The organism is Neisseria sp. 27098_8_158, assembly GCF_041433145.1.
In the GTDB taxonomy this organism is placed as follows: Bacteria; Pseudomonadota; Gammaproteobacteria; order Burkholderiales; family Neisseriaceae; genus Neisseria; species Neisseria subflava_E.
The window spans coordinates 1-57,671 of the sequence record NZ_JAPWAZ010000003.1 but is presented as its reverse complement, the minus strand read 5'-3'; the positions used below and the strand labels follow the sequence as shown (position 1 = coordinate 57,671).

The 57,671-nt window shown below is 50.5% G+C and carries 50 protein-coding genes, 3 tRNA genes and 1 pseudogene; 32 read left to right on the top strand and 22 right to left on the bottom strand.

Annotated elements, in window-relative coordinates:
• Positions 1 to 85 precede the first annotated feature (85 nt).
• The 4 genes from O3681_RS08565 to katA all read left to right on the top strand — a co-directional run bounded on the left by O3681_RS08565 (position 86) and on the right by katA (position 5,685).
• A complete protein-coding gene (locus O3681_RS08565; RefSeq protein WP_070826350.1) occupies positions 86 to 850 on the top strand; it encodes an ABC transporter ATP-binding protein in 765 nt (254 codons plus the stop codon).
• Positions 851 to 999: 149 nt separating this feature from the next.
• The gene (locus tag O3681_RS08560; RefSeq protein WP_371459745.1) at positions 1,000 to 1,911 is read left to right on the top strand and encodes an iron-siderophore ABC transporter substrate-binding protein; all 912 of its coding nucleotides are present in this window, start codon (positions 1,000 to 1,002) and stop codon (positions 1,909 to 1,911) included.
• Positions 1,905 to 3,872 carry a Fe(3+)-hydroxamate ABC transporter permease FhuB gene (fhuB, locus tag O3681_RS08555; protein ID WP_371459744.1) on the top strand — a complete coding sequence of 656 codons (1,968 nt, stop codon included), beginning with the start codon at positions 1,905 to 1,907 and terminating at the stop codon, positions 3,870 to 3,872. Before O3681_RS08560 ends, fhuB begins: the two co-directional genes overlap by 7 nt.
• 298 nt (positions 3,873 to 4,170) lie before the next feature.
• Complete coding sequence (gene katA, locus O3681_RS08550; protein WP_371459743.1) at positions 4,171 to 5,685, top strand: catalase KatA; 1,515 nt, start codon at positions 4,171 to 4,173, stop codon at positions 5,683 to 5,685.
• Between the two features lie 296 nt (positions 5,686 to 5,981).
• Here katA and groL read toward each other — a convergent pair whose 3' ends face one another.
• Both groL and groES read right to left on the bottom strand, forming a co-directional pair.
• On the bottom strand, positions 5,982 to 7,616 hold the full coding sequence (gene groL / locus O3681_RS08545; protein ID WP_049322649.1) for a chaperonin GroEL: 1,635 nt from the start codon (positions 7,614 to 7,616) through the stop codon (positions 5,982 to 5,984).
• Between the two features lie 98 nt (positions 7,617 to 7,714).
• Positions 7,715 to 8,002 carry a co-chaperone GroES gene (gene groES / locus O3681_RS08540; RefSeq protein ID WP_003744509.1) on the bottom strand — a complete coding sequence of 96 codons (288 nt, stop codon included), beginning with the start codon at positions 8,000 to 8,002 and terminating at the stop codon, positions 7,715 to 7,717.
• Between the two features lie 415 nt (positions 8,003 to 8,417).
• Here groES and O3681_RS08535 point away from each other — a divergent pair, with 415 nt between their 5' ends.
• The 7 genes from O3681_RS08535 to O3681_RS08505 all read left to right on the top strand — a co-directional run bounded on the left by O3681_RS08535 (position 8,418) and on the right by O3681_RS08505 (position 17,289).
• Positions 8,418 to 10,433 (top strand): TonB-dependent receptor domain-containing protein, encoded by a 2,016-nt coding sequence (locus O3681_RS08535; protein ID WP_371459742.1) that lies wholly within the window; start codon positions 8,418 to 8,420, stop codon positions 10,431 to 10,433.
• Between the two features lie 115 nt (positions 10,434 to 10,548).
• Positions 10,549 to 11,511, top strand: coding sequence for a siderophore ABC transporter substrate-binding protein (locus O3681_RS08530; RefSeq protein ID WP_371459741.1), 963 nt, complete (start codon positions 10,549 to 10,551; stop codon positions 11,509 to 11,511).
• Positions 11,512 to 11,743: 232 nt separating this feature from the next.
• Positions 11,744 to 12,712, top strand: a complete 969-nt coding sequence (locus O3681_RS08525) for an ABC transporter permease (protein ID WP_371459740.1) — start codon at positions 11,744 to 11,746, stop codon at positions 12,710 to 12,712.
• Positions 12,702 to 13,673, top strand: coding sequence for an iron chelate uptake ABC transporter family permease subunit (locus O3681_RS08520; RefSeq protein ID WP_371459739.1), 972 nt, complete (start codon positions 12,702 to 12,704; stop codon positions 13,671 to 13,673). Before O3681_RS08525 ends, O3681_RS08520 begins: the two co-directional genes overlap by 11 nt.
• Before the next feature lie 142 nt (positions 13,674 to 13,815).
• Positions 13,816 to 15,681 carry an acyltransferase family protein gene (locus O3681_RS08515; protein ID WP_371459738.1) on the top strand — a complete coding sequence of 622 codons (1,866 nt, stop codon included), beginning with the start codon at positions 13,816 to 13,818 and terminating at the stop codon, positions 15,679 to 15,681.
• A gap of 140 nt (positions 15,682 to 15,821) precedes the next feature.
• A complete protein-coding gene (locus tag O3681_RS08510) occupies positions 15,822 to 16,448 on the top strand; it encodes an FmdE family protein (protein WP_371459737.1) in 627 nt (208 codons plus the stop codon).
• An 82-nt stretch (positions 16,449 to 16,530) separates the two neighbouring features.
• Positions 16,531 to 17,289, top strand: coding sequence for an ABC transporter ATP-binding protein (locus tag O3681_RS08505; protein WP_049328943.1), 759 nt, complete (start codon positions 16,531 to 16,533; stop codon positions 17,287 to 17,289).
• 68 nt (positions 17,290 to 17,357) lie between these two features.
• On the opposite strand, the gene O3681_RS08500 is transcribed toward O3681_RS08505, so the two are convergent.
• From O3681_RS08500 to O3681_RS08470, 7 genes are all read right to left on the bottom strand, one after another.
• The gene (locus O3681_RS08500; RefSeq protein ID WP_371459736.1) at positions 17,358 to 18,650 is read right to left on the bottom strand and encodes a valine--pyruvate transaminase; all 1,293 of its coding nucleotides are present in this window, start codon (positions 18,648 to 18,650) and stop codon (positions 17,358 to 17,360) included.
• Positions 18,651 to 18,877: 227 nt separating this feature from the next.
• Positions 18,878 to 19,654: a hypothetical protein gene (locus O3681_RS08495; protein WP_371459735.1), complete on the bottom strand. Its 777-nt coding sequence runs from the start codon at positions 19,652 to 19,654 to the stop codon at positions 18,878 to 18,880.
• Between the two features lie 2 nt (positions 19,655 to 19,656).
• Complete coding sequence (locus tag O3681_RS08490; protein WP_371459734.1) at positions 19,657 to 20,076, bottom strand: hypothetical protein; 420 nt, start codon at positions 20,074 to 20,076, stop codon at positions 19,657 to 19,659.
• Between the two features lie 405 nt (positions 20,077 to 20,481).
• Positions 20,482 to 21,003 (bottom strand): lytic enzyme, encoded by a 522-nt coding sequence (locus O3681_RS08485; RefSeq protein ID WP_107831934.1) that lies wholly within the window; start codon positions 21,001 to 21,003, stop codon positions 20,482 to 20,484.
• A gap of 66 nt (positions 21,004 to 21,069) precedes the next feature.
• A complete protein-coding gene (locus O3681_RS08480) occupies positions 21,070 to 22,125 on the bottom strand; it encodes a hypothetical protein (RefSeq protein WP_371459733.1) in 1,056 nt (351 codons plus the stop codon).
• Positions 22,126 to 22,149: 24 nt separating this feature from the next.
• A complete protein-coding gene (locus O3681_RS08475) occupies positions 22,150 to 22,551 on the bottom strand; it encodes a hypothetical protein (RefSeq protein WP_003684225.1) in 402 nt (133 codons plus the stop codon).
• Positions 22,552 to 22,943: 392 nt separating this feature from the next.
• On the bottom strand, positions 22,944 to 23,243 hold the full coding sequence (locus O3681_RS08470) for a porin (RefSeq protein WP_371459732.1): 300 nt from the start codon (positions 23,241 to 23,243) through the stop codon (positions 22,944 to 22,946).
• A gap of 95 nt (positions 23,244 to 23,338) precedes the next feature.
• Between O3681_RS08470 and O3681_RS08465 the strand changes: the two genes are divergently transcribed.
• The 4 genes from O3681_RS08465 (at position 23,339) to O3681_RS08450 (ending at position 27,253) form a co-directional block, all read left to right on the top strand.
• Positions 23,339 to 24,169 (top strand): carbon-nitrogen hydrolase family protein, encoded by an 831-nt coding sequence (locus O3681_RS08465; protein WP_371459731.1) that lies wholly within the window; start codon positions 23,339 to 23,341, stop codon positions 24,167 to 24,169.
• A gap of 9 nt (positions 24,170 to 24,178) precedes the next feature.
• A complete protein-coding gene (gene ruvC, locus O3681_RS08460) occupies positions 24,179 to 24,724 on the top strand; it encodes a crossover junction endodeoxyribonuclease RuvC (protein ID WP_036492619.1) in 546 nt (181 codons plus the stop codon).
• Positions 24,725 to 24,802: 78 nt separating this feature from the next.
• Positions 24,803 to 25,687, top strand: a complete 885-nt coding sequence (locus tag O3681_RS08455; RefSeq protein WP_371459875.1) for a lipid A biosynthesis lauroyl acyltransferase — start codon at positions 24,803 to 24,805, stop codon at positions 25,685 to 25,687.
• A 771-nt stretch (positions 25,688 to 26,458) separates the two neighbouring features.
• On the top strand, positions 26,459 to 27,253 hold the full coding sequence (locus O3681_RS08450) for a 3'-5' exonuclease (RefSeq protein WP_342685637.1): 795 nt from the start codon (positions 26,459 to 26,461) through the stop codon (positions 27,251 to 27,253).
• A 70-nt stretch (positions 27,254 to 27,323) separates the two neighbouring features.
• On the opposite strand, the gene prmC is transcribed toward O3681_RS08450, so the two are convergent.
• From prmC to tldD, 3 genes are read right to left on the bottom strand one after another with little or no spacing between them, the layout of a single operon-like run.
• On the bottom strand, positions 27,324 to 28,136 hold the full coding sequence (gene prmC / locus O3681_RS08445; protein ID WP_371459730.1) for a peptide chain release factor N(5)-glutamine methyltransferase: 813 nt from the start codon (positions 28,134 to 28,136) through the stop codon (positions 27,324 to 27,326).
• Entirely contained in the window at positions 28,126 to 28,587 is a 462-nt protein-coding gene (locus O3681_RS08440) for a hypothetical protein (protein WP_371459729.1), read from the bottom strand. The genes prmC and O3681_RS08440 overlap by 11 nt, the downstream gene beginning before the upstream one ends.
• Positions 28,588 to 28,640: 53 nt before the next feature.
• A complete protein-coding gene (gene tldD, locus O3681_RS08435) occupies positions 28,641 to 30,083 on the bottom strand; it encodes a metalloprotease TldD (protein ID WP_371459728.1) in 1,443 nt (480 codons plus the stop codon).
• 265 nt (positions 30,084 to 30,348) lie between these two features.
• Here tldD and O3681_RS08430 point away from each other — a divergent pair, with 265 nt between their 5' ends.
• Positions 30,349 to 30,864 (top strand): DUF4189 domain-containing protein, encoded by a 516-nt coding sequence (locus O3681_RS08430; protein WP_371459727.1) that lies wholly within the window; start codon positions 30,349 to 30,351, stop codon positions 30,862 to 30,864.
• A 551-nt stretch (positions 30,865 to 31,415) separates the two neighbouring features.
• On the opposite strand, the gene O3681_RS08425 is transcribed toward O3681_RS08430, so the two are convergent.
• The 6 genes from O3681_RS08425 to O3681_RS08400 form a co-directional block, all read right to left on the bottom strand.
• The gene (locus tag O3681_RS08425; RefSeq protein WP_371459726.1) at positions 31,416 to 32,258 is read right to left on the bottom strand and encodes a cell division protein; all 843 of its coding nucleotides are present in this window, start codon (positions 32,256 to 32,258) and stop codon (positions 31,416 to 31,418) included.
• A 15-nt stretch (positions 32,259 to 32,273) separates the two neighbouring features.
• Positions 32,274 to 34,034, bottom strand: coding sequence for a bifunctional biotin--[acetyl-CoA-carboxylase] ligase/type III pantothenate kinase (locus O3681_RS08420; RefSeq protein WP_371459725.1), 1,761 nt, complete (start codon positions 34,032 to 34,034; stop codon positions 32,274 to 32,276).
• Complete coding sequence (locus O3681_RS08415; protein WP_004520955.1) at positions 34,031 to 34,534, bottom strand: adenylyltransferase/cytidyltransferase family protein; 504 nt, start codon at positions 34,532 to 34,534, stop codon at positions 34,031 to 34,033. The genes O3681_RS08420 and O3681_RS08415 overlap by 4 nt, the downstream gene beginning before the upstream one ends.
• A gap of 262 nt (positions 34,535 to 34,796) precedes the next feature.
• A tRNA-His gene (locus O3681_RS08410) sits at positions 34,797 to 34,872 on the bottom strand.
• 9 nt (positions 34,873 to 34,881) lie between these two features.
• Positions 34,882 to 34,958: transfer RNA gene (locus O3681_RS08405), tRNA-Arg, on the bottom strand.
• A 27-nt stretch (positions 34,959 to 34,985) separates the two neighbouring features.
• Positions 34,986 to 35,063, bottom strand: a tRNA-Pro gene (locus O3681_RS08400).
• 206 nt (positions 35,064 to 35,269) lie between these two features.
• On the opposite strand from O3681_RS08400, the gene folD reads away from it, so the two are divergent.
• The 11 genes from folD to aroG all read left to right on the top strand — a co-directional run bounded on the left by folD (position 35,270) and on the right by aroG (position 45,888).
• A complete protein-coding gene (gene folD / locus O3681_RS08395; protein ID WP_049336906.1) occupies positions 35,270 to 36,121 on the top strand; it encodes a bifunctional methylenetetrahydrofolate dehydrogenase/methenyltetrahydrofolate cyclohydrolase FolD in 852 nt (283 codons plus the stop codon).
• Positions 36,122 to 36,205: 84 nt separating this feature from the next.
• Positions 36,206 to 37,279, top strand: coding sequence for an AI-2E family transporter (locus O3681_RS08390; protein ID WP_371459724.1), 1,074 nt, complete (start codon positions 36,206 to 36,208; stop codon positions 37,277 to 37,279).
• A gap of 129 nt (positions 37,280 to 37,408) precedes the next feature.
• On the top strand, positions 37,409 to 38,650 hold the full coding sequence (locus O3681_RS08385) for an aromatic amino acid transporter (protein ID WP_371459723.1): 1,242 nt from the start codon (positions 37,409 to 37,411) through the stop codon (positions 38,648 to 38,650).
• Between the two features lie 93 nt (positions 38,651 to 38,743).
• Positions 38,744 to 39,196: a cell surface protein gene (locus O3681_RS08380; RefSeq protein WP_254324088.1), complete on the top strand. Its 453-nt coding sequence runs from the start codon at positions 38,744 to 38,746 to the stop codon at positions 39,194 to 39,196.
• Positions 39,197 to 39,207: 11 nt separating this feature from the next.
• Positions 39,208 to 39,786, top strand: a complete 579-nt coding sequence (gmhB, locus tag O3681_RS08375) for a D-glycero-beta-D-manno-heptose 1,7-bisphosphate 7-phosphatase (RefSeq protein ID WP_300480454.1) — start codon at positions 39,208 to 39,210, stop codon at positions 39,784 to 39,786.
• A gap of 71 nt (positions 39,787 to 39,857) precedes the next feature.
• Entirely contained in the window at positions 39,858 to 40,589 is a 732-nt protein-coding gene (locus O3681_RS08370; protein ID WP_070826336.1) for a 1-acyl-sn-glycerol-3-phosphate acyltransferase, read from the top strand.
• Between the two features lie 38 nt (positions 40,590 to 40,627).
• Entirely contained in the window at positions 40,628 to 41,350 is a 723-nt protein-coding gene (locus tag O3681_RS08365; RefSeq protein ID WP_371459722.1) for a M48 family metallopeptidase, read from the top strand.
• A 172-nt stretch (positions 41,351 to 41,522) separates the two neighbouring features.
• Positions 41,523 to 41,894, top strand: a complete 372-nt coding sequence (locus tag O3681_RS08360) for a hypothetical protein (protein WP_300480447.1) — start codon at positions 41,523 to 41,525, stop codon at positions 41,892 to 41,894.
• Positions 41,895 to 42,050: 156 nt separating this feature from the next.
• The gene (locus O3681_RS08355; RefSeq protein ID WP_300480495.1) at positions 42,051 to 43,526 is read left to right on the top strand and encodes a surface lipoprotein assembly modifier; all 1,476 of its coding nucleotides are present in this window, start codon (positions 42,051 to 42,053) and stop codon (positions 43,524 to 43,526) included.
• Between the two features lie 362 nt (positions 43,527 to 43,888).
• The gene (locus O3681_RS08350) at positions 43,889 to 44,566 is read left to right on the top strand and encodes a TIGR02117 family protein (RefSeq protein WP_300480444.1); all 678 of its coding nucleotides are present in this window, start codon (positions 43,889 to 43,891) and stop codon (positions 44,564 to 44,566) included.
• Positions 44,567 to 44,844: 278 nt separating this feature from the next.
• Positions 44,845 to 45,888, top strand: a complete 1,044-nt coding sequence (gene aroG, locus O3681_RS08345; protein WP_003683923.1) for a 3-deoxy-7-phosphoheptulonate synthase AroG — start codon at positions 44,845 to 44,847, stop codon at positions 45,886 to 45,888.
• A gap of 189 nt (positions 45,889 to 46,077) precedes the next feature.
• Here aroG and O3681_RS08340 read toward each other — a convergent pair whose 3' ends face one another.
• On the bottom strand, positions 46,078 to 48,255 hold the full coding sequence (locus tag O3681_RS08340) for a TonB-dependent siderophore receptor (protein ID WP_371459721.1): 2,178 nt from the start codon (positions 48,253 to 48,255) through the stop codon (positions 46,078 to 46,080).
• Positions 48,256 to 48,465: 210 nt separating this feature from the next.
• Entirely contained in the window at positions 48,466 to 49,071 is a 606-nt protein-coding gene (gene wrbA, locus O3681_RS08335; protein ID WP_300480437.1) for an NAD(P)H:quinone oxidoreductase, read from the bottom strand.
• A 99-nt stretch (positions 49,072 to 49,170) separates the two neighbouring features.
• On the opposite strand from wrbA, the gene O3681_RS08330 reads away from it, so the two are divergent.
• From O3681_RS08330 to O3681_RS08310, 5 genes and pseudogenes are all read left to right on the top strand, one after another.
• On the top strand, positions 49,171 to 50,373 hold the full coding sequence (locus O3681_RS08330; RefSeq protein ID WP_371459720.1) for a YihY family inner membrane protein: 1,203 nt from the start codon (positions 49,171 to 49,173) through the stop codon (positions 50,371 to 50,373).
• 99 nt (positions 50,374 to 50,472) lie between these two features.
• Positions 50,473 to 52,254, top strand: coding sequence for an extracellular solute-binding protein (locus O3681_RS08325; RefSeq protein ID WP_107723967.1), 1,782 nt, complete (start codon positions 50,473 to 50,475; stop codon positions 52,252 to 52,254).
• A 415-nt stretch (positions 52,255 to 52,669) separates the two neighbouring features.
• Positions 52,670 to 52,948 (top strand): helix-turn-helix transcriptional regulator, encoded by a 279-nt coding sequence (locus O3681_RS08320; RefSeq protein ID WP_049331758.1) that lies wholly within the window; start codon positions 52,670 to 52,672, stop codon positions 52,946 to 52,948.
• 167 nt (positions 52,949 to 53,115) lie between these two features.
• Positions 53,116 to 53,886, top strand: coding sequence for an exodeoxyribonuclease III (gene xth, locus O3681_RS08315; protein ID WP_371459719.1), 771 nt, complete (start codon positions 53,116 to 53,118; stop codon positions 53,884 to 53,886).
• 233 nt (positions 53,887 to 54,119) lie between these two features.
• Positions 54,120 to 54,281: pseudogene (locus O3681_RS08310) on the top strand (IS110 family transposase); the annotation flags it as partial.
• Positions 54,282 to 54,429: 148 nt separating this feature from the next.
• Here O3681_RS08310 and O3681_RS08305 read toward each other — a convergent pair.
• Together O3681_RS08305 and uvrB are read right to left on the bottom strand one after the other, a co-directional pair.
• Complete coding sequence (locus O3681_RS08305) at positions 54,430 to 55,236, bottom strand: hypothetical protein (RefSeq protein WP_371459718.1); 807 nt, start codon at positions 55,234 to 55,236, stop codon at positions 54,430 to 54,432.
• Between the two features lie 91 nt (positions 55,237 to 55,327).
• The gene (gene uvrB / locus O3681_RS08300) at positions 55,328 to 57,355 is read right to left on the bottom strand and encodes an excinuclease ABC subunit UvrB (protein ID WP_371459717.1); all 2,028 of its coding nucleotides are present in this window, start codon (positions 57,353 to 57,355) and stop codon (positions 55,328 to 55,330) included.
• Positions 57,356 to 57,671 lie beyond the last annotated feature (316 nt).

The window sequence follows — 57,671 nt, the reverse complement described above, 5'->3', positions numbered from 1 at the left end:
ATTGGCACCGACAACGGGCAATAGATTTTGCTGCGCCGCCGCTTTCTCCGAATAACGTCAAACCCACTAAAAGGTCGTCTGAAACGTGTTCCAAATCCAAAACGCCACCTTCGCCATACCCGGCCGCTCGCTGCTGCACGACATCAGCGTCAACTTTTCCCCTAACCGCGTGTACGGCCTCATCGGTCATAACGGCTCGGGCAAGTCCACGCTGTTGAAACTGCTCACCCGCCAGCATGAACCCGCAGGCGGCAGGATATTGCTGAACGACAAAGAAATACGCGCCTATTCCGCCCGCGCATACGCCAAAGAAGTCGCCTATCTTCCGCAGCAACTGCCCGCCGCTACCGCGCTGACCGCGCGCGAGCTGGTTATGATGGGGCGTTATGCCTGGAGCGGGCTTTTAGGGCGCACGAACGATGCGGACAGACAGGCGGTGGAACAGGCGTTGCGGCTGACGCATACGGAAAAATTTGCCGATCAAATCGTCGATACGCTGTCGGGCGGCGAACGTTCGCGCGTCTGGCTGGCGATGTGCCTGGCGCAGCAAAGCCGCTTTTTGCTGCTGGACGAACCGCTTGCCGCTTTGGACATCGCCCACCAAATCGACGTGATGGCACTGGTGCGCAAGCTGTCTCGCAATTTGGGTTTGGGCGTCATCATCGTCATCCACGATATTAATCTGGCGGCGCAGTATTGCGATGAACTGGTCGCGCTCAAACAGGGACGGCTATTAAAAACGGGCAAACCCGCCGACATTATGACCGCAGAAGTGTTGAAAGACATTTACAGCGTCGATATGAACATCATCGCCCATCCTGAAAACGGTTGCCCCGTGGCATTGCCTTGACGCAGGCAAACCGTCCCGCCACATAAGTTCCGACCATAAAATCCGCCGCCCGAATCCAAACCGGATAACATCACAGACCATTGTGGAATACCTGTATCCGATATGTTTCAGACGACCCTTTATTCAAAACCGAAAGACCTTCCAAGCTCATGTCCCACCGCTTTTCAGACGACATTCCCCGCCTTGCCGCACGGCTGTTTTTTACCGCTGCCCTCCTGTTTTCCCTGCCTGCACCCGCCGCACCGCGTGTGGCGACTTCGGACTGGACGGTCGCCGAAACACTGACGGCGATGGGGCATCCGCCCGTCAGCGTTGCCGACCGCCGCGTGTACGATACCTGGGTGAACCATCCGCCACTGCCCGCTGCCGTCAAGGAAGCGGGGCTGCGCTTCCAGCCGAATTTGGAGCGGCTGTATCAGATAAAGCCTGATTTTTTCGTGCAATCTTCCTGGTATGCCGCCGCCAAGTCCCAGTTTGAAAAAATCGCCCCGGTACGCGAAGTGGATTTCGGCACGGCAAAAGGCATCGAATATGCCCACACAGTCGAAGCCACGCGCAGGCTGGGTAAAATCATCGGCGACCCTGCCGCTGCCGAAAAGCTGATTGCCGGTACGGAAAACCTGTTTGCCCGCGCCAAACCCGCGCTTTCGGCATATCGCGGCCGCCCGTTTGCGGTGGTGCAGTTTGCCGACGGGCGGCATTTGCGGATTTACGGCAAGACTTCGCTGTTTCAGGCCGTGTTCGACAAATTGGGGCTGAACAATGCCTGGACGGGCAAAAGCAACGAATGGGGTTTCGAAAACATCACGCTTTTAGATTTGGCAAAGCTGCCGCCGGACACGCTGCTAATCATCGTCAAACCGCATCCTCAAAATACACGTGCAACGCTCGAAAAAAGCGCGCTTTGGCAACGCCTGCCGTTCTGCCGCCCTGCAAACCGCCGCATCTTCGAGCCGTCGTGGAGCTACGGCGCACTGCCGTCCATGCAGCGTTTCACTTTGCAACTGATGCGTTCGATGTCGTCTGAAAACCCGTCCGCACAAAAGGAAGCCGCATGGTAAAGATTTTCAGACGACCCCTGCCTATCCTTGCCGCCTCGTTGGCAATATCGTGCGCGCTGACGGCGTTTTGGATATTGAAGCTGGAATGGACGCTGCCGTGGCTGCGGCTGTTTGACCGTCCCGACAGCCTGCCTTTGGATGCACTGATGGTGCAGAACAACACCCTGCCCCGCATGGCGATGGCGCTGCTCGCGGGCGGCAGTACGGCGATGGCGACCATGCTGATGCAGCAGTTGATGCGCAATCCGCTCGCATCCGACAGTACACTGGCAGTCAGCAGCGGCGCGCAGGCGGCTTTGGTGGCGGCGACCGTGTTCGCCCCTTCCTTCCTTGCCTACGGCACGTCTGCCGTGGCGTTTGCCGGCGCAGCGGCGGCTTTGGGTGTGGTATTGCGGCTGTCGGCACGGCGCTCCCTGCAACCGCTCAGCGTCGTGCTGGCGGGTTTGGTGGTCAGCCTGTATCTGGGTTCCCTCACCGGTATCGTGATGCTGTTTTTCAGCGAAGAGACGCGCGGCGTGATGCAGTGGGGCAGCGGCTCCCTGGTACAGGACAGTTGGCGCGATACGTTGGGGCTTTTGTGGCGGATTGCTGTTGCCGCCATACTTACCGCCTTTTTAATCAAACCGTTAAACATCATTAGCCTGGGCGACACGCAGGCGGAATCGGCAGGCATACCGGTGAAGAAAATCCGTCTGCTGTCTTTGGCGGTTGCTGCATTTTTGAGTGCGGGCGTGGTCGGCTTTGTCGGCATGATGGGCTTTGTCGGATTGGCGGCGGCGACGCTGGTGCGGCAAATGGGCGTACGCACGCTGTCCATGCGCCTGATTTGTTCCTTCATCGTCGGCGCACTGCTTTTGATGCTGACGGACAACGGCCTGATGCTGCTGAAACACTACCGCGGCACCGATCTGCCCGCCGGCGCTGTAACTGCCCTCGTCGGCGCGCCGCTTTTGTTGTGGCTGACGGCGAAAGCACCTCCGCGTCCTTCGTTTCAGACGACCTCCGATATTTCAACCGCCGCGCCGCACGTCCCGCACCTCTTGCGTTTTCTGCTGCTTATCGCCGTCGCCGTATCGGTATTGGCGTTTACGGTCGGACGCTATGACGAAACCCTGCGCCTGACCATAGACCCGGAATATTTCGTATTCCGCTACCCGCGCGTGCTGCTCGCCGCCGCCACCGGCACCATGCTCGCGTTGACCGGCGTCATACTGCAAAGGCTGACGCAAAACCCGATGGCGGGACCCGAACTCTTGGGCATCAGCTCTGGAACGGCATTCGGCGCGATGTCGGTAGTGATGCTGTTCGGCATTACCTCGGGCAGCGGCTGGTTTTGGCTGACAGGTATCGTTTCCGCTCTCGTATCCTTGGGGCTGTTGATGCTATTCAACCGCAAAAACGGATTTACTCCCGAAAAAATCCTGCTTACCGGCATGGCGCTGGCCGCACTCGCCGATGCCGCCATCCGCATTTGGATGGCAACCGGCGATTTCCGCGTACAACTGCTTTTATTGTGGATGTCAGGTTCGACCTATCAGGCAACACCCGAATCCGCCCTTACCGTCGGCCTCCTCGCCGCCGCCTCGCTCCTCCTCATCCTCACGCTGCAACGCTGGCTCGGACTGCTCAGCCTGAACGCAACAATCGCCCGCTCCGTCGGCATCAACGTCCCCCTCGCACAGCTGGTGCTGATCGTCTCAAGCGCAGCGTTAACCGCCTTATCCACACTGCTTATCGGCCCCTTGAGCTTCGTCGGACTGCTTGCGCCGCATCTGGCACGTATGCTCGGTGCACGCCTGCCCAAACAGCAACTTGCCGCCGCCGCACTCATCGGCGCATCGGTTATGATGACGGCCGACTGGCTGGGCAGGCAGGTAATGTTCCCTTACGAAGTCCCCGCCGGAATGATGGCCACGCTCATAGGCGGCGCATATTTCATGATGATGATGCGCAAGCTTTAATGCGAACGGAGATACAAAAAGGTCGTCTGAAAACAGTTTCAGACGGCCTTTTTGTTTAACATGTTTATTCGATAATAAAAATCTAACAAAAATAAAATTTCAATTGATAATAACAATATTAAATTGAAGTCATAGTTCCAATAGTCAAAACCTTTCTGTATAGTTCTTTTTATAGTTTAAATAAAATGAAAAACAAATGTCGATACAAGAAATTTATGAATACCAAGAAACCGGCTACGAATATGCTTTTCGGCAAATCGTTTTATAAACCACTGACCATTTCACAAAGGAAATCATCATGACCGTCTCTAAATGCCCTGTAACCCACCTGACCATGAACAATGGCGCGCCTGTTGCCGACAATCAAAACAGCCTGACCGCAGGTCCACGCGGCCCACTGCTGGCGCAGGACTTATGGCTGAATGAAAAACTTGCCGACTTCGTGCGCGAAGTTATCCCCGAACGCCGTATGCACGCCAAAGGTTCGGGCGCGTTCGGTACGTTTACCGTGACACACGACATCACAAAATACACCCGCGCCAAAATCTTCAGCGAAGTCAGCAAGAAAACCGAAATGTTCGCCCGTTTCACTACCGTGGCAGGCGAGCGCGGCGCAGCCGATGCAGAACGCGACATCCGCGGCTTTGCGTTGAAGTTTTATACCGAAGAAGGCAACTGGGATATGGTCGGCAACAACACGCCCGTGTTCTTCCTGCGCGACCCGCATAAATTCCCCGACCTGAACAAAGCCGTCAAACGCGACCCGCGCACCAATATGCGCTCCGCCACGAACAACTGGGACTTCTGGACGCTGCTGCCCGAAGCCCTGCACCAAGTCACCATCGTCATGAGCGACCGCGGCATCCCTGCCAGCTACCGCCATATGCACGGCTTCGGTTCGCATACATACAGCTTCTGGAACGAAGCGGGCGAGAGTTTTTGGGTAAAATTCCATTTCCGCAGCCAGCAAGGGATTAAAAACCTGACCAACGAAGAAGCTGCAAAAATCATCGCCGACGACCGCGAAAGCCACCAGCGCGACCTGTACGAAGCCATCGAACGCGGCGAGTTCCCGAAATGGACGATGTACATCCAAGTCATGTCTGAAGCAGACGCGGAAAAAGTGCCGTATCATCCCTTCGACCTGACCAAAGTTTGGCCGAAAAAAGACTATCCGCTGATTGAAGTGGGCGAATTTGAGTTAAACCGCAATCCCGAAAACTTCTTCGCCGATGTGGAACAATCCGCCTTCGCACCGAGCAACCTCGTTCCCGGTATCGGCCCCAGTCCCGACAAAATGCTGCAAGCGCGTTTGTTCAATTACGCCGATGCGCAGCGCTACCGTTTGGGCGTAAACTTCCGCCAAATCCCTGTCAACCGCCCACGTTGCCCTGTTCACAGCAACCAGCGCGACGGGCAAGGTCGCGCCGACGGCAACTACGGCAGCCTGCCGCACTACGAACCCAACAGCTTCGGCCAATGGCAGCAACAACCCGACTTCGCCGAGCCCCCTTTGAAAATCAACGGTGACGCGGCGCACTGGGACTACCGCCAAGACGATGACGACTATTTCAGCCAACCGCGTACCTTGTTTAAGCTGATGAGCGACGCACAGAAACAGGCTTTGTTCGACAACACCGCCGCAGCCATGGGCGATGCACCAGACTTCATCAAATACCGCCATATCCGCAACTGCTACCGTTGCGACCCGGCATACGGCGAAGGCGTAGCCAAAGCCCTTGGACTGACTGTCGAAGATGCCCAAGCGGCACGAGCCAATGACCCGGCTTTAGGTCAACCTGGTTTGCTGTAAGGATGTATTATGTGGATAGAAATTGAAGAAATCTTGTCTCAAGCTGTCCGATACAGCCGTTCAAACAAAAAGTAACGGTTTAGATCATTAAGCAGGCCGTCTGAAACGCAAAATAAAGTTTCAGACGGCCTTTTTTTGATGATGAAGTTTATTTGATTGCTTCTGATTCAATGGAACTGGCTGCCCTTATTTCTCTACAACTATCTCTATCCCATCTCACGCCTCTACTGCAAATAAAAAACCGCACGGCTGATTACCGTGCGGTTTTGCTTTTTGTCTGAAGGTTTCAGACGACCTTACATCATGCCGCCCATACCACCCATGCCACCCATATCAGGCATAGCAGGTTTTTCTTCAGGGATTTCAGCGATCATGCAGTCTGTAGTCAGCATCAGGCCGGCGATAGATGCGGCGTGTTGCAGCGCAGAACGGGTTACTTTGGCAGGGTCGAGTACGCCCATTTCAATCATGTCGCCGTATTCGCCGGAGCCTGCGTTGTAACCGTAGTTGCCTTTGCCTTCCAATACTTTGTTCACAACCACGCTAGGTTCGCCGCCTGCGTTGGCAACGATTTGGCGCAGCGGAGACTCAACGGCGCGCAATACGATTTGTACGCCTGCGTCTTGGTCGGCATTGCCGGTGTGCAGGTTTTCCAAAGCGGCACGGGCACGCAACAGGGCTACGCCGCCGCCGGCAACCACGCCTTCTTCAACGGCTGCGCGGGTAGCGTGCAGCGCGTCTTCCACGCGGTCTTTTTTCTCTTTCATTTCCACTTCGGTAGCGGCACCGACTTTGATCACTGCCACACCGCCTGCCAGTTTGGCAACACGCTCTTGCAGTTTTTCTTTGTCGTATTCGCTGGTTGCGGTTTCGATTTGTTGGCGGATTTCAGCAACACGCGCTTCGATTTGGGCAGCGTCGCCGAAGCCGTCGATGATGGTGGTGTTTTCTTTACCGATTTCGATGCGTTTGGCTTGACCCAAGTCGTCCAAAGTCGCTTTTTCCAAAGACAGGCCGACTTCTTCGGAAATCACCACACCGCCGGTCAGGATGGCGATGTCTTGCAACATGGCTTTGCGGCGGTCGCCGAAGCCAGGGGCTTTAACGGCAACGGTTTTCAGAATACCGCGGATGTTGTTCACCACCAAAGTTGCCAAGGCTTCGCCTTCTACGTCTTCAGCGATAATCAACAGCGGACGACTGGCTTTGGCCACTTGTTCCAAAACAGGCAACAGGTCGCGGATGTTGCTGATTTTTTTGTCGAACAACAATACAAACGGATTGTCCAAAGCAGCGATTTGTTTTTCAGCGTCATTGATGAAGTAAGGAGACAGGTAGCCGCGGTCGAACTGCATACCTTCAACTACGTCCAGCTCGTTTTCCAAAGACTTGCCGTCTTCAACGGTAATCACGCCTTCTTTGCCGACTTTTTCCATCGCTTCAGCGATAATCGCGCCGACTTGTTCGTCAGAGTTGGCGGAAATAGAGCCGACTTGGGCGATTTCTTTAGAAGTATCGCAAGGTTTGGCGATGTTTTTCAGCTCGTCAACCAAAGCGGCAACGGCTTTATCGATACCGCGTTTCAGGTCGGTCGGGTTCATGCCTGCGGTAACGTATTTCATGCCTTCGGCAACGATGGATTGCGCCAATACGGTTGCAGTAGTGGTACCGTCACCGGCTACATCGTTGGTTTTAGAAGCAACTTCTTTCACCATTTGCGCGCCCATGTTTTCGAATTTGTCTTTCAATTCGATTTCTTTTGCAACAGACACACCGTCTTTAGTGATGTGCGGGCCGCCGAAAGCGCGGTCGAGTACCACGTTGCGGCCTTTAGGGCCCAAAGTTACGCGTACGGCGTTTGCCAATACATTGACGCCGTTTACCATTTTTTGGCGAACTTCATTGCCGAATTGTACGTCTTTTGCTGCCATTTAAATTCTCCAAATCAATATTAAAAATCTGTTTGAGGCTGTCTGAAAACTTCATGTTTGATTCAGACGGCCTTTGGTTCTGAAACTTAATTCAACAATTATTCAACGATACCGAAGATGTCTTCTTCACGCATTACCAACAGCTCTTCGCCGTCGGCTTTTACAGTTTGGCCGCTGTATTTGCCGAAGATCACTTTGTCGCCGACTTTGACATCCAGCGGACGGCGCGCGCCGTCTTTACCGATTTTGCCCGCACCCACGGCGATTACTTCGCCCATGTCGGGTTTTTCAGCAGCCGCACCCGGCAAAACGATGCCGGAGGCGGTTTTTTCTTCAGCTTCTAAGCGTTTGACGACTACGCGGTCGTGTAAAGGGCGGATGGTCATGTCTTAATGCTCCGATAAATAAATAGATTGAAAACAATTGTCTGTCGGACATGACAGACACGGTTTGCTTGAAAATAGCGGCACGCTTATGGAAAACCTGCCGTAATGGCGGATAGATTTGGGTTGTCTGCGACAAATTCAAGGGAAAAAGTAAAAATTTCTATGCAGTCTTTCCAAATATTTTCATACGCAAAAATGTTCGAGTACATATTTTTCAGACGGTCTGATATACCAACTGCAAAGTTCGTTTAAAAACAACCCACTTCCTTTACAAATTCAATACAACTCTTTACAACTGTTTCTTTTATATGCATTATTATAAATGATGATTATTCTTAATTACATATTTTAAAGATAATTTCTCTTTATTTGCTTTTATTTTTTATTACTGTCATTTTATTAAGGACATTTCTCAATGAATACGCCCCTGTTCCGACTGAGCCTACTGTCACTGACACTGGCGGCCGGTTTTGCACACGCAGAAAATGAAGCCAAAGACAACGTTGTGCTTGATACCGTTACCGTCAAAGGTCAGGCCACAAGCGCCACACACCGCGTAACGACGAAACGTATGGAAGAAACAACTTCCACTGATTTAAAAGACGTATTGTTCAACGAACCCTCTATTAGTTTCGGCGGCGGCAACGGTCAGTCGCAGTGGGTAACCATCCGCGGCATGGGTCAAGACCAAATAGACTATAAAGTTGACGATACTTACACCGACAGCCAGATTTTCCACCACAACGGCCGCTTTATGCTTGACCCCGCATTGGTAAAAGTCGTTGCCGTGCAAAAAGGTACGGGTTCGGCCTCCGCAGGTATCGGTGCAACCAGCGGCGCGATTGTTGCCGAAACTGTTGAAGCCAAAGATTTGCTGAGGGAAGGTCAAAACGTCGGTTTCAAAGTCAATGCCGGTATCAGCAGCAATAAAGGCTATTCACGCGGCGCAAGCGTTTATGGTCAGGCGGGCGGTTTTGACGCTTTGGTTTCAGGCAATTTCGTACGCGACAAAGAATACACGGCAGGCAAAGGCTACCGTAATCTGCTCGGAAGCGATAAGGTTTTAAACAGTGGATTGGGTTCACGCGGCTTGTTGGGCAAAATCGGCTATCGTTTCAACGAGGACAACCGTATTGAATTAAGCCACCGCCAAGAGAAACAATATGGGGAACGCGCCCTGCGCGAAGAGTTCGATTTCTCGCAAGTCTTCCAAACCGACCGCCGTACGGGTCAATACGTTTTGGATGCCAACGGCAACCGTATTCCGAATGTCGCCACCAACTCGCCGCGTTACCGCACGCTGACCCAAGACACCACCAACTTGGAATTCAAAGGCGGAAACTTGGGCTTTATCGACAAAATCAAAGCCAATGTTTACCGTTTGAATACCAAACGTGACGAAGTCCCCAATCCAAATTATGAATTAGACGGCGAAGTACGGACATACGGAGCCAATCTGAATCTCGACAGCCGTCTATTTGACCGCCATACCTTGAAATACGGAGTAAACTGGCGCACTCAAAAAAGCAGCTCAAAAGGAGAAAACAGCGAGAAGAAAAACGATGCCGGTGTATATGTAGAAGGCATTTGGGATTTCTCACCGGTTACGCTGACCACAGGTTTGCGCTATGACCGCTGGAAAATGAAAACCAGCAGTAATACAGAAAATTCAGACGGCAACCTCAATCCAAGCATCGGGTTGGTTTATGACATTACCCCTGATTTTTCCATCAACACCAGCCTGAACTATGCAACCCGCAGCCCCCGCCTGTACGAAGCAGCTTTAGCAAACAACAGGCCGATTATTTCATCACCTGACTTGAAAGCAGAACGCTCGCGAAATGCAGAAATCGGCTTTAACTACCACTGGAATTCTGCCCTGACGCTCTCCGGCAGCTATTTCCATCAGCAAATCAAAGATGTACAGGCCATCCGTCAAGAAGGACGAAACAACGTCTGGTATAACGGCGGCAAGCTGAAAAACACAGGTTACGAACTGAACGCCGCCTACCGCTGGAAAGGTCTGACTGCACGTGCAGGCGTAGCCTACAGCAAACCGAAGCTGAACGGCGATACCGCCGACAAAGTAACGACCGCCATCCCGATGGGACGCACATGGACAACAGGTCTGTCGTACCAATTCGACAATCCGAATCTGGAAATCGGCTGGCGCGGACGTTATGTCCAAAATGCAGGCTATGCCCCAACCTCGCGCGGCTCTGATGTGGCTCTGAATGTCGTCCGCGCAGGCTACGGCGTCAACGATATATTCGCCAACTGGAAACCGACAGGCAAAGACGACTTGAACGTCAACTTCTCCGTCAACAATGTCTTTGATAAAAACTACAAGCCGCACAGCCAACGCGCAGGTGCCAATTCTCTGCCTGAACCAGGCCGCGATGTCCGCCTAAGCGTGAACTACCGCTTCTAAGCAATCAGCTTGAAAAAGCCGTCTGAAAACAAAAGTTTTCAGACGGCATCTAGCTTTATAGCCCGATACAAGTTATCATTTCGATTTACTTTATTTCCGACCACGGAGAAACCCTATGTTACGTTTGACCGCTTTAGCCGTATGCTGCACCCTCGCTTTGGGTGCGTGTTCACCGAAAGATTCTGCGTCCAACCAAGCCCAAACTGCTTCCGCTTCTGCCGCCCAAACCGAAGGTGCAAGCCTGACCGTTAAAACGGCTCGCGGCGATGCGAAAGTGCCGCAAAATCCAGAGCGTATCGCCGTTTACGATTTGGGCATGCTCGATACTTTAAACAAATTGGGCGTGAAAACCGGTTTGTCCATCGACAAAAACCGCCTGCCCTACTTGGCCGAATATTTCAAAACGACTAAACCTGCCGGCACGCTGTTTGAGCCTGACTACGAAGCCTTAAACGCTTACAAACCGCAGCTCATCATCATCGGCAGCCGTGCAGCCAAAGCGTTTGACAAGTTGAACGAGATTGCACCGACCATCGAAATGACCGCCGAAACCGCCAATCTGAAAGAAAGTTCCAAAGAGCGCATCGACGCGCTGGCGCAAATCTTCGGCAAACAGGCCGAAGCGGACAAGCTGAAAGCGGAAATCGATGCTTCGTTTGAAGCGGCGAAAACTGCTGCGCAAGGCAAAGGCAAGGGTTTGGTGGTATTGGTCAACGGCGGTAAGATGTCGGCTTTCGGCCCTTCCTCACGTTTGGGCGGTTGGTTGCATAAAGACATCGGCGTTCCCGCTGTTGATGAATCGATTAAAGAAGGCAGCCACGGCCAGCCTATCAGCTTTGAATACCTGAAAGAGAAAAACCCTGATTGGCTGTTTGTTTTAGACCGCGGCGCGGCCATCGGCGAAGAAGGTCAGGCTGCGAAAGATGTGTTGAACAATCCACTGGTTGCCGAAACGACCGCCTGGAAAAAAGGACAGGTGGTTTACCTTGTTCCTGAAACTTATTTGGCGGCCGGCGGCGCGCAAGAATTACTGAACGCTTCCAAACAGGTAAGCGATGCGTTTAATGCAGCCAAATAATTCGGCACGGGCATAGCCGCCCGCTTCTTTCAGACGGCCTGAAGGGTTTGATGATGCACAGGATCAAGCTGCTTGACTTGAAGTCATTGGATCTAGGCCGTCTGAAAATACATGGTGCAAATGGACAATTTTTGCCTGTTTGCATCTGTTTTTATGATGGGCAAACCTGCCTTTTTTACCAAATACCTTAACCCTTCGTTCAGACGGCCTTATTTTTTTTCCGAACCATTTTATGTTTCACAAACCTTCATTTTTAAATGCGATCAACGGTGTGGCGCTGCTGATATTGTTTGCCGTCAGCCTGTCGGTCGGCGTGGCCGAATTCAAATGGTCCACCCTGTTTTCGCTATCCGACAGCCAGCAAGTGATGTTCATCAGCCGCCTGCCGCGCACGTTTGCGATTGTGCTGACGGGTGCGTCGATGGCGGTGGCCGGCATGATTATGCAGATTTTGATGCGCAACCGTTTTGTCGAACCGTCGATGGTGGGCGCAAGCCAAAGCGCGGCTTTGGGTTTGCTGCTGATGACCCTGCTGCTGCCGGCTGCGCCGCTGCTGGCAAAAATGTCGGTTGCCGCCGTTGCCGCGCTGATCGGGATGCTGGTCTTTATGCTGCTGATCCGCCGCCTGCCGCCGACCGCGCAACTGATGGTGCCTCTGGTCGGGATTATTTTCGGCGGTGTGATTGAGGCGGTGGCCACCTTTATCGCGTATGAAAACGAAATGCTGCAAATGCTGGGCGTGTGGCAACAGGGCGATTTTTCCGGCGTGTTGCTCGGACGGTATGAATTGTTGTGGGCAACGGGGATTTTGGCTTTGTTTGCCTATTTGATTGCAGACCAGCTGACGATTTTGGGTTTGGGCGAAACGGTAAGCGTGAACTTGGGACTGAACCGGACGGCGATTCTGTGGTCGGGGCTGATTATTGTGGCGCTGATTACGTCTTTGGTGGTCGTGACGGTCGGCAATATTCCGTTTATCGGCTTGGTCGTGCCGAACATCATCAGCCGCCTGATGGGTGACAAGCTGCGCCAAAGCCTGCCTGCGGTGGCCTTGCTGGGCGCGTCTTTGGTGTTGCTGTGCGATATTGTCGGACGCGTGATTGTGTTTCCGTTTGAAATTCCGGTCTCTACGGTTTTCGGCGTGATGGGGACGGTTTTGTTTTTGTGGCTTTTATTAAGGAAACCTGCTCATGCCGTCTGAAAAAAATATCGGTTTTATGGCAGGAAGCAGCCGTCCGTTGTGGGTCGCCTTTGCGCTGTTGCTGGTTTCCTGCATTCTGTTTATGACACTCAACGTCAAAGGCGACTGGGACTTTGTCTTGCACCTGCGCCTGACCAAGCTTGCCGCGCTGCTGATGGTTGCCTATGCGGTCGGCGTGTCCACTCAACTCTTCCAAACGCTGACCAACAATCCGATTCTGACCCCTTCGATTTTGGGTTTCGATTCGCTGTATGTGTTTTTGCAGACCTTGCTGGTGTTTACGCTCGGCGGCGTGGGCTATGCTTCCCTGCCGTTGACGGGCAAATTCGGCTTTGAACTGGTCGTCATGATGGGCGGCTCGCTGCTGCTGTTCTACACGCTCATCAAACAAGGCGGACGCGATTTGTCGCGCATGATTTTAATCGGCGTGATTTTCGGGATTTTGTTCCGCAGTCTCTCGTCGCTGCTTTCGCGCATGATTGACCCCGAAGAATTTACCGCCGCGCAGGCGAATATGTTTGCCACTTTCAATACCGTCCATTCGGAATTGTTGGGTATCGGCGCAATCGTGTTGCTCATAAGCGCCGCCGTAATCTGGCGCGAACGCCACCGCCTCGATGTTTACCTACTCGGCCGCAATCAGGCCATCAATTTGGGCATCAACTACACGCGCAATACCTTATGGCTGCTGTTGTGGATCGCCGCACTGGTTGCAACCTCCACCGCCGTTGTCGGCCCGGTAAGCTTTTTCGGCCTGCTGGTTGCCGCGCTGGCCAACCATTTTTCCCCGTCGGTGAAACATTCCGTCCGCCTGCCCATGACTTTTTGTGTCGGCGGCATCCTGTTGGTCGGCGGGCAAACCATCTTCGAACACTTCCTCGGCATGCAGGCCGTATTGAGCGTGGTCGTCGAATTTGCAGGCGGATTGGTATTTTTATATTTGGTGTTGAAAAAGAAATAAATTAAACGTGCCCAAACGCTCGCAAAAATAAATTCAGGCCGTCTGAAATCCATGTTTTCAAAATATTTAATCCTTGAAATGAAACTAAATTTCTGACATGTACTCATAGTAAACATTACTGGATTTACTAGAATTACAAAAAATGAGCACGACATTAAAATACCGTCCCGACTTGGACGGCATCCGGGCTTTGGCAGTCTTGGCTGTCATTATTTTCCACATTGATGCCGCTTGGCTGCCCGGTGGTTTTCTCGGTGTGGATATGTTTTTCGTTTTGTCCGGCTACCTGATCACCACCATCATCAGCCGCGAAATGCAAAACGGCAGTTTTTCGTTTTTAGAGTTTTATAAACGCCGCGCGAAGCGCATTTTGCCCGTTTTCTCCTGCGTATTGCTGTGTACGAGCTTGGCCGCCGCAATCTTTTTCTTGTCGTTTGACCTGCGCCAATACGTCAAATCCGCAGTGTTTGCGTTGCTGTTTTCGGCCAACCTGTTTTTTGCACGGCGCGGCGGCTATTTCGATGCCGACGCGGCGGAAAAACCTTTGCAACACATTTGGTCTTTATCTCTGGAAGAGCAGTTTTACTTTGTTTTTCCAGTTTTGCTGACTGCTTTTTTCCGATTCAGCAAAGGGCGCAACATCCGCCAATTCATTCTTTTGCTGATTATATTGAGCCTGTTGTCCGTCTTTTTGCCCACCTTCGGCATGGACCCTTATTTCCTGCCTTATGTGCGCGCATATGAGCTGCTGATCGGCGCGCTTTTTGCCTTTATTCCGCCCTCCCAAACCAACGACCGTTTCAGCACACCTTTGGTCGGCTGGGCGATGATGGCGGTTATTGCCGCCATGCTGCTGCTTCCTTACGGTGTGTTGCCCGGCGAAGGCAATATCGAACGGCTGCTGTGCTGTACGGCGGTTGGCGGCTTGATTTACTCGGGCAAAACCCTGCAAACGCAAAGCGGCTTCAATACCGCCAAACTGTTGAGCCTCAAGCCCGTTGTGTTTATCGGTTTGATTTCCTATTCGCTGTATCTCTGGCATTGGGTGGTCTTGGCCGTCATGCGCTATGTTTACATGGACAACGCTTTGCCGATGTCCGCGATTGTATTGGCAGTGGTGCTGATGTCCGGCTTGTCCGTTTTGTCCTATTACTTCGTTGAAACACCGGCACGACGGATAAAGAATTTCACCACCAAGAAATTCATCGGGGTAATCGCCGCCTATTTTGCCCTGCTGATTCCTGCCACCGGCTACCTGCTGACTGCCAAACCGGCCGCATACGAGGCAAACCTATATACGGTTGACGAAAGTAAAATCTGCGCGGATACCTTGACCAAAACCGACTGCGCTGTCGGCGCGGAAAACCAAAGCAGCAAAGTTCTGCTGATGGGCGACTCACACGCCGCCCACCTGACGCCATTTATCGATATAGTGGGCAAACAGGAAGGCTTTGCCGCCGACATTATCTCGTCCAACAGCTGCGGCGTTGCCTTCGGCTTCCTTCTGCCGCAAAGCGACCGACGTGCCAACCGCTGCAATCCTTACAACCGCTTTATCGCACAAAAGGTTGAAAACTATCCGGTGGTCTTTATCTCGCAACGTTGGTTCCTGCATACCGATAAGCCCGGTTTTACGGAGCATTTCGGCAAAATGCTCGATACCCTGATTCAACAGGGTAAACAGGTTTACGTCTTTGCTGACACGCCAATGAACGCGCAACTGCCCCTGCGCCATTACTACCTGAAACAGCGTCTCGGCATCGATATGCAATACGTTTCCGAGCATAAAAAAGCGGAAATTGCCCGCTCCGCCGAAGCCGACAAAACCATAGAAAACATCGTCAAACAGCGGCCTGCCGTGCATTGGGTCAACATCATGGGTCCGATTCCGGCAGACAAAACCATAGACGGCCTGCCGATATATTTTGACACCAACCACCTCAATACCCACGGTGTGACAAAACTGGCGGAAAAATTTATACAGGACAAAAAAATACTCCTAAAATAACACCGCAGTTTCAGTCCGAAACCTTTGCCGCAATACTGAATGCAAATGCCGCTCAAAGCGCAGTAAACAGTATGCCGCAAAGGTTTCAGGCCGTCTGAAACCTTCAGACGGACTAAGCAAACCCATAAAGGACAACCCTCATGACACAAGAACGCCTCCCTTCATTCTTCGATGACGCCCCGACCATTACCGTCCAAGACGCATTGGCCGACTTCCTTGGCGCGGCCGAAAACGGCATCCTCACTTACCGCTACGCCGATGCCGTGCGCCTGTGCGGCCACTCCTGCCCGACTGTCGCCGGAGCCTACCTGATGGTCATCAAAGGCCTGAAAGCTCTTTACGGCGCAGAGCTGCCGCAACGCGGCAACATCGAAGCCTTTATGCAGGGCAAGCGTGACGAAGGCACGACCGGTGTTACCGCTTCCGTCGTCCAACTACTTACCGGCGCGGCACCCGAAACCGGCTTTGGCGGCGTAGGCCCTGCCGGACGCTTTGCCCGCCGCCACCTCTTATCCTTTGGAGCAGGAGAAATCAACGGCACACTCGCGCTCCGCCGCCGCGATACCGGCAAAACCGTTGCCGTCAGCCTCAACGCCGCGCTCCAACCCTTTGCGCCGCAAATGCGCGACATCATGCCCAAAGCCGTCAGCGGCAGCGCAAATGCCGACGAACTCAAACAATTCAGCGAGCTTTGGCAAGAACGCGTCCGCGCCTTCCTGATTGACCAAGCCGACAATCCCGAATTTGTCACCGTCAAAGAAATCTAAAACGTCATAACTCAATAAGTTTCAGACGGCCTTAAAACTCAAGGCCGTCTGAAACCCCCAATTTCCATTTTCGGACCCGCCTATGATTACCATCCGCAACGTCAGCCACACCATCGGCAGCAACCCCATCCTCAACGACGTCAGCCTCGACATTCCCGAAGGCGGCATTACCGCGCTGATCGGCCCGAACGGCGCAGGCAAGTCCACCCTCCTCTCCTTTATGGCGCGCCTGCAGCCCTTGGTACACGGCGATATCAGCTACGCAGGCAAAGACATCAAAACCACGCCCACCGCCGAACTTGCCCGTACGCTCTCTATCCTTACCCAAGAAAACAGCATCATGAGCCGCATTACCGTGCGCGACCTGCTCATGTTCGGCCGCTATCCCTACCACCAAGGCAGGCCGTCTGAAACGGATAAAACCATCGTCGAAGAAGCACTTGCCGAGTTCCACCTGCAAGACTTTGCCGACCGCTACCTGACCGAGCTTTCCGGCGGCCAACGCCAACGCGCCATGATTGCCATGGTGTTCTGTCAGCGCACCGACTACGTTTTGCTGGACGAGCCGCTGAACAACCTCGACATGTATCATGCCCGCTCCCTCATGCAAATCCTGCGCCGGCTGACCGACGAACACAAGCGCACCACCGTCGTCGTACTGCACGACATCAACCAGGCCGCCGCCTACGCCGATTACGTCGTCGCCATGAAAAACGGCCAAGTCGCCATGCAGGGCAAGCCTAACGATATTTTTACCGCTGAAAACATCAAAACCCTATTCGATATGGACGTCAACGTCCTCGATTACGAGGGTAAAAAACTGGTTATCCACCATATCTAAATCCGACAAAAAGGCCGTCTGAAACCCGATTATTCAGGTTTCAGACGGCCTTTGCCTATTCAAAGCGTTTATTTTTTATCGTACAAACCGCGCACCACACGACCGATTGCGACAATACCTTTTTCCAGCGTTTCCGCGTCCTGCGCAATGCTCATGCGGATGCACTCGTGCGCGTGCGGATAATCTTGCGTATCGATGCCGACAAAGAAATGCTCGCCCGGAATAATCAGCGTGCCTTCGGCCTTGAGCATTTCGTACAAGGTTTGCGACGAAACGGGCAGGTTTTCAAACCAAAGCCACAAGAAAATCGCACCTTCAGGCTTGTGGATTTTCAACGGATACGCGCCCAATTCGCGTTTGAGCAGGGAAACCGCCGTTTGTGCCTGCCGACGGTAAAACGGCTGAATCACTTGGTCGGCCAGCTGTTTCAGACGGCCGTCGTTTAACAACGGAGCCGCAATCGCCGCGCCGAAACGGGTTGGCGACAGGTTCACAATCGCATTCAAACTGCTGACGGCTTTGACCACTTCCGGCGCAGCGACAATAATGCCGGTACGCACACCGGGCAGGCCGATTTTAGAAAGGCTGAAGCAGAGGATGATGTTTTCGTGCCAGTTGAGCGTCACATCGCTGTAAATAATATTCGGGAACGGCATTCCGTAGGCGTTGTCGATAATCAGCGGAATCCCATGCTCCTGCGCCAAAGCGTCCAAACGCGCCATCTCGCCGTCGGTCAACACATTGCCGGTCGGGTTGGTCGGGCGCGAACAGCAAATCGCACCGATTTTGCCCTCTTTCAACTCAGGCAGGCTCTCCAGCGCGTCAAAGTCCACGCGGTATTTGAAAAAGCCCGCTTCGCCTTCGTGTTCGACATTTTCGATTTTCGGCTTCACCGAAATAAAATGCTGCCCTTCGACATGCACGTCGGCATAACCGATATATTCAGGCGCAAGCGGCAACAAAATGGCTTTCTCAGCCGTTTGGCCGTCTGAAAGATTGAATTTGCCGCCAAACAGGTTGAACAAATAGAAAAACGCGTTTTGCGAACCATTGGTCAGCGCGATATTGTCCGCCGTCAGGTTCCAGCCGTATTCGCGGTTGAGAAACTCAGTCAAAGCCGCAATCAGCGCCGCATCGCCCTGCGGATTGGAATAATTGCCGATATTCTCAACAGCGTGTTCCGCCGCCAGTTTAGAAAACACATCGGCGAACACCGCATTGACTTCAGCAATCTTCGCCGGATTGCCGCCGCCAAGCATATTGATGGGTTTGTCACTTTTGAGCGCGTCGCCCAAATCATCCATCAACTGCAAAATGCCGCTGTGTTGTATGAATTTTTCGCCGAATGCTGAAAACTGCATGGAAACTCCGTTGCTGGGTGTGTAAAAACAATAAACCGCTATTATAAGAACAAAGGCCGTCTGAAAACCAGTTATCCTGATTTTTCAGACGGCCTTTAGTTTCTCAGTTATCTATGCTGAATAACCCGATAGCCATTTTCTACGCTTTATTATTCATACGTAACTATCCATTGAAAGAATAAGAGAAAATCGTACTATCATCAGCATTCTTCAAATTTGGGAAGGATTTAACCAAACGAACGACCGCCATAGCTGCGCTCTTCTTGAACTTGCGGAACATTTTGAGCGACTTCTTGAGTCTGATTTTGTTTTAAAATTTCTCGCAACTCATCTCTAAAATTCGCCACCACATCGGCATTTTCAGCTAATGCTTTGGTTGTGAACGCACCATCTTTGTCGTTTTTAAAGCCTTGAATTAGAGCTTGGAGTTTGTCAGCTGCAGTTAAAGTTGATTTAGCAAAATTTACGCCTATTTCTCCGAGATTAGCACTTACCTTTTTATGTTGTAACTCCCAGTTTTGGCGAATATTCCTTAACTGTTCCTCAGGTATCAATAAAGACTCTTCTCCTGGTGTTAAAGCATGCCCTAAATCAGGATCATTTAACCCCATACCTTTTAGTAAGGTGGAAGCAACAGAGTTGCTATTATCTCCTAAACCGAAGAATGGATATGTGAATTCATGTTTATTAATTTCTTTTCCTATCGCATACCCTAAATTAAATTTATCCATAACATCTTTATAATTCCCTTCAAAAACTACTTCTTGATTTTGAGACGAATTATAAAAAAAACCTTTTACTTCTTTTTCATTGTAAACATACAATTTATCAGAAGGTAAATAACCGATTGGTTTAATTTCCCCATCTTTTGATGTCGCAAGTCCATTCAATTCATGGATTACCCGATTATTAGGATCCAACACAGCAATAAAATTATGTCCAGCTATACCTCCTATAAGAGGTAATTGTGATTTAACAATTTTATAGTTTCCAGTATTTTCCATATTTAATTCACTTTCTCTGTGTCTTCTACAATTTGATATTCGATCTTCAAGGAATCCATCCCTCTTTTAGGAGAAATAACGATATGATAAATACGTTTAGCCCGGCCACTTCCCGAGCTAATACCGGCAACCTTGGTTTTAATATATCCTGAATACTCGCAAATCTCTTTTTCTACTTCACAAGTCATACCCATTTGAGAAACGGTCTTTCTAATATTATCAGCACTTTCATCACCACTTAACTGAGCATAAATCATTTTGCTCAATACTTCTTTTTCAGGTTCATTTGGAAATGTTTTAGTAATATATTCTTTAACTTTCCCATGGGGCAAATTATCATAATTAACAGTCATTTTGGGAAAGCCTAAATCACAAGCTGCCAAAAGAAGGGACAAACTCAAAAGAATAGTTAGTTTTTTCATTTTAAAACTCCTTAACTTTTTAGCAATCTAAACCATTACAATAACTATTTCTTTATAATTAATAAGTTCACATTAAATTATTCACATTATAGCGATATTTCGCAAACATAGATAAAATAAAACGACAAACGGTCATATTTTAAGACAATGTACAAAACTTTCCAAAATCCATTCTCTCTTTTATCATGCTTCCATAAATTTCATAAAATAGATGATTTTAAGCCTACCAATTTTTTTAAGCATCCCTTATACAAAAAAGAGCGTATACAACACACTCCTAAAATTCTTCATTTTAAACAATAAAAACTGTGATCTAAAAGCACATTTTACAATTATCCTCACAATAGAAAAAGGCCATCTGAAAACCAGTTATCCTGATTTTTCAGACGGCCTTTAGTTTCTCAGCTATCTATGCTGAATAACCCGATAACCATTTTCTACGCTTTTACCTGTCTTGGCACAAAGTTCATCACCGCATCGCACGATATTGGCTCTATTGATGCGACCGACCATATCTGCATCCTGCCGTTTTTGGTCAATCAACATTGTATAAAAGAAAGATAATGCCAATCCGCCAATAACCAATGTTGCCATTGCAAGCGAAATAATCCATACCAAACGTGAAGAAATCTTCTGATTTTCTTCATTTACCTTATTCAAATATACATTGAATTCACGTACTTGATCAGCCATTTGATTGCGTGCCTTTTCCATGTCACGCACATAACCAGCCACAGAATTTGACATTTCTTTCGTCACTTCCGCGCGTACCATCTCCGTAATCATCTTGCGTTGATCGTAAAGTGATTTATCCAATTTATCCTCAAGATTTTGGACAATCTGATGAGCACTTTGCCTAAATTGTACCATTACCTCGGCGGTTTCAAGCAAAAGATTATGTGCCTGTTCAAGTTCGTTATTATTCATGCGTAACTATCTATTGAAAGAATAAGGGGAAACGTGCTATCAGCATTCTTCAAATTTGGGAAGGATTTAACCAAACGACCGACCGCCATAGCTGCGCTCTTCTTGAACTTGCGGAGTATTTTGAGCGACTTCTTGAGTCTGATTTTGTTTTAAGGTCTCTCGCAACTCATCTCTAAAATTTGCCACCATATCGGCATTGTCAGCCAATGCTTTGGCTGTGAACGTACCATCTTTGTCGTTTTTAAAGCCTTGAATTAAAGCTTGAAGTTTATCGGCTGGCCTGTCATTACCCTCAGAAGATTTGGAATGTTCTTGCTGACGAGTTGGAGCTGTGATTCTTTCGATATTTTCGTCCCGACGTTTTGCATCTGCCGGGTGACTAATTCCATATGCAGTATTCATACGGAAATTTTTTAAATCTTCCATATCAAGCTGACCATGCACTTTTACAGTTTTATTTCCAGGCAAAGTAACTCCATTGTCTTTTTCTGTTTGTGCAATAAACTTAACAAGAGCCTCATTAACTTTTGCACCATATTGATTGCCAATATCCGCAATAAAGACCTTTGCTTGCATACTGTTATTCAAAAATTCTCTATTTACTTTATTTTTAACATTACTAATCTTTTCCTCTACCTTTAAAATTTTATCATCTAAATTTTCATTATAGTTTTCATTAATTAATTTTATTCCTGTCGGAGATGATAGCGCAGCATCCAATTTAGGCTTGATTTGCTTGTAGAATGCTTTATCTTCATCACTCATGCCCCGAGTTGCTATCTTTCCTTCCTTAGTCTTGACATCATTAAATGGTTTGTATATCCGATGAAGCTGCATCATATCAGATTCTGATAAAAAAGAATTTCCTGCATTATCTTCGGCATGATGAAGTATTTTTTCTAATAACTTTTGGCCATTTTTATTAGATCCCACATCAAATTGAATTCCACCAAAGCTTGGACCACTAGAACCATTTACAGCATTAGACATTTCATATGCACCATACCCCCCACGCAATTCATTTACCATCATAGCTTGATGTAGATAATATTTAAAACCATCTTTAGGGGTTAAATGATCGCCACCGGTAAAACGAAGACCATGATTCGCTTTCTTTGCCATACTTTATTCCTTTCTTAAAACAAATTAGAAGCGCTCCAATGCTTTCAAATGAGCTTGCGATTGCTCAATTCGGCATTGAAGAATATACCAATCAGATGCAGATTTTAGATCTGTATTATTTGTAGGATCAGAACAAAGTTGTTCTCTATATGCATTCCAAGTTTTACGTACTTTAATAAAATAAGAGGAAGGCAAAGCATGTAGAGCCATATCTTTTTGTTTTACTCGTCGGTATATCATCTTATATTTTTCATCAATTTTTTTTTCTAAACGGCTATCCCAAACATCCAAGCAATCATAACTAACATTTTCAATATTTTCTAACGCACTTTTAGGACAGACTTCTTTTTTATGCTCTATATTTTCCTGTGCAAAACATGAACCTGCCCCTAATAGGCAAACAGAAAGAAATAATGCTTTTTTCATTTCAAACTCCTTAAATTTGTAATGTCTTATCCCATTATAGCAATAATCATTTTTAAAACTTATAAAGTTACATTTTATTGCTCACAATATTCTAGCACCATTTTAAAAACTTAGTACTAATAAATAACTATCAATTAGATTTTAAAGATAGAATTTAAAAAGTAACCGCTCTTTTATTATGCTTCTATAAATTTCATAGAATAGATGATTTTAATCCTACCTATTTTTTCAAACATCCTTTAATACGAAAAAAGGTATATGCAAGCCCTAAAAAACTCGTAATTTAAAACAATAAAAACAGCAAGTTAAAAATACACTATACAATTATCCTCCCTATAAAAAACAGGCCGTCTGACAATCTTTCAGACGGCCTTTACTATTCAATCTTTCCTTTAACGGCCAAAATTCTCGCGGCGTTCGCGCCAGTCTTGGCGGATGGAGCCGCTTTTACCGATCGGTGTGTCTTGTTCGACTTCCCAAATAAAATTCGTTCCGCCGCCAATCGGATGCGAGCCGCGTAAACCGATGTGGCTGCCTTGGTCGGCAACGGCGGTTCGGCTGTATGTTTGGCCGCCGAAACGGGTTTGCGAGGTTTCGATGCCGCTTTTGATGCTGCCGTAAAGCTGTACGTCGGCATGTGCGGCGAGTGCGGCGGTGGAAAGTGCGGCAGTGAAGAGAAGTTTCAAGTTCATGGTTTATCCTTTTTTTGGAGAGGAATTGTGAGGCGATTGTATCGGCCTTGTGCGTAAACAAGTTACAATTCTTGCAAAATCTGACAGGAGTTTTGATGATGCGCTCTTTACGCGCCGCCGCTGTGCAAATGGTGTCGTCCACCAACCCCGAAACCAATATTGCCACGATGAAACGCCTTGTCCGCGAGGCGGCCGAACAAGGGGCGGATTGGGTGTTGCTGCCCGAATATTGGCCGCTGATGGGCAAAAACGATACGGACAAGCTGGCATTTTCCGAGCCTTTGAATGATGGAGACGTCGGCGAAACCTGCGACACCCATTTTCAGACGGCCTTAAGCGAAACGGCAAGGGAATGCGGCGTGGTGTTGTTTGGCGGTACGATTCCGCTGCAAAGCCCAAACGCGGGCAAGGTGATGAATACAATGCTTGTATATGACCGCAACGGCAACCGAATCGGGCTTTACCACAAAATGCACCTTTTCGGCTTTTCCGGTTTGGGCGAACGCTACGCCGAAGCCGATACGATACTGGCGGGCAGCGATGTGCCGAAGCTGAGCGTGGACGATGTTCCGCTGGCGGCCGGCGTCTGCTACGATTTGCGCTTTCCTGAGTTTTTCCGCGCGCAGCAGCCGTTTAATGTTTTGCTGTTGCCTGCCGCGTTTACCTACACGACCGGCAAGGCGCATTGGGAATTGCTGCTGCGCGCCCGTGCGGTGGAAAACCAATGCTACGTCATTGCGTCGGCACAAGGCGGACTGCATGAAAGCGGCCGCCGCACATTCGGCCACAGTATGATTATCGACCCTTGGGGAGATGTGTTGGCAACGTTGCCGGAAGGCGAAGGTGTGATTTGTGCCGATTTGGATACCGCGCGCCTGCAAAGCGTGCGCACGCGCCTGCCTGCCCTGAAACACCGATTACTTTAAACACGCACTATGTCTCACTCCCAACCTACTCGCATTCTCGGCATCGACCCCGGCAGTCGCGTGACCGGCTTCGGCGTTATCGATGTCCACGGCCGCGAGCATCATTATGTTGCTTCCGGCTGTATCAAAACACCGACCGGCGCGTCGCTTTCCGAACGCATCGCCGTGATTGTCCGCCATATCGACGAAATCATCCGCCACTATCAGCCGCATCAGGCGGCCATCGAGCAAGTGTTCGTCAACGTCAATCCGGCCGCGACGTTAATGCTCGGTCAGGCGCGCGGTGCAGCGATTGCCGCTTTGGTTATGCACGATTTGCCCGTATTTGAATACACCGCGCTTCAAGTCAAGCAGGCTGTGGTCGGCAAGGGCAAGGCCGCCAAAGAGCAGGTGCAGCATATGGTGGTCCAAATGCTCGCACTTTCAGGCACGCCTCAAGCCGATGCCGCCGACGGACTCGCCGTTGCCCTCACCCATGCCCTGCGCAATCACGGATTGGCTTCGCAACTTAACCCCGACGGCCTGCAGGTCAAACGCGGCCGTTTCCAATGGTAAGCCGACATTCAGGCCGTCTGAAATAGTGTTCCAGCCCGTTTTCAGACGGCCTTTCGGTTATAATAGCCCTTTGCCCACATACAGCGAGCCTTCATGAAAGCCGCCTTCCTTTTTCTCTACCTCATCCGCCTACTGCCTTTTTGCGTGTTGCACAAGATTGCCGACGCGATCGGCATTCTCGCTTATTACGCAGTCAAACCGCGCCGCAAAGTCGGTGAGGTCAACCTCAAAAAATGCTTTCCCGAGCTGAACGACAGCCAGCGCACTGCCCTGCTCAAACGCCATTTCCAACACATGGCGAAACTGATGCTCGAATACGGCCTCTACTGGTACGCGCCTGCGGACAAGCTGCGCTCGTTGGTACGCTATCAAGACAAACACCATCTTGACGAAGCCCTCGCCGCCGGCGAAAAAGTCATCATCCTCTATCCGCACTTTACCGCATTTGAAATGGCGGTTTACACGCTCAATCAGGATGTGCCGCTGACCAGCATGTATTCGCACCAAAAAAACAAAGCCCTGGACGAGCAAATCCTGAAAGGCCGCTACCGCTACAACAATGTTTTCCTGATCGGCCGCACAGAAGGCCTGCGCGCCATCATCAAACACCTGCGCAAAAGCGATGCGCCCTTTCTCTATTTGCCCGACCAAGACTTCGGCCGCAACGATTCCATTTTCGTCAATTTCTTCGGCATTCAGACGGCCACGATTACCGGCCTCAGCCGTATCGCCGGCATGACCAAAGCCAAAATCATTCCCGCTATCCCCACGCGTGAAGCCGACAATACCGTAACCCTGCGCTTCTATCCGGCTTGGTACAATTTCCCGACCGAAAATGTCGAAGCCGACACCCAGCGCATGAACGACTTCATCGAAGAGCGGGTACGCGAGCATCCCGAACAATATTTCTGGCTGCACAAACGCTTCAAAACCCGTCCCGAAGGCGAAAGCAGCTTTTATTGACTACATTGAATTACAATTTGAATATGCAAAAAGCGGCGAAATCCTTCTTTCGCCGCTTTTTCATTTTAATTGAATCAAACCGAAACTCATGTTTGATTTTAAACAATCAAATAATATTCCGCTTTAAATGCTTTAAAAACAACTTTTTTCATCGTGATTGAAACTTTCAAACAACCCTATATTTTTTCTAAAATGAAAAACATCAGGCCCAATACACTTTTTTCATTTACATATTAAATTTAATTTCTTTTAAAAACAATATATTAAAAAACAGCTCATCTAAAAAAATACATTTTAATCATTCAAAATATGAAATAAAATTAAATTAAAATTTAAAAAAACAAAATAAATATCTAAATTTAAAATAATTATGAAATATAATTGCAAAATATGACAACACCTGAAATTTATACCGAAACCAGCCTTCAGAAAAAAATACTTGGCAAACTGTAAAAATTCGCGTAAATTTCACTACATCAAATTACAAAACGTTCAGACGGTCTCGCCGGTTTTAGATACTTTTGTAAACAGTTTTCTTGATATTGCAAGAAATTGCGGTATTTTAGAGGATTTCGGTGCAATACCCGAAATCAAAGTTTACCGATGCAGAGTTGAGCTGCATCTGTAAAGCCGCAGGTGAAAGCCTGTATTGTTTGTGAAGCGTAAATCTCTGATTTGAGGTATTGGGGCAATCCTGTGGGGGATTGCCTCTTTTTTTATCTGCGCCGTCATGCCACAATGACATCATCCCTTATCCAACCCGATCACACCATGACTCCGATACTCGCCTTCGACATCGAAACCATTCCCGACGTAAACGGCATCCGCCAGCTTTACGATTTGCCTGCCGATTTGCCCGACAACGAAGTCGTCCTGTTTGCCCAGCAGCAACGCCGCGCTAAAACCGGCAGCGACTTTATGCAACACCATCTGCACCAAGTCGTCGCCATCTCCTGCTGTATGCGCTGGGGTCAGGACAAAATCCGCGTCAGCACCATCGGTGATCCCGAAGACAGCGAAGAAGTCATGATTGCCAAGTTCTTCGAGGTCATCGAAAACTATACGCCGCAACTCGTCAGCTGGAACGGCGGTGGTTTCGACCTGCCTGTCCTCCACTACCGCGCCCTGATACACGGCATCAGCGCCGCCCGTTATTGGGACACGGGCGACGGCGACTTTGGCGACAGCCGCGACTTTAAGTGGAACAACTACATCAGCCGCTACCACACCCGCCATTGCGACCTGATGGATTTGCTCGCCCTCTACCAACCGCGTGCCAGCGTGCCTTTGGACGACATGGCCAAACTCTGCGGCTTCCCCGGCAAACTGGGCATGGACGGCAGCAAGGTTTGGGACGCCTATCATGCAGGTCGTCTGAAAGACATCCGCGACTATTGCGAAACCGATGCCGCCAATACCTACCTGATGTATATGCGCTTTCGCATGATGAGCGGTGCGCTCGATGCCGACGAATACGAAGTCGAAATCAAACGCATCAAACATTATCTGGCCGCACAAGCCGAAGAAAAACAACACTGGGCGGAGTTCGTCGCTGCTTGGCGTTAAACCAGGCCGTCTGAAAACCAAAAGGGCGCGATCGACACGCCCTTTTTTATATTCCGACAAACCATGCCCACTAAGCAGGCAAACGCCCCAGCGTGACCCTGTCCAATCCTGCCAAATCCTGTTCGGTTGCCACTTCGGCAAAACCATTCTCCAGCATAATATTCCGCACTGCTTCACCTTGATCATAGCCGTGTTCAAACAGCAGCCAGCCGTTGGCTTTCAGGTATTTGGGGGCTTCTTGGGTAATGTGGCGAATATGGCTGAGGCCGTCTGAAAAGTCGGTCAGCGCATTTTGCGGTTCAAACCTCAAATCGCCTTGCGACAAATGTTCATCGCCGTTCTCGATATACGGCGGATTGGAAACAATCACATCGTATCCGCCTTCAGACGGCCTGTCGGTATCAAACCACGAACCCTGTGCAAACTCCACTTTTGCGTCCAATTCGGCCGCATTTTGGCGGGCAGTATCCAAAGCACCGACGCTGATGTCGGATGCGCGAACATCGGCATCACCGCGTTCAAGCGCGATGGTTACGGCAATGGCGCCGCTTCCCGTCCCCAAGTCCCACACACGGCCTTGCGACGGCAAGCGTTTGAGCACGGCTTCCACCAAATGCTCGGTTTCAGGGCGTGGAATCAGCACATGGGGATTGACGGCAAAACGTCGTCCGTAGAACTCGCGCTCGCCCAACAGATAGGCCATCGGCTCGCCTTTCAGACGGCGTTGAGCCAAAGCCTCCAAGGTTTGCAGGGCAGAGTCTGCCAAATCGTCCGTACCGCGTGTCACCAGCTGCGCACGCGTATAACCCAGCGCATATTGCAACAACATCCGCGCTTCATTTTTGGGCAGTGCCGATTGGCGCAACCATTCATCAAGCGTCATTTTTCGTCCCATCTGCCAGCGTTGTGGCTTTTCTTTCCTTATTCTTTCCGGCAAACGTACCGATGGTGGCAACCGCAAATGCGGCATACCACAAATAAAATCCGGCGCCGTAGCGCACAATATCCGATGTATTCCCTGCTTCATCGACGTGTACGGCTTTCACACTGAAAGCCACCAACGCCAAGCCCCAAAGTGCCGCATGGACAGGCACGACCTTCTTCCGCAACGCCAGCAAAACAATGGCCGCTAACCAAACATAATTCGCATAGGCCGCACAATACCTGATATCCAAAGAAGCAAATATCGATCCCAAAATCAAAACGGTCAAACCCTTCATGCTTTCATGATTGCCCAAATAAAATGCAACATTGGACAAAGACGCTATCCATAGGGCAACCGACACCAGCAACATCACTATGGGAAAACTTGATTTCCGATTCTGTTCCTGCATGGTTTCATCCTAATGTAAAAGGCCGTCTGAAAACTTTTCAGACGGCCTGCCGTTTAAATTTCGCTACCGCCGACGGTCAGTCCGGCATCAATCCTCAATGTCGGTTGTCCGACGCCGACAGGAACGCTCTGCCCTTCTTTGCCGCAGACACCGATGCCGCTGTCGAGCGCGGAGTCGTTGCCTATCATGGAAACGTGTTTCAGCACTTCGGGGCCGTTGCCGATGATGGTCGCTCCTTTGACAGGATATTGCAGCTTGCCGCCTTCCACCCACCACGCTTCGGATGCGCTGAACACGAACTTGCCGCTGGTAATATCCACTTGTCCGCCGCCGAAGTTGACGGCGTAAATGCCCTTGTCGATGGACGCGATGATTTCTTCCGGCTCATAGCCGCCGTTTTCCATAAAGGTATTGGTCATGCGCGGCATGGGCGCAGAAGCGTAACTTTCGCGGCGGCCGTTGCCGGTCGATTGCGTACCCATCAAGCGGGCGTTGGTTTCGTCCTGCATATAGCCGACCAAAATACCGTCTTCAATCAATACGGTGCGGCGGGTTTCGTTGCCTTCGTCGTCGATATTGAGCGAACCGCGTCTGTCGGCAATATCGCCTTGATCCACAACGGTCACGCCTTTGGCGGCCACGCGCTCGCCGATTCTGCCGGAGAAAACGCTGGTTTCTTTGCGGTTGAAATCGCCTTCCAAACCATGTCCGACCGCTTCGTGCAGCAACACGCCCGGCCAGCCGTTGCCCAAAACAACGGTCATCTCGCCGGCAGGCGCAGGACGGGATTCGAGATTGGTCAGGGCTTGTTTGACGGCGGAATCGACAAACCGACAAACCAAGTTTTCATCGAAATACGCCAAATCATAACGCCCGCCACCGCCCGCGCTGCCCTGCTCGCGACGCTCGCCCTGCTTGGCAATGACAGTTACGTTCATGCGCACCATCGGGCGGATATCAGCAGCGTGTTTACCATCCAGACGGGCGATGTACACCATGTCGTATTCGCAGGTCAAACCGGCCATCACTTGCACGATACGCGGATCGGCGGCTTTGGCCAGCGTTTCAACTTTGTTCAACAGCGCGACTTTGGCAGCGGAATCGAGGCTGGCAATAGGGTCAATCGCCATGTGGACAGGCTTGCCGTAGGCAGGTGTCGGCACTTTGACGCTGGCCTCGTTGCCGGCCGCACCAATCACGCGCACGGCTTTGGCAGAGCGGTTGATTGAATCGATACACAGGCTGTCGGCGTAGGCAAAAGCAGTCTTATCGCCCAAAACGGCACGCACGCCCACGCCCTGATCAATTTGGAAGCTGCCCGATTTGACGATGCCTTCTTCCAAATGCCAACTTTCATAGGCAGTGCGCTGACAATAGATGTCGGCATAATCGACATGGTTGGCGCCGATAATGCTCAGGCTTTGGGCGAGCAAATCGGGGGAAAGATGGTTGGCTTCGAGCAAATCTCGCTGTACAGCGGCGTAGGTTTGTTGCATAATTTTTCAGACGGCCCGACAAGCAGGCAAAGTTAATTTGGCCTTGATTATACGGTATTTTATATGGCTTTGGATATGTTGATTGCTTGGGTTTATGAGTGATTGAAACAAATCAAAAGGCCGTCTGAAACATAGGAATATAGGGTTGAAACGTTTGCCTTGCCCTATTTCAACGTCAGCCGCGTAAAGAAGATAACAAATCATCGTATGATTCATGCAACGGCAGACTGATAAAGATTCAAATAATAAATAGATTGGAATTAAAATGAAAAAGTTATTTGTTGTATTGCTAGGACTGGCAAGCCTTAATGTTTATGCCAACGGCTGTGGCGGTGAATACCAACCGGCAACTGGAACTTGCCGTATTATCGACAGCTCGGGCCGACAAATTTTATATAATGTTCCACAATCAAAAGTAGCTAAGCCCACAAAAAAAATAGAATATGTAGATGTGCACGTCCCATCTAAGTTTGGAGCTATCGCAATCAGTAAAAAGGCTGGCCATATTACAGGTTCTTTAAATCATAGGTCATTAGCAGAAGCAAAAAGTGAAGCAATTAAGCGTTGTAAGAAAGGTAGTAATGGAGCTTCTTGTGAAATTCTTAAATGGGTTAGAAATGGCTGCATTGCTGCGGCAGTAGGAAATTTAAAAGGTACTCCTATAATTATAGGCGGTGCTGCTGAGCAAGGAGTTTCCGAACAAACAGCTATGACAAATTGCACCAATACAGGCGCACAAGAATGTAGAATCCTAATGCCAGAGGGTTGCTCTTTACCCTAATTCTTATACGCTATACTTTCCTCTATCCCCATTCTATTTTAACGAGTACAACACGATAAAATGCTTATCCAGTTTTGTTTTAACTGCGACACTGTTGCCATTTTCTGTCTCTGCCGGCAATGTTTCAGACATTGCCGGCAAGCTGCCGACAGGAGATGCCAAATATGCTTGTGGGTCATCAACGGCCTTTTCAATCACGGCAAAGCCAATACCGAAACTTAATTTCCATACAAAACAATCTGCTACAAAAAAATCCCTTATTTTTTTAGTTTTGCTATTGATAATAGTTATTATTAGCGTATAATCAAACTCACTCGGAAGACGTCCTAATCCGAGCCATTAAACGACAGATTTTATCCCCCTCTTCCCCATTATCTCTTGATACTCGGAGTGCGCATATACGAAACATACCTGTTCCCCTTTATATCAGATACTCAAAACCGAAAAACATGAAACCCACTGCCGATACAGTGGGTTTCATGTTTTGCAGCGTTCGGTTTATCAGACTTGACCAGCTATTGATCAGGCCGTCTGAAACTGAATAGACCTGATTATCGGCAGGTTTTCATGTTCAACTTGCCATAACGGCCGACAATGTTTCTGATGTCTTGGGCATCGCGCTCGTCAACAGCCATAAAGACCACGGTCATGCGCGCCACGCTTAAACCGGTATCGGGTGCGCTTCTGTCTTCCTGTTCGACAATGCGCGCGCCGCCGAAACCTGCGCTGGACAAGCGTGAAATCAAAACTTGGGCGGAAGAGCGGCTGCGTGTCACGTCAATGCTGATTTCGCCGTTATGAATGCTGCCGCTAAAGCCGCGGCTGCCCAAGGCGTCAAGCTGGGCGGAAGTGTCGCCGTCGGCAGGCAAGACCACGCGGAAGGTTTTGAAAGAAGTTTCGCCACCAGATGCGCCGTTGCGTTTTTCGATACTGCGGCTGGCCGCATGAGGCCATTTGCCCAACAGACCTTTGATGCGGTGGTAATCGTCTTCGTCCATCACTACGGTGGCGCTGCTGGTACACAAGCGTTCCACGCCGGCCGCGTCCATCTCTTCTTCGGCGGCGCGGCGTTCTTGCGCCTCTTTCTCGCGGCGCATTTTTTCTTTTTTCTCTTTCAACTGCTGCGCTTCTTGTTTTTTACGCAAGGCTTCTGCTTCTTCGGATTCGGGTTCGGCCATGATCAGGCCGTCTGATTCATCCGCCACCCAATCGGGCTGCGATGCCTGCTGCGGCTCGGCTTTGGGCGCGTCCAAAGAAGACGGGCGCAATAATTCGTGCGTGCCACCTTCCAAAGCAGATTCGGGTTTGATGGTTTTATGTTGTGTCCGATAGGCAACCATGCTGCCAAAAACAATGATGTTGAGTGCGACCAAGACCGCAAACAGCCATTTCATGATGCGTTTTCCTTTTTATTGTCCGTTGCGATGGGCAATCCAATGCAAGAGCCCGTGAATCACGAGATTATCGACGATTTTCACTTGATTGTCATGAACGAATGACTCCGGCAGCGCCTGCACGACTCTGGCCGCGCCGCCGCCCGTGATAATAATATCGACCGGTTTGCCCTCGCCTGTTTTGTCTTTCAGACGGCCATGCATCATCATCAACGCGCCGCAAACGGCATCCATCATGCCGCTGGCAATGGCGTTCGGCGTTGTGGTTGGGAACGGATATACCTTGCCAATGGGGCGGTTGAGGTTGGCGGTCTTGAGCGCCATCGCCTCTTTCATTAAGTGGAAACCGGGCATGATGGTGCCGCCGAGATAATGATTGTCTTCCGTCAGCGCGTCGGTGGTTACGGCGGTGCCGCAGCTGACGACGACGCAGGCGTTTTGCGTAAAGCGGCGGCTGCCCAGCGCATTAAACCAGCGGTCGGAGCCATGTTCTTCAGGGCGGCGGTAATGGTTGCGGATACCCAAAGCCTGCGGCATGGAAGACAGCCATTCGACCGGACGGGTTAATTGTTCTTCTACCATTGCTTTTTTGACCGAACCGCACACGGCGCAACCGACAATCTTCACATCGTCATCGGCAAATCGCAGCCATTCTTCGCCCAGCTGGGTCAAATCACGATACGGCGCGCGGCCGACTTCGGAAAATGTGCCGTTCTCTACCCACGCCCATTTCAACTGACTGTTGCCGCCGTCCAGCAGCAAAAAGCGTTCCGGCTTGGCGGCTGCAGGTTGTGCCGGGCGGTTATCCGGGCGCAAGCTGATCTCGCCACTGACAATCGTTTTCTCGCCATTGTCGGTCAACAAACGCAACGCGCCTTGCGCATCCACGCCTTTGACTACGCCTTCATGAACAATGCGCCCTTCTTGAAGCAGCAATACCGGCCTGCCTGTGTCGCGGTTAGCGGCATCGTATTCGTCGACACATGACGCAAATCCGTTTTGCGCGTATTCGTTCAACAGCGCATCGAGTTGCGCCAATACCGCATTCAATAAGGTTTTGACGCTTACGCCCTGCTTAGAGGCCGTCTGAAACAAAGCCTGCACAGAAGTGGCGTTTTCAACTTCTTTCGGCAATACAAAATTAATGCCGATGCCGATAACAGCGACGGTTTTATTCTCGACCCGCGCCGTTTCAATCAAAATACCGGCCAATTTATCGTTGGCCACGACCAAATCGTTCGGCCACTTGATATTTACGTCCAAACCGATATCGGCAAGCGCGCGGCGGCAAGCCAATGCCACCACCAACGCCAGCGAACCCAGCTCATACTGCGGCTTATCAAACGCCCAGCCCAGGCTGAACATCAAACATTCACCCTGTCGGTTGACCCAGCTTCGCCCTTGCCGTCCGCGGCCTTTGGTTTGGAAATGCGCCACGCACAAGGCCTTATGCGCCAAATCTGCCGACTGGCGCGCCAATGCCATGATTTCATCATTGCTGGACGAACATTCGTGTTTCAACTGCGCACGAAAACCCTGTTTTCCGGCCATTTGTTGCAGAGATTCTTCGGCAAACACAGCCAAAGGGCGCACCAAGCGCCATTGCCCGTCATGCTGGCGCAGCAAACCGCGGATATGGCCCGGCATCTGCTGCCAGAATCCGTTTAATTGTTGCGGCTTCATACCGACCACTCGCGCCAACTGAGAAACGTGCTGCGGCAGGCCGTCTGAAAGCGCGGCGAGCAAGGCCCAATGGCGGCTGTTCAAATCCGTCATTCGCCTCCTCCGGCTTCGCGGATTTTCGCTAAAGTTTTGGTGGTCGAAGTCTGGTGTAAAAACGGAATCGAAAATACTTTGCCGCCACGCGCAAACGTCTCGGCCGCACCGACAATCTTATCCACAGGCCAGTCGCCGCCTTTAATCAACACATCGGGTTTGACCATTTCAATCAGCGCGGCCGGCGTATCGTCATCAAACCATGTGACCAAATCCACGCTCGCCAATGCCGCTGCCACTGCCGCGCGGTTTTCCAAAGGATTAATCGGGCGATCGTCCCCTTTGCCCTGACGGCGCACCGAAGCATCGGTATTCAACGCCAGTACCAAAGCCGCACCGGCCGATCGCGCCTGTGCCAGATACGTTACATGGCCCCTATGGAGAATATCGAAACAGCCGTTGGTAAACACCAGCGGACGGGGCAATGCCGCCAAACGCTCCGCCAGCTTTTCGGGCGGACAGATTTTGGATTCAAATTCTGGAGCTGGCCATTCGGACATGATGCGGTTCCTTTGGGAATGAAACAGAAAATAATCGGGGTATTATAAAGGATAACGGCGAAACGCCATAAAAAGATACCGAACGGTACAATATTCGGGCTTGACTGCGTATTCATTGATATTTGATAACACAGCAAATGCTATTTTTGCCGATGCCATGATGAAACGGTTTGATAAATACTTTTTTGAAACCCAATTAAATCTGAAGTAAAATTCGGGTATAAATGGAAAAAAGCCTGCATACAATATGCAGGCTTTCATCTGGGGTGGCTGATGGGGCTCGAACCCACGACAACTGGAATCACAATCCAGGGCTCTACCAACTGAGCTACAGCCACCGTAAAAATTGGCACGCCCGACAGGAATCGAACCTGTAACCCCCGACTTAGAAGGTCGGTGCTCTATCCGGTTGAGCTACGGGCGCTCATGCCGATTCGTGCTAAGAATTTTGTGGTCGGGGCGGTGGGATTCGAACTCACGACCCTCTGCTCCCAAAGCAGATGCGCTAACCGGGCTGCGCTACGCCCCGACTGAAGACCTGAACTATACAGACCCTTTTTAGCCCGGTCAACACCTACTTTGCTTTATTTTTTCATTTTTTGATTATCTTATTATTTTTAATCGTTATTTATTTTTATGTTTCGCAATCAGGGTCACTCTTTTGTGTCAGGCCGTCTGAAAAATGCGATAATTTAAACGCAATATTTATCCCTATTGAATTGAGGAGGAAAAATCATGGCTGCACAACTTATAGACGGAAAAAAAATCTCCCAGCAACGCATCGAGGCGGTCGCACAGGCGGTAAAAGCGCGTCAGGAAAAAGGTTTGCACACGCCTTGCTTGGCAGTGGTATTGGTTGGCGACGACCCTGCCAGCGCGGTTTATGTACGCAATAAAAAACTGGCCTGCCAAAAAAGCGGCATCGAATCGCGCTCTTATGAGCTGCCGTCTGAAACCACGCAAGACGATTTGCTGAAACTGGTGGACGAATTGAACGGCGACCCTGCCGTCGACGGTATTTTGGTGCAACTGCCACTGCCGGCACACATTGACAGCCAAGCGGTTTTGGAACGTATCGAGCCGCATAAAGATGTGGACGGCTTCCACCCTTACAACGTCGGCCGCCTGGTCGTCAAAATGCCGCTGATGCGCCCTTGTACACCCAAAGGTGTGATGACTTTGTTGGAAGCCTACGGCATCGACCCGAAAGGCAAAAAAGCAGTCGTCGTCGGCGCGTCCAATATTGTCGGCCGTCCGCAGGCGTTGGAATTACTGCTGTCCCGCGCGACGGTAACCATCTGCCACAGCGCCACGCAAAACCTTGCCGATGAAGTTGCTGCCGCAGATATTTTGGTGGTCGGCGTAGGCATTCCGAATTTCGTTAAAGGCGAATGGGTCAAACCCGGCGCAGTCGTTATCGATGTGGGCATCAACCGCTTGGACGACGGCAGCCTGTGCGGCGATGTGGAGTTTGATGTCGCCAAAGAACGCGCTTCCATGATTACGCCCGTTCCCGGCGGTGTCGGCCCGATGACGATTGCTACTTTGTTGGAAAACACGGTACACGCGGCCTCATTGCACGATTAATCGCTGTCATTAAGTTAGGCCGTCTGAACATGATTTTTCAGACGGCCTGACCTACTTTTTTGCTTTTTACCTTATTGGCTTCACATGTCCTTACTCTCTTCCCACTCCGACAACCCGACTTTCCGTAACGCTTCCTATATCCTGATGGGCTTGGCCTTGCTGATTGTCTTGCACTACCATTTTCTGCCACTGCTGCTGTCGGTTATCCTGACCTATATCTTTATTACGCGCACCAACGGCGTGATCCTCAAACTCCGCCGCCGTGTTTTACCGCGCAACACGCGACTGCATAAATCGCTCAACGCGCACAATATCAACCTGATTTCCACTACGCTGACGCTGGCCATCGTGTTCAGCATCATTGCAATGATGTCTTTGGGCATTTACCACCTGATACACGGCGGCCATGTCGGTTTTATGCTGGCCAAGCTGGCGGCGATTTTGGAAGACACCAAAAACAGCCAAGACCTGCCTGCGGCCATTCTCAATATGCTGCCCAACAATATGGCCGAAATCAAAGCCTCGGCAATCAAGCTGATTGAAGAATACCGTGCCGCTCTGACCCGTATCAGTAAAAACAGCATCACATCCTTCGTATACATCCTCATCGGCATCATCATCGGCGCCATGCTCAGTTTCCACCGCCTGGAAATGCGCAAAAACCGCCACAAAATGCCGCTGTTTAAAGCCGAATTGATGCGGCGCATCGTCAATTTTGAAACCAGCTTTGAGCGCGTGTTCCTCGCACAAGTCAAAATCTCACTGATCGACACCTTCCTGACCGGCCTGTACCTCTACTTGGTTTTGCCACTGTTCGGCGTTGACCTGCCGTTTAAAATGACCGTCCTGATCGTCGCCTTCATCGTCGGTCTGATTCCGGTGGCGGGCAACCTGATTTCCAACACCATCATTATTATTTTGAGCCTCGGCGCATCTCTTTACGTCTCACTCGCCTCTCTGGTGTTCCTTGTTGTCATCCATAAGCTCGAATATTTCCTCAACGCCAAAATCATCGGCTCGGAAATCGAATCCAGCGCGTGGGAATTGCTGGTGGCGATGGTCGTCTTTGAACGCATTTTCGGCATCGGCGGCATCATCGTCGCGCCGGTTTATTACGCGTATCTGAAAAACGAATTGAAACTGCGAAAATTGATTTAATCAGTTGCATTTATGCACATCAAAGGCCGTCTGAAAACGACAATCGGGTTTTCAGACGGCCTTTGCTTTACCTTTTCTTACACTTTACGGCATAATGGCAGCCACGCATTTCTAGAAGAAAGATAAACAATGTCAACCAAAACCCCTTCCCTATTCGGCGGCGCGATGATTATCGCCGGTACGGTTATCGGCGCAGGCATGCTTGCCAACCCGACTGCCACGTCCGGCGTATGGTTTGCCGGCTCGCTGGCCGTATTGCTGTACACCTGGTTTTCCATGCTCTCCAGCGGCCTGATGATTTTGGAAGTCAACACCCATTATCCGCACGGCGCCAGCTTCGACACCATGGTCAAAGACCTGCTCGGCCCGGCTTGGAACGTCATCAACGGCGTTGCCGTCGCCTTCGTTTTATACCTGCTCACCTACGCCTACATCTTCGTCGGCGGCGACCTGACCGCCAAAGGCATCGGCAGCGCGGTAGGCGGCGAAATTTCGCTGACCGTCGGCCAACTCGTCTTCTTCGGCATTCTCGCCTTTTGCGTTTGGGCATCCGCACGTCTGGTTGACCGTTTCACCAGCATCCTCATCGGCGGCATGGTATTGACCTTTATTTGGGCAACCGGCGGCCTGATTGCCGATGCCAAAATGCCTGTCCTGTTTGACACCCAAGCCCCTGCCGGCACCAGCTACTGGATTTATGTCGCCACCGCCCTGCCCGTCTGCCTTGCCTCATTCGGCTTCCACGGCAACGTCTCCAGCCTGCTCAAATACTTTAAAGGCGACGCGCCCAAAGTAGCCAAATCCCTGTGGTCGGGTACGCTGATTGCCTTGGTGATTTACGTCCTCTGGCAAATCGCCATCCAAGGCAACCTGCCGCGCAACGAGTTCGCACCGGTTATCGCCGCAGAAGGACAAGTTTCCGTCCTGATCGAAACGCTGTCCAAGTTCGCCCAAACCGGCAACATGGACAAAGTGTTAACCCTATTCTCCTACATGGCGATTGCCACCTCCTTCCTCGGCGTAACGCTCGGCCTGTTCGACTACATCGCCGACATCTTCAAATGGAACGACAGCATCTCCGGCCGCACCAAAACCGCCGCGCTGACCTTCCTGCCGCCCCTGATTTCCTGCCTGCTCTTCCCCACCGGCTTCGTTACCGCCATCGGCTACGTCGGTCTGGCCGCCACCATCTGGACAGGCATCATCCCGGCCATGCTGCTCTACCGCTCGCGTAAAAAATTCGGCGTCGGCAAAAACTACCAAGTTTACGGCGGATTCCGGCTGATGGTTTGGGTCTTCCTCTTCGGCGTCATCAACATTGCCGCCCAAATATTGAGCCAAATGGAGCTTGTTCCCGTATTTAAAGGTTAAATTCCCTTAAGGCCGTCTGAAACACCCTCTTTCAGACGGCCTAATTCATTATTTTCCGCTACAATACCCCCTTTCCCCCAACGAACCCCGTCCATGTACGACAATATCCGCTTCCATCTCGACGAAGACTATCCCGACCAGCTCCCACCCGAAAACGCCGCCACCCATATCGGCATGTACTGGCAGTGGGCGGCGCATGCAGGCCTCGTCAACCCCGTCTGGCAAACCGCCCCCGAAACCGCGGCTGACTTCGCCGCCATGGCCTCGGGCAAAATCAGCGGACGGCACTTTCTGCTCAAACACATGGACGGCGCATTAACGGCGGACGACTTTACCGAACTCGGCCAACGGTTTACTGAGTTCTACTACACCGACGAAGAAGACGGCTACGGCGCATTTATGGAAGACTACGTCCTCGCCCTCGACACGCCCTCGCTCGGTGGCTTCTACCACGTCAAAAACACCCCGGAAACCTTCGCCAAACTGACACCCGTTTTTCAGACGGCCTTTGAAAAATGGAAAAGCAGTTTGAAAGCAGAAAAATAAGAGCCCACACCATGAAACTCATCATCCTCGACCGCGACGGCGTCATCAACCAAGACCGCGACGATTTCGTCAAATCCGTTGACGAATGGATTCCCATCGAAGGCAGCATGGATGCTATCGCCTTTTTAACGCAGGCAGGCTACACCATTGCCGTGGCCACCAACCAATCCGGCATCGGCCGCAAATACTTTACCGTGCAAGATCTGACCGAAATGCACGCGAAAATGCACCGCCTTGCCGTTCAAGCAGGCGGTACCATCGACGGCATTTGGTTTTGCCCGCACACCGCCGCCGACAACTGCGAATGCCGCAAACCCAAGCCGGGCATGATTATCGACATCATCGAACGCTTCAAAGCCAATGCCGCCGAAACCTGGCTGGTCGGCGACAGCCTGCGCGACCTGCAGGCCATTGATGCCGCAGGCGGCAAGTCCGCGCTCGTCCTGACCGGCAAAGGCAAAAAAACGCTGGCCAAACACGAGCAAGAACTGCCCGAACACACCCAAGTCTTCGACAACCTACTCGCTTTCTCGCAATACATCATGCGTGAAAACATACAAATCGAAGAAGCCGCGCAAGCCATCCTATAAACGACAAGGCCGTCTGAAACCAGCCGACAACGGTGTTCAGACGGCCTTCAAACGACAGACTTTTCCCCGATATGCTGATTATCCGCAACCTGATTTACTGGTTCATCCTTTCCTCTAGCATTATTTTACTGTTCCCCTTTATGCTGCTTGCCCTGCCCTTCCAAGGCGGTGCACACAAAATGGCGCAAGTTTGGGTGCGCATCCTCAACTGGTCGCTCAAGCACATCATCGGTTTGAACTACACCTTAAGCGGCGCGGAAAACATTCCCGACCACCCTGCCATCATTTGCGCCAAACACCAAAGCGGCTGGGAAACCCTCGCCCTGCAAGAGATTTTTCCGCCTCAAGTCTATGTTGCCAAACGCGAACTCTTCAAAATCCCTTTCTTCGGCTGGGGCTTGAAACTGGTTAAAACCATCGGCATCGACCGCAGCAACAGCCGCGAAGCCAACAAACAACTTTTAGAACAAGGCCTTGCGCGTAAAAACGAAGGCTATTGGATTACCATTTTCCCCGAAGGCACACGCCTGTCGCCCGGTGAAAAAGGCCGCTACAAACTCGGCGGCGCGCGCATGGCAAAAATGTTCGAGATGGACATCGTCCCCGTCGCGCTCAACAGCGGCGAGTTTTGGCCGCGCAACTCCTTCCTCAAATACCCCGGAACGGTCAGCGTCATCATCGGCAAACCCATTGCCCACAACAACGGCAATGAAGCCGAACTCATGGCCCAATGCGAGCAATGGATCGAAAGCCAACAGCCCCTGATTACCGGACAAGGCCCGTTCGCGCCCAAAACCAAATAAATCATTCCATCGGGTGGGCCGCTATACCCGCCCTTTCCATGCCGTCCAATATTTTTCTCAACATCATGCCCCACCTCCATACCTACACCCTTTCAGACGGCCTCACCATTCATATCCAGCTCAAACGCAGTGCCAAGAAAAACCTCATCTTGCGCCCCGTTTCCGCCGATACCGTCAGCATCAATATCCCTCCGTTTGTTTCCCAGCGCACCTTTACCCAATGGCTGAACGATAACGAAGCCCTCCTGCACCGTACCCTAAACAAAACACCGGCCCGACAAACACCTACCGACGCGCTTCCCGAATGGATTTGGTATCAAGGCGTTCAGACGGCTTTGTCCGTCCACACGGCAAACCACATCCAAATCAGGCCGTCTGAAATCCTGTTACCCGAAAAAGAAACCGCCGCCCAACTTACCCATTTGCGCCGCTTCCTGCTCGAGCGTGCGCGCGAATATCTGCTGCCGCGCCTTGAAGGCCATATCCGAACCACCCGCCTGACCCCGAGCGCCATTTCCCTTTCCAACGCCAAAACCTTCTGGGGCGTTTGCCGCCACACTACCGGCATCCGCCTCAACTGGCGGCTTATCGGTGCGCCCGAATATGTTGCCGACTATGTCTGCCTGCACGAACTCGCCCACCTGCGCCATCCCGACCACAGCCCTGCATTTTGGGCTCTGACCCACTCGCTCACGCCGCATGTCGACCAAGCCAAACAATGGCTAAAGGCGCACGGCGGCGAATTATTCCTCCTCGGCTAAGTCTTTCCAGCAGCATTTTTCTGCAAGCAAACACCAGCCCAAAGCAAAGAATCAACTCCCTCCAAACAAATCATGTAGCCGCGCGTAAAATCAGGTTTATCCGCTTGCCGCCCCCTCATACCTATCGATAAGATGATGTCGTTCTCAAAACCCTTTTCAGAAAGGAAAACCGATGACCAAAGCAAAATCGTTACTGGCCACCGGCATTTTGGCTCTTTTCTCCGCCACGGCATTCGCCTCCCCGCTGCCTTCCGAAATCTACCATCCGGATGGCGCGCACACCATCAAAGCCGATCATCAAGGCGACGGCGAATTTGAATACGAAGCCGAACTTTCCGGCCAACGCAATTCCATTCCTTCCTTGGCCAAAAAAGTGATCGCCCACGCGCGCAGCAAGGGTTTCCATGTGGTTGAGTCAGAAATCAAACACGACGATGCCGATCTGAAATTCAAACGTGGCAAACAAGAGCTGGACGTTTCCATCGAAGACAAAGGCCAAGGCCGTATCGAATACAAAGCCGATTTGGACTTGGACAAAAACTAAATCCGACTCGCCAACAAAGGCCGTCTGAAATCCCATCGGGTTTCAGACGGCCTTTTGTCGTCTTTATCAGATAAAATGGCAATCGGTTTGCAAAATTTCCGACTCAAAACATTGTACAATCTGCCCACTTATACCGATAACATTCCAAACATTGCCATGAAAAAACGTCTGCTCCTCCTCGCCATCCTTCCCCTTTCCCTTCACGCTGCCGATGTGCCGCCTGATGTAAAACCCGAGCTTCAAGTCAACACTGCCGAACCCCAACAACCCGAAGCGCACAACATCCCTGCCGAGCAGACAAACAGGCCGTCTGAAAAAATCATCAACGTCGATGCCGACACCCTGCTTGCCAACACCGAATTACTGGCACGCGCCATGTATTCCGCCGTTGTCGCCCACAACATCCCCGGCATCAAAGCCGTTTTGCCCATTTACGAACAATGGCCCGAACACGACCGCGCCATGGCGCGCTATGCCAAAGGTTTGCTTGCCCAATCCGAAGGGAGCGCCGCCGAAGCCATCGGCCATTACCGCCGCTTTATCGCCGAGCAGCCCGATGCTTCCGCCGTCCGCTGGCAGCTTGCGACCGCCTTGTTTGAAGACAAACAAAACGAAGCCGCGGCCGACCAGTTCGACAAACTGCAAACCGAATCCCTCCCGCCTGCCTTGCAAGAACGCCTCGAAACCTACCGCAAAGCCCTGCGCGAACGCGACTCATGGCAATTCAACGCCGGCCTGAACATCACGCGCGAGCAAAACATCAACCAAGCCCCCGGCCAACGCCGTCTGGGCAATTACCTGAGCGATGAACAATGCCGCGCCGTGCGCCTAGCCTATCCCGACGACGACTGCTTCCGAGGCTGGACATTCCCCGAGCCCATCGATGCCACCGCCGTCCACTACCAAATCGGCGCAGAAAAAAAATGGTCGCTGCCACGCGGCTTCTATGCCACGACAGGCGCAGACCATTACGGCAAAATCTATCCCACACACACCAACTACAACGACCTCACCACACGCTTCTCGGCAGGCATCGGCTATGCCGACCAGCGCAACGACGTCGGCATGACCCCGTTCCACGAACGCCGCTTCTACGGCAACGACCCCTATACCTACACCAACGGCGCACGCCTCCACTACAACCATTGGTGGCAACCCAAGCTACAAACCCTCAGCGCATTTGAAGCAGGCCGTCTGAAAAACGGCCGCCGCGAGCATTCCAACAACACCAGCCAACTGCTCAGCAACTCCATCGTGTACTACCGCAACGCGCGCCAATACTGGGTAGCCGGTATCGACCTCTACCGCGAACGCAACCGCGACGACAAAAGCGACAGCTTCAACCGCTACGCCCTGCGCACCACATGGGGACAAGAATGGCCTAAAGGCCTCTCCACCGTCCTACGCCTCAGCGCCGCCCAACGCCGTTACCAAGCCCCCAGCTTCTTCAGCAACGAACAAAACCGCCGCGACAAAGAAACCTCCGCCTCCCTGAGCGTATGGCACCGCGCCCTCCATTTCAAAGGCATCACCCCGCGCCTGACCATTGCCCACAACAAAACATGGAGCAACGACAAGTTCTACGAATACGGCAAAACCAAAATGTTTGTCGAATTGAGCAAAACGTTCTGACAAGTAGAACCAATCTGTGAATAAAGTAAAAATGCCTGTCCTGCATACTGATTTACAAGACAGATTCAAAATTTTACAGATACCGGATAAATAGGATTTTTAAGGCATCATGTTTTATTAAATTCATATTTATCAAATAGATGAAATTTAAGCCAATATTACTTGGCAACGTAACGTACAACACTACATAACGTTACAAAAAAAGCAGGCCGTCTGAATATTTCAGACGGCCTTTTTTATTCAAGTTAAACAGCCCTTTTTATCATTGGTCGTAAGATGCCACCCACTCATTTCTAATGAAAAAAGTACAAATTTAATGGAAAATACACACCTTCAAACTTAATTGCCTTTAAAAAAAACGAATGCGTTCCTTCCTTCACATCCTCAAAAAAATCGGCAAAATAGCGCTGATTATCCCTATTTTTGCCCTATTGTATTTTTTGTCTGCTTGGATGATGGCTTCATTGCCGCTTAATGAAGAGCAGCCCAAAGGGGAAATTACTTTATTTTTAGTCAGTAACGGCGTGCATACTGATGTAGTCATGCCGCTGAAGAATGATATTTTTGATTGGTCGAATGTCGTCAATCCAAAAGACACGCTTTCTACTAATCCTCAAATAACGCATATCGGTTTAGGCTGGGGGGAGCGCAATTTTTATTTATACACGCCTGAGTGGAAAGATTTGACTTTCTCCAATGCTTTAGGTGCATTAAGCGGGCTGAACCGTACGCTGATTCATGTTACTTATTATCCTTTTGAACTACGAGAAAATAGCCACGTCGTCAAATTTTTGGTCACGCCTGAGCAATACAGGAATTTAACAAAATCGCTCTTGGCCGGTTTTCAACAAAAAAATGGGCACCCCATCTTGCTAAAAGGAATTCATCATCAATCTAACGATGCTTTTTACGAAGCCAAAGGGCGCTATCATTTATTCAATACTTGTAACACTTGGTTGAATGACAAATTGGTTGAAAGCGGCCTTAAAGGCGTGTATTGGACTCCTTTCTCTTCGCCCTTGCTGGAACAATATCGATAGCCCTCACGCTTCTCAATTTTTGGTCTATGTAAGACTTCAGGCCGTCTGAACATTTTCAGACGGCCTGTATTTTGATAAAACCCCAAAACCCTTTATTATATAAATAAAATTCTTAAATAGCATTAAATATTAATTTTTATAAACAAACTGATTTTAAATTCTATAAAATAATTAAAATAAAGAAATTTTAGAATAAAATTGCTAAAACAAAAAACTAAGCCTTGTTTAATTCTGCTAAAACCTGTAACCTGTATCAAAAATAAACAAGAGAGTCCATCATGTCCCAACACCACCCTACCGATGACATTAAGATCAAAGAAGTCAAAGAGTTACTCCCTCCAATCGCACATTTGTATGAGCTGCCTGTTACGCCTCAGGTTGCCAATTTAGTTTATAAAACGCGTCATGAGATTTCGGATTTGGTTCACGGCCGCGACAACCGTTTACTGGTCATTATCGGCCCATGCTCGATTCACGATACTAAGGCGGCGGTAGAATATGCGCAAAAATTGCTGCCTTTGCGCAAAAAATATGAGAAAGAGCTACTGATTGTAATGCGCGTGTATTTTGAAAAACCGCGTACAACCGTTGGCTGGAAAGGTCTGATTAACGATCCGCACTTGGACGGTACGTTTGACATTAACTACGGCCTGCGCCAAGCGCGTCAGTTGTTGCTGACTTTGAACGAAATGGGCATGCCTGCTTCGACTGAATTCTTGGACATGATTACGCCGCAATACTACGCCGACCTGATTTCTTGGGGCGCGATTGGTGCGCGTACGACTGAAAGCCAGGTACACCGCGAATTGGCCAGCGGCCTCTCCTGCCCTGTCGGTTTTAAAAACGGTACGGACGGCAATCTGAAAATCGCCATCGACGCCATCGGTGCCGCCAATCATCCGCACCACTTTTTGTCTGTAACCAAAGCCGGTCATTCTGCGATTGTCCACACCAGCGGCAACCCTGATTGCCATGCGATTTTGCGCGGCGGTAAAGAGCCTAATTACAGCGCAGAACACGTTAAAGACGCGGTTGCGCAGCTTCAAAAAGCCGGCGTGAGCAGCAAACTGATGGTGGACTGCAGCCATGCCAACAGCCGTAAAGACTTCCGCAAACAAATGGATGTAGCGCGCGATGTTGCGGCGCAGCTGAAAGCCGGTGAAGAAAACATCATGGGCGTGATGGTGGAAAGCCACTTGGTTGAAGGCCGCCAAGACAAGCCTGAAGTTTACGGTCAAAGTATTACGGATGCCTGCATCGGTTGGGATACGACTGAAGAATTGCTGGCCCTGCTTGCCGAAGCGAAAGGTTACCAAGCGTAAGTGCGAAATCATTAAAAAGACCGGATATGTTCCGGTCTTTTTTGTGCCTGTCATTTTGATTTCTTTGCTCAAGATACCGAGCAAGTTTTAGTCAGGTTTGACATCAAAACAATATGAGAAAAAAATTCAGGTCGTCTGAAAACCCGATAATTTAGGTTTTCAGACGGCCTGCACTATTTTTCTTTTCAATTAGAACGTATGTTTAACCGTTGCAGTCACACTACGCGGCGTGCCGTAAACGTGAATATCCGGCATGGTGCGGTAACGTTTGTTAAAGACGTTTTCAAAGTCCAAACTGATGCGGGTGGATTTGCCGATTTTGTAATGACCGGTCAAATCCAGCGTTGCGTACGGACGTTGGGTCAACGCGGCCGCGGCAGCTGGATTGATGTCTGCAGGGTATTCATCCAGCGTATGGCTGCGGCTTTGCCAGTTGACATTGGCACCCAGGTTCAAACGGTCGGTCACGTCATACGCGGTAAAGAGTTTGAACAAATGAACCGGATAAGACGGATGCAGTTGAACCCCTTCGCTGTCTTTGATTTTGGAACGTGCATAAGACGCATTCAACAGCCATTTATCGCTCAGGCGGCCGCCGACAGAGAGTTCCACGCCTTTTGTTGTGGTGTTGTCGGCTGCGCGGTAGTATTCCTCGCCATTCGCGAATTTGCCTGCGACAACGCCCAAATGGTCGCGTTTGTTCATAAAGACGGAAGCGGAAGCATTCAGACGGCCTTCAAACCATGACGCTTTCAAACCGGTCTCGTAAGTTTTGCCGCGCTGCGGTTTGAGCGCTGCGCCGTCTTTGGTCAGGTAACGTACTTGCGGACGGAAAATGGTGGTGTAAGACGCATAGGCGGTCAAATTGTCGCCGATGTCGTAGGTTACGCCCAAATAAGGAATGAAAACGTTTTGTTTATGGCTGCTATGTGCGAATTTGTTACGGCTGGTGCTGTAACGGTAACGCCAATCCACAAAACGGCTGCCGCCGATAAAGGCGAGCTTATCGGTCAGTTTGAAACGGGTCGAGCCGTAAACCGACAGGTTTTTCATGCTTGAAAAACCATCGCGCAGATACGGCATATCGGGTTTGGCGATATTGCCGTTAAAGAGGCGCAAATCAGGAATCGTCGATTCGCCTTCTTCATAGAAAGACAGGTTTTCTTTGTTGTCCTGATAGCTGATGCCCGCATTGAACTCATGCGAACGGCCCAACGCTGGATAATTGCCGTCCAAGGTCAATGAAAAATTCTGGTCGCGGTATTTGCTGCGGTCGCGGTCTGAAGTGAAAAGTGCAGAGTAATCGGAATTGATTTCAAATGTACCGGCAATGCCTGAAACGATGTCGTTTTTACCCGAAACATGGCTGTAATCGCCTGTCAGTTTCCAGCCGTTGTCAAACTCATGGCTGAGGGAAGTGAACACTTCGGCACTGGTGTCTTTGCCGTATGCCCAGCGTGCGGACGAATTGCTACGCGGCGAAGACTCAAACGGTATGAATCCAGTACGGCGCGAACCTGCTGCGGTCAGATAGCTGAAACGCGAGCTACCGGTATTGCGGAAACGGTGTATTTCCGTACCGAGGCGCCATTCGGTTTGCGGCGTGATATCGTAAGACAACGTACCGTAGAAAGTGTGATTGTGGCGCGATGTGTTCGGCAGGTAATCGCCTCCATGGTCGCTGACCAAAATAGCGCGGCCGCGCAAGGTATTGTCTGCATTCAAAGGCTGATTGGCATCAAGGACGAAGCGGTAGTGGTTCCACGAACCGACACCGGCTTCTACGCTGATGGCAGGTTTGGCAGTCGGTTTTTTGCGTTCCAAAGCAACCGTACCGCCCGGCTCGCCCATACCGCCGTTGGACAAACCGCTTGCGCCGCGTACGACGACGACTTGTTCGTACAACGTGCTGTCCAGATTGTTGGTGCCGCGGCGGATGGCTTTACCGTCGTAAAGGAACTTGGGCGCACCGTCCACGGAAATGCTGTCAATCGCCTGACTGCGCGAAATAAATTGGCTGTGGCCGGATACGTTGTTGCCCATTTTGCTGTGGAACACGCCCGGCGTTTGTTTCAACACGTCCTGCAAGGTATCCAAACCTTGGTCGTCCATTTGTTTTTCGGTAACGACAGACAGGGACTGCGGCGTTTCACGCTGGGTCAGGCGGATGCCTGTCGCAGCGGAGGAAGCGGGAATGGTGTAGTTGAAAGTAGTCTGTTTTCCGACACCTTGGACGGTAACTGTCGGTAAATCGACACGTTCTTGCGGTTGGGTATTTTCTACTTCGGTCGCGAAAGAATACGCCGAACACAGCGCCAGACTGACGGCAAAGCTTAATTTGCCATAGGGAAATACAGGTAGTGACATAGCCTCTCCAATTAGCTTATCTTTACAATTTGGTCGCAGATTCTATCAAAAAGATGTAGTCCGATGAAACTATGTTCTAATCACTATTTTCTAAGTAGTTCGTTTAATTCAAAATATTTATTTTTAATCTAGTCCAAATTAACTAAAAAGGCCGTCTGAAACCCATATTATCAGGTTTCAGACGGCCTTAATCTTTTTATTACAAGGTAATCAGTCTGCCAATTTTCGTGCCAATTCTGCCAAACGTTTACCTTGTGCGAAGGCAATATCGTTTTCTTCAGCAGTCAATGCCGGCTTGCTGTCGTGGCCGGAAACATGGCTTGCACCGTAAGGCGTGCCGCCGCTTTGGGTATTGCTGAGCGCGGACTCGGTATATGGGATGCCGCTGATGACCATGCCGTGGTGCAACAGGGGCAGCATTATGGTCAGCAGGGTGCTTTCTTGGCCGCCGTGCAGCGAAGATGTGCTGGTGAATACGGTGGCAGGCTTGCCGACGAGTTCTGCACCGAGCCAAAGGGGAATGGTGCCGTCGATAAAGTATTTCATCGCGGCGGCCATATTGCCGAAACGTGTCGGGCTGCCAAGCGCGAGGCCGGCGCAGTTTTTGAGGTCGTCGGCAGTCGCGTATGGCGCGCCTTCGTCGGGAATGTCTTTTTCAACGGCTTCGCAAACGGTGGAAACTTTGGGAACGGTACGCAACACGGCTTCGCATCCGTCCACGCTTTCGATACCGCGTGCGATTTGGCGGGCAAGGTTGCGCGTGCTGCCATTTTGGGAATAAAAGAGGACGAGGATTTTCAGAGGATTTGGGTTCATTTGGGGTTTCCGTTACAATGCTATCAGGTTTCAGACGGCCTTTTGAATACTCGGGCCGTCTGAAAAGAAGAAATTTCAATTTAAAAGTGGGAAAAGGTTATGCCGTTTTCGCAATGGTGGCAAGGTTTTTTAAAGAGTAAAGGCGTGGCGTTCGCTTGGTTTGTCGTGCGCCGTTTTGATGAGGAGCGTGTGCCGCAGGTGGCGGCAAGCATGACGTTTACGACGCTTTTGGCTTTGGTGCCCGTGTTGACGGTGATGGTCGTCATCGCTTCGGCCTTCCCCGTTTTCGACCAATGGTCGGGGGAATTTGTCTCTTTTATCAACCGCACCATTGTGCCGCAGGGCGCGGATATGGTGTTTGACTACATCAATGCGTTCCGCGATAAGGCCACCAAGCTGACGGCCATCGGTAGTGTGATGTTGGTCGTAACCTCGCTGATGCTGATTCGGACGATAGACAATGCGTTTAACCGGATTTGGCGCGTCAATTCGCAACGGCCTTGGATGATGCAGTTTTTGGTGTATTGGGCGTTGCTGACGTTTGGTCCTTTGTCTTTGGGCGTAGGCCTGTCGGTTGTAATCGGCCAGGTGCAAGTAGTTGGCGGATCAGAATGGCTGAGGGTTATCACTACGGTTTCATTTATTACGGTGCTGCTGTGGGGCTTGTACCGCTTTGTGCCCAACCGTTTTGTGCCTGCCAGCCATGCTTTGGTCGGCGCGGCTGTAACGGCGTTTTGCTTGGAAACGGCACGCTTTTTGTTCGCTTGGTACATGGGCAACTTTGACGGCTACAAATCAATTTACGGCGCATTTGCGGCAGTACCGTTTTTCCTGTTGTGGCTCAACCTGTTATGGACATTGGTATTGGGCGGCGCGGTTTTGACCTCGTCCCTGTCCTATTGGCGCGGCGAAGCGTTCCGCCGCAGTCTGGATGCGCGCGGCCGCTTTGACGATGTATTGAAAATCCTGCTGCTGCTCGATTCTGCCCAACAAAGCGGCAAGGCATTGCCGGTGCAGGAGTTCAGACGGCATATCAATATGGGCTTTGACGAACTGGGCGAGCTTTTAGAAAAACTGGCGCGACACGGCTATGTCTATTTCGGCCGTCAGGGCTGGGTCTTGAAAATGGGGGCGGAGTCCATCGACTTGGCTGAGCTGTTCAAACTCTTTGTCTACCGTCCGCAAACGCTTAATAAAGATAAGGTCAATCAAACGGTTGACCACATTATGCAGCCCTGCTTGGAAACCTTGAACATGACGCTTGCCGAGTTCGGCGCCCATACGAAAAAACAATCCTCTTAAACCTGACGCCGTCTGAAACCAAAAATATCAAGTTTCAGACGGCCTTTGCTATAATCGGCACACTACTGAATACTACATTCGACCTACAAGGAAAAATAGATGAAAACACCAGCCCTACTCTCTCTGCTTGGTTTGATTCCATCTGCCGCCTTTGCCGCCCACGGCGTAGGCCTTGGCCAACCACCCAAATATCCGGCCAACTTCACCGCCTTCGAATACGTCAATCCCAACGCCCCAAAAGGTGGCACGTTTACCACGCCTTTCCTCGGTGCTTTTGACACGCTCAACCCCTTTACCCTCAAAGGCAACCACGAATACGGCATCAGTATGCTGACGCTCGACACCCTGACCGAGCAAAGCATGGACGAACCTTACGCCGTTTACGGCCTGATTGCCGAAGACATCGCCCTGGCGCCGGACGGTCTTTCCGTTACCTTCAAAATCAACCCCAAAGCCAAATTCCACAACGGCGATCCCGTTTTGGCCAAAGACGTTGCCGCTTCATTTAACATCCTGACCAAAGACAAAGCCGCCGCCCCCATGTACCACTTCTACTGGAGCGACGTGGCCAAAGTAGAAACGCCCAACGACCGCACCGTCGTGTTCCGCTTCAAGCAGCGCAACTCAGAATTGCACATGATTCTCGGCAGCCTGCCCGTCTTCTCGCATAAAAGCTATCCCAAAGGCCTGGCCGCCGCGCCCAACAGCCTACCCATCGGCTCCGGCCCCTACCGTTTTGCCAAAGCTGAAAACGGCCGCATCAGCGAGTTTGTCCGCGACAAAAACTACTGGGCGCAAAATCTGCCCGTGCGCAAAGGCCGCTACAACTACGACCACATCCGCATCAAATACGTCAAAGACGAAGTTGTCCGCATCGAAGGGCTGAAAGGTGGCCAATATGACTTCGTACAAGAAAACGTCGCCCGCAACTGGGCGCGCGCCTACTCCGACGAAGTCCTCAAAAAACGTAATCTATCCAAACACGAATGGGTACAAAACAGCACCGCAGGCATGCAAGGCTTCGTCATCAATATGCGCCACAAGCCCTTGGACAATATTTACGTCCGCCGTGCCTTGATTGAAAGCTTCGACTACGAAAGCGTCAACAGCCGCATCTTCTACGGCGCATACCGCCGCACCGACAGCTTTTTCACCAACAGCACCATGGCCGCAACCGGCAAGCCCGACCGTGCAGAAACCGCATTGCTCAAATCATTGGGCACCAAGCTGCCCGACGGCGTATTAGATCAAGACGTCCCTATGCCGCCGGTTACCGACCCCAAACTGGGCGTGCGCCCGAACCTGCTCAAAGCACGCGCCCTGCTTGAAAAAGGCGGCTATCAATACAAAAACGGCAAAGCAGTCGACAAACAAGGCAAACCGCTGACTTTTGAATTCCTCGCCCCAAGCAAAAACTACGAGCGTATTACCGCAAAATGGCAGCGCGACCTCGCCAAAATCGGCATTACCATGAACGTGCGTACCGCCGACTCCGCCGTGTACCAAAAACGCATGAACGACTTCGATTTTGACGTAACCACCGGCTACTACGGCAACAGCGAAAGCCCCGGCAACGAGCAATACGACTACTTCAGCTGCGCCGCCGCCAAAACCGAAGGCAGCCGCAACCTATCCGGCGTCTGTCATCCCGCGGTTGAAAAACTGCTGACCCATTTCAACAGCTTTACCAACCGCCAAGAGCTGCAAACCACCTCGCGCTCACTCGACCGACTAATCCGCCACCAATACACCATCGTTCCAAACTGGTTCGCCGACCGCTATCGCGTCGTGTACCGTAACGATGTGGGCATTCCGTCCAAGCTGCCGAAATACTACGACCCCATCACCTTCGCCATGACCGCAGGTTGGAAGAAAAAGTAGTCGCATTTCGACAACACATCCAAGCGTCTGACAAGTCCTGGGCGTGTAGTCCTAAGCATATAATCATAAAACCTTGTTGTTTGTTTAAAAATAATCAATCAACTGATTTCAAACAAACATAAAAGAAAAAACAACTTAAAACCAAATCAAAGGCCGTCTGAAACATCCGTCAGCAAAATCGTCTGCAACGGAACATTTCAGACGGCCTTTTCGTCTCTTTTCAATCCATTTTCGCAACCGAAGCAAAATATCGAAAATGAACAAAAAAATTGCAAAACAATGCCCTCAAATTTTACAAAACCGTGTACACTGCAAGGTAAGAGTTTGAATTATAAGGTTAATATTAATAAAAACCACAATCATCCAAATTTAACCTAAATCAAGCATTCATATAACAGACAAAAGGAACAATAATATGGAAATCAAGCGTCTCTCTACCATTCTCAAACTGATTGCCAACCCCGAACGTATGGCCATTCTTTTTCTGCTGCTTGACGGCGACCGCAGCATTACCGAACTGGCACAGGCACTCGACTCCTCCCCAACTGGCATCGCCAACCACCTCGCACGCCTGCGCACCGAAGGCATCATCGATTTCACACGCTACCACCGCATCATCGAATACCGCATCATCTCCGAAGAAGCCACCACCATCCTCAATACCCTGCGCACGCTCAAAGACCAAGCCGAATAAACATATTATTCCACATCACAATATCAAGGCCGTCTGAAACATCAGCTTTCAGACTGCCTGCCCCTTTCAGCCCATATCGAAAAATAAACCAATCCGCTATACAATACCGCCCATGCCCACAGGCACAATCCGCCGCCTTCCCACCCAACAGCACACACGGAAACATCATGAAAATCGCCACTTGGAACGTCAATTCCCTCAACGTCCGCCTGCCCCAAGTACAAAACTGGCTGGCCGACCACCAAGCCGACATACTCGCATTACAAGAACTCAAACTCGACCAAGACAAATTCCCGGCCGCCGCCCTGCAAATGATGGGCTGGCACTGCGTCTGGAGCGGCCAAAAAACCTATAACGGCGTCGCCCTCATCAGCCGCTACGAACCGCAAGACGTACATTGCGGCCTTCCTGCCCTTCCCGACGACCCGCAACGCCGCGTCATCGCCGCCACCATCAACGGCGTGCGCGTCATCAACGTCTATTGCGTCAACGGCGAAGCCCTGGACAGCCCAAAATTCCAATACAAAGAACAATGGTTTGCCGCACTGACCGAGTTCGTCCGCACCGAAATGGCCGCCCACCCCAAACTCGTCCTGCTCGGCGACTTCAACATCGCCCCGGCCGATGCCGACTGCTACGACCCCGAAAAATGGCACGAAAAAATCCATTGCTCCTCCATCGAAAGACAATGGTTTAAAAACCTGCTCGACCTCGGCCTGACCGACAGCCTGCGCAAAATCCACCCCGAAGGCGCGTTCTACACATGGTTCGACTACCGCGGTGCCATGTTCCAACGCAAACTCGGCCTGCGCATCGACCACATCCTCACCAGCCCCGAACTCGCCGCCACCCTTACCAACGTCACCGTCGATTTAGAAACCCGCGCCCAAGAACGCCCCAGCGACCATGCGCCGGTAATCGCCGAGTTTGACTGTTAGATTTTGAAGCAATATGAACAATAAGGCCGTCTGAAAACTGGATTTCAGACGGCCTTTATTCTAAAAGTTTCCAGACAACGTTTGAGGTTGTCTGAACGTTTGAAATAATGATTTGAACAGCAAAAAACGCGTGCGTGCGTACCGCACACACCCTACACTTCGATTTTAAAGTTTGTGTCGCCCGTAGGTAGGGTGTGTGGCGCAGCCACGCACGCAGTTGGTGGAGATGCAAGCTACGGCTTGCTACCGTGGTAGCGATACGTTTTGAACCACTAATTCAGGATTTCTACCAACGCCTGCTGTCCAAGAGTAAGCCGTATAAGGTTGCCGTTACGGCGTGTATGCGCAAACTGCTGACGGTATTGAATACCCGGATGCGTGATTACTTCTCCGAAACGGTATCCAAACGGCTTGATTTGAGTTTTGGTATTTTTGCCCGACTGGGTGAAAAATACAGTTGCTACACTTCAGTTTTAAAGTTTGTGCCACCGCAGGTGGGGTGGCACGCGGTTGGTAGAGAAGCGGACTACGGCTTGCTGCTTTTTAATAACAAGTTACAAATGCTAATTCATCAATCACAATATATTTTTTATTATTTTGCGATCTTTTTAAATCTCCCAAACATAAAATATAGGATCCCACTAAATCTTCCACATCATTGATATCAAATCGTTCGAAGAAAATTCGTTGCATTTGTGACGGCAAGCATAGACTAACATCATCTCGCGTACCAGAATTAAGCCAAATAGCCTCATAATTTCCCTCTTTAACATCAGCAATTTGCCCCCAGTATCCACAAAACCGGCCTATATGATTTTGGTTAATCTCATGGAATGAGACAAAAAAATTAGATATAGTTCGAATTTCATCTTTAATTTCAATCCCTTGTTCTGAAACTCGAAACGCTGGATTAATAACTAGGCTTTTTAGCATAGTACTTAAACGGCGATGAGCTACTGCATTAGGACGATTACCATTTCCTATAAATCGTACTCCTCTCCCTACTCCATTTTCATTCATATCATCATTAATATGATTTACTGCTTCTGCTGCACCATAGTTAAGGTCTAATACAATCCGCTGCCCATCATTATGCAAAACATCTTCATCATCATTTTCTCCATTGATCAATCTACTTAATGGAGCACTTTCAATACACCCATCATTATGAGGGCGAGCTCCAAAACAAGCAGCTTGTCCATTTCTAGCCGCTTTTCTAAAAAAAGCGGGTGCATGGCAAGTCGGACATTCAAGAAATCTCCTTAATTGAGAGATAGTCCTTATATCAAGTTGAGAAAATTGATACGCATTGTAAGTTTGGTCATTTATAGTACAAAAAGCATTATCCATCACAGCTCCTCTAATTTATTTAGATTGAAGATCATTTGTATATAAATTGGACTATTTACATAAATTTCAAGAATAATATCAAACTTATCCGTCACTCAGCCCCAAACAACAACCCTTCCTTAATTCCCCGAATTCTATCACGAAGAACAGCCGCTTCTTCAAACTGCAAATCCCTAGCCGCCTGCTGCATGGCTTTTTCCAATTTCGCGATTTCTTTAATCGCGTCTTCTTCGTTGTGAATCTCGCCGACTTTAACCTTGTTTTTACCTTTCAAACGACCTTTGCCGCTGTCTTCTTCGTGGTACACGCCGTCGATGATGTCTTTGACCTGTTTTTTAATCTGCTGCGGTACGATGCCGTGTTCTTCGTTAAATTTAATCTGTTTTTCACGGCGGCGTTCGGTTTCGTCGATGGCGGCTTTCATGGAGTCGGTGATTTTGTCGGCGTACAGAATCGCGACGCCGTTTACGTTGCGCGCGGCGCGGCCTATGGTTTGAATCAGGCTGCGGTGCGAGCGCAGGAAGCCTTCTTTGTCGGCGTCGAGGATGGCGACGAGGGAGACCTCGGGGATGTCGAGGCCTTCGCGCAAGAGGTTGATGCCGACGAGTACGTCAAATAGTCCAAGCCGTAAATCTCTAATGATTTCAACGCGCTCTACGGTGTCGATGTCGCTGTGCAGGTAGCGCACTTTGATGCCGAGTTCGCTGTAATAGTCGGTGAGTTGCTCCGCCATGCGTTTGGTGAGGGTGGTAACGAGCACGCGTTCGCCTTTTTGGATGCGGTCGTTGATTTCGCTCATTAAGTCATCAACTTGGGTGGCGACGGGGCGGATGATGATTTGGGGATCGACCAGCCCAGTGGGGCGGACGACTTGTTCGACGACTTGTCCGGCGTGTTCTTCTTCGTATTTGGCGGGGGTGGCGGAAACGAAGACAGTTTGCGGCATGACTTTTTCAAATTCGTGGAATTTGAGCGGTCGGTTGTCGCGTGCGGAAGGCAGGCGGAAGCCGTAGTCGACGAGGTTTTGTTTGCGCGATGCGTCGCCTTTGTACATGCCGCCAATTTGGGTAACGGTAACGTGGCTTTCGTCGATGAACATGATGGCGTTGTCGGGCAGGTAGTCCATCAGCGTGGGCGGCGGTTCGCCTTCTTTTTTGCCGGAGAAGTGGCGGGAGTAGTTTTCGATGCCTTTGCAGAAGCCCATTTCATAGAGCATTTCGAGGTCGAAACGGGTGCGCTGTTCGATGCGCTGCTGTTCGACGGGGCGTTGTTCGCGGGCGAAAAATTCGATGCGTTCGCGCAGTTCTTCTTTGATGGACTCACAGGCGCGCAATACGGTGTCGCGCGGGGTAACGTAGTGGCTGGACGGGAAGACGGTGTAGCGGCCGACGCGCTGGTGCAGGCTGCCTGAAAGTGGGTCGAACATATCGAGGCGGTCGATTTCGTCGTCAAACAGGCTGATGCGCAAGGCGTTTTCAGAGCTTTCGGCGGGGTACACGTCAATCACGTCACCGCGCACGCGGAAGCTGCCGCGTTTAAAGTCCAAATCGCCGCGTTCGTACTGCATGGAAACGAGCGTGGCAATGATGTCGCGCTGCTCGATGGTGTCGCCTTCTTTAACGGACAACACCATTTGTTGATACTCGGTCGGGTCGCCGATACCGTAAATGGCGGACACAGTGGCGACGATAATCACGTCGTCGCGCGTCATCAGGTTTTTGGTGGCGGAAAGGCGCATCTGCTCGATGTGTTCGTTGATCGCGCTGTCCTTTTCGATGAACAAATCGCGACTGGGCACATAGGCTTCGGGTTGGTAATAGTCGTAGTAGGAGACGAAATATTCCACCGCGTTTTCAGGGAAAAACTCGCGCATTTCGGCGTAGAGTTGGGCGGCAAGGGTTTTGTTGTGCGCCATGATAATGGCGGGGCGGCCGCTTTGAGCAATGACGTTCGCCATGGTGTAGGTTTTACCAGAACCGGTTACGCCGAGCAGGGTTTGATAAGCAAGGCCGTCTGAAAGCCCTTCGAGCAAGCCAGTAATGGCAGTGGGCTGGTCGCCTGCGGGAGGAAATGGCTGGTGGAGTTTAAACGGAGAATTGGGATATTGAATGACTTCCATAAGACGGCCTGTTTTATGTTCAGGTAAAGAGAGGATTATAACAAAGGGCCGTCTGAAAATTGATAGTATGCCAATCTGACAAAACTAAATATTTCATCTCCTTCCTTAGCTAAAGCTAACTGAGGTTAGTTGTGTTGCCAGGAACAATTAAACTCCCCTCTCCCCAAAAGACGTGCCTGTGCACGTCCTTTTTACTTTATCCGCTTCCTCCCTTTAGATCAGGTTTCTACCCCGTAAAAGGCCGACACTCCGCATCATTGCCCCTAAATATCTCCTCGCCGTCCGTACAGCTTCCCTTCCCCTTCATCTTCCCGCA

What these genes read in the sequence shown, in the direction of transcription:
- O3681_RS08560 (WP_371459745.1), top strand. Translation starts at nt 1,000, where the DNA reads ATGTCCCACCGCTTTTCAGACGACATTCCCCGCCTTGCCGCACGGCTG.
- fhuB (WP_371459744.1), top strand. Translation starts at nt 1,905, where the DNA reads ATGGTAAAGATTTTCAGACGACCCCTGCCTATCCTTGCCGCCTCGTTG.
- katA (WP_371459743.1), top strand. Translation starts at nt 4,171, where the DNA reads ATGACCGTCTCTAAATGCCCTGTAACCCACCTGACCATGAACAATGGC.
- groL (WP_049322649.1), bottom strand. Translation starts at nt 7,616, where the DNA reads ATGGCAGCAAAAGACGTACAATTCGGCAATGAAGTTCGCCAAAAAATG.
- groES (WP_003744509.1), bottom strand. Translation starts at nt 8,002, where the DNA reads ATGACCATCCGCCCTTTACACGACCGCGTAGTCGTCAAACGCTTAGAA.
- O3681_RS08535 (WP_371459742.1), top strand. Translation starts at nt 8,418, where the DNA reads ATGAATACGCCCCTGTTCCGACTGAGCCTACTGTCACTGACACTGGCG.
- O3681_RS08530 (WP_371459741.1), top strand. Translation starts at nt 10,549, where the DNA reads ATGTTACGTTTGACCGCTTTAGCCGTATGCTGCACCCTCGCTTTGGGT.
- O3681_RS08525 (WP_371459740.1), top strand. Translation starts at nt 11,744, where the DNA reads ATGTTTCACAAACCTTCATTTTTAAATGCGATCAACGGTGTGGCGCTG.
- O3681_RS08520 (WP_371459739.1), top strand. Translation starts at nt 12,702, where the DNA reads ATGCCGTCTGAAAAAAATATCGGTTTTATGGCAGGAAGCAGCCGTCCG.
- O3681_RS08515 (WP_371459738.1), top strand. Translation starts at nt 13,816, where the DNA reads ATGAGCACGACATTAAAATACCGTCCCGACTTGGACGGCATCCGGGCT.
- O3681_RS08510 (WP_371459737.1), top strand. Translation starts at nt 15,822, where the DNA reads ATGACACAAGAACGCCTCCCTTCATTCTTCGATGACGCCCCGACCATT.
- O3681_RS08505 (WP_049328943.1), top strand. Translation starts at nt 16,531, where the DNA reads ATGATTACCATCCGCAACGTCAGCCACACCATCGGCAGCAACCCCATC.
- O3681_RS08500 (WP_371459736.1), bottom strand. Translation starts at nt 18,650, where the DNA reads ATGCAGTTTTCAGCATTCGGCGAAAAATTCATACAACACAGCGGCATT.
- O3681_RS08495 (WP_371459735.1), bottom strand. Translation starts at nt 19,654, where the DNA reads ATGGAAAATACTGGAAACTATAAAATTGTTAAATCACAATTACCTCTT.
- O3681_RS08490 (WP_371459734.1), bottom strand. Translation starts at nt 20,076, where the DNA reads ATGAAAAAACTAACTATTCTTTTGAGTTTGTCCCTTCTTTTGGCAGCT.
- O3681_RS08485 (WP_107831934.1), bottom strand. Translation starts at nt 21,003, where the DNA reads ATGAATAATAACGAACTTGAACAGGCACATAATCTTTTGCTTGAAACC.
- O3681_RS08480 (WP_371459733.1), bottom strand. Translation starts at nt 22,125, where the DNA reads ATGGCAAAGAAAGCGAATCATGGTCTTCGTTTTACCGGTGGCGATCAT.
- O3681_RS08475 (WP_003684225.1), bottom strand. Translation starts at nt 22,551, where the DNA reads ATGAAAAAAGCATTATTTCTTTCTGTTTGCCTATTAGGGGCAGGTTCA.
- O3681_RS08470 (WP_371459732.1), bottom strand. Translation starts at nt 23,243, where the DNA reads ATGAACTTGAAACTTCTCTTCACTGCCGCACTTTCCACCGCCGCACTC.
- O3681_RS08465 (WP_371459731.1), top strand. Translation starts at nt 23,339, where the DNA reads ATGATGCGCTCTTTACGCGCCGCCGCTGTGCAAATGGTGTCGTCCACC.
- ruvC (WP_036492619.1), top strand. Translation starts at nt 24,179, where the DNA reads ATGTCTCACTCCCAACCTACTCGCATTCTCGGCATCGACCCCGGCAGT.
- O3681_RS08450 (WP_342685637.1), top strand. Translation starts at nt 26,459, where the DNA reads ATGACTCCGATACTCGCCTTCGACATCGAAACCATTCCCGACGTAAAC.
- prmC (WP_371459730.1), bottom strand. Translation starts at nt 28,136, where the DNA reads ATGACGCTTGATGAATGGTTGCGCCAATCGGCACTGCCCAAAAATGAA.
- O3681_RS08440 (WP_371459729.1), bottom strand. Translation starts at nt 28,587, where the DNA reads ATGCAGGAACAGAATCGGAAATCAAGTTTTCCCATAGTGATGTTGCTG.
- tldD (WP_371459728.1), bottom strand. Translation starts at nt 30,083, where the DNA reads ATGCAACAAACCTACGCCGCTGTACAGCGAGATTTGCTCGAAGCCAAC.
- O3681_RS08430 (WP_371459727.1), top strand. Translation starts at nt 30,349, where the DNA reads ATGAAAAAGTTATTTGTTGTATTGCTAGGACTGGCAAGCCTTAATGTT.
- O3681_RS08425 (WP_371459726.1), bottom strand. Translation starts at nt 32,258, where the DNA reads ATGAAATGGCTGTTTGCGGTCTTGGTCGCACTCAACATCATTGTTTTT.
- O3681_RS08420 (WP_371459725.1), bottom strand. Translation starts at nt 34,034, where the DNA reads ATGACGGATTTGAACAGCCGCCATTGGGCCTTGCTCGCCGCGCTTTCA.
- O3681_RS08415 (WP_004520955.1), bottom strand. Translation starts at nt 34,534, where the DNA reads ATGTCCGAATGGCCAGCTCCAGAATTTGAATCCAAAATCTGTCCGCCC.
- folD (WP_049336906.1), top strand. Translation starts at nt 35,270, where the DNA reads ATGGCTGCACAACTTATAGACGGAAAAAAAATCTCCCAGCAACGCATC.
- O3681_RS08390 (WP_371459724.1), top strand. Translation starts at nt 36,206, where the DNA reads ATGTCCTTACTCTCTTCCCACTCCGACAACCCGACTTTCCGTAACGCT.
- O3681_RS08385 (WP_371459723.1), top strand. Translation starts at nt 37,409, where the DNA reads ATGTCAACCAAAACCCCTTCCCTATTCGGCGGCGCGATGATTATCGCC.
- O3681_RS08380 (WP_254324088.1), top strand. Translation starts at nt 38,744, where the DNA reads ATGTACGACAATATCCGCTTCCATCTCGACGAAGACTATCCCGACCAG.
- gmhB (WP_300480454.1), top strand. Translation starts at nt 39,208, where the DNA reads ATGAAACTCATCATCCTCGACCGCGACGGCGTCATCAACCAAGACCGC.
- O3681_RS08370 (WP_070826336.1), top strand. Translation starts at nt 39,858, where the DNA reads ATGCTGATTATCCGCAACCTGATTTACTGGTTCATCCTTTCCTCTAGC.
- O3681_RS08365 (WP_371459722.1), top strand. Translation starts at nt 40,628, where the DNA reads ATGCCGTCCAATATTTTTCTCAACATCATGCCCCACCTCCATACCTAC.
- O3681_RS08360 (WP_300480447.1), top strand. Translation starts at nt 41,523, where the DNA reads ATGACCAAAGCAAAATCGTTACTGGCCACCGGCATTTTGGCTCTTTTC.
- O3681_RS08355 (WP_300480495.1), top strand. Translation starts at nt 42,051, where the DNA reads ATGAAAAAACGTCTGCTCCTCCTCGCCATCCTTCCCCTTTCCCTTCAC.
- O3681_RS08350 (WP_300480444.1), top strand. Translation starts at nt 43,889, where the DNA reads ATGCGTTCCTTCCTTCACATCCTCAAAAAAATCGGCAAAATAGCGCTG.
- aroG (WP_003683923.1), top strand. Translation starts at nt 44,845, where the DNA reads ATGTCCCAACACCACCCTACCGATGACATTAAGATCAAAGAAGTCAAA.
- O3681_RS08340 (WP_371459721.1), bottom strand. Translation starts at nt 48,255, where the DNA reads ATGTCACTACCTGTATTTCCCTATGGCAAATTAAGCTTTGCCGTCAGT.
- wrbA (WP_300480437.1), bottom strand. Translation starts at nt 49,071, where the DNA reads ATGAACCCAAATCCTCTGAAAATCCTCGTCCTCTTTTATTCCCAAAAT.
- O3681_RS08330 (WP_371459720.1), top strand. Translation starts at nt 49,171, where the DNA reads ATGCCGTTTTCGCAATGGTGGCAAGGTTTTTTAAAGAGTAAAGGCGTG.
- O3681_RS08325 (WP_107723967.1), top strand. Translation starts at nt 50,473, where the DNA reads ATGAAAACACCAGCCCTACTCTCTCTGCTTGGTTTGATTCCATCTGCC.
- O3681_RS08320 (WP_049331758.1), top strand. Translation starts at nt 52,670, where the DNA reads ATGGAAATCAAGCGTCTCTCTACCATTCTCAAACTGATTGCCAACCCC.
- xth (WP_371459719.1), top strand. Translation starts at nt 53,116, where the DNA reads ATGAAAATCGCCACTTGGAACGTCAATTCCCTCAACGTCCGCCTGCCC.
- O3681_RS08305 (WP_371459718.1), bottom strand. Translation starts at nt 55,236, where the DNA reads ATGGATAATGCTTTTTGTACTATAAATGACCAAACTTACAATGCGTAT.
- uvrB (WP_371459717.1), bottom strand. Translation starts at nt 57,355, where the DNA reads ATGGAAGTCATTCAATATCCCAATTCTCCGTTTAAACTCCACCAGCCA.